Genomic DNA, 57,444 nt, shown 5'->3' with positions numbered 1-57,444 from the left:
TTTATTGGTACAGCACTCCTGATAGTACCTGGATGGCTTATGACATCAAGTCTAAAGAGAAGAGAAACCTTTTGGCGGAGATTGATGACATCAATTTCTATGATGAAATCCATGACAGTCCATCCATGCCCTCAAGTTATGGTAACGGTGGTTGGTTAAAAAATGATGAGGCATTTTTGGTATATGACAAATATGACGTTTGGAGAGTAGATCCTGCTGGGAAGAAAGAGCCAATCAATATTACTAAAGGAGAGGGAAGAAAAAACAAAACCAAGTTCAGAATCCAAACCTTAAGTGAAGATGAGGAAGAATATGGTCTGGATCCAAAAGCGACCTTATTGCTTACCGCTTTCCATGAGTTCAAGAAGAAAGATGGTTTCTATAAAGGGGACATTCAAGGTAAAAACTCCCCTGAAGAATTACTTTTCAGTGACCATAGGTATTATGGGGTGAAAAAAGCCGAGAAAAGTGATGAGTTGATTGTAAGAAGGTCGACTTATCATGAGTATCCTGATATTTATGCTACCAGTCTAGACTTTGCCAGTTTGAGCAAGATTTCTGAAACCAATTCCCTGCAAGAAGATGTGAACTGGGGTTCTGTTGAATTAGTAGATTACCGTGCAAATGACGGCACACCTATGCAAGGTTTGTTATTCAAACCAGAGAATTTTAGAGAAGACGGAAATTACCCAATGATGGTTTATTTCTACGAAAGAAACTCCGATGGGCTGCACAACTATAGAGCTCCGGCTCCGAGTGCATCAACCATCAATATCCCGTTCTTTGTGAGTAACGATTATGTAGTGTTTGTGCCGGATATCAAATATGATCTGGGTCTTCCAGGACCAAGTGCTTATAATAGCATCATGCCTGGTGTACAAAAAGTAGCGGATATGGGCTTTGTAGATAAGGAAAGCATGGCCATTCAGGGACAAAGCTGGGGCGGTTATCAAGTGGCATATTTGATTACACAAACAGATATGTTCAAAGCCGCTGGAGCCGGAGCACCGGTGGTCAATATGACTTCTGCTTACGGTGGTATCCGTTGGGGTACCGGCATGAGCCGAATGTTTCAATATGAGCAGACCCAGTCTAGGATTGGAGGCACGCTTTGGGAAAAGCCATTGTATTACATTGAGAACTCACCATTATTCTATAGTGACCGTGTAAAAACCCCTGTGTTAATCATGCACAATGATGCTGACGGAGCTGTGCCGTGGTATCAGGGCATAGAAATGTTCATGGCGCTTAAAAGACTAAATAGTCCTGCTTGGTTACTTGTTTATAATGATGAGGATCACAATCTGGTGCAGCGTAAGAACAGAAAAGACCTTTCCATTAGGTTGTCCCAGTTCTTTGATCACTATTTAAAGGATGCACCTGAACCTTTATGGATGAAAGAAGGGTTGCCCGCTACCGAAAAGGGTAGGACCCTGAAATACGAACTTGCTGAATAGCATAATAAAAAAACTCCCCAATAAAACATTGGGGAGTTTTTTTATTCCCAGATCCCATGGGGCACAATTTCCAAAACATGTCCGAAAGGGTCTTCAAAATAGAAGCTTTCCAGATCACCTTTCCACTTTTGGAAGTGAGTGATCCAAATGCCTTCCTTTTTGACCTTATTTAATGTCTTCTCATAATCTGTCTGGGAAACCTCAAAAGCCAGGTGCTGCTTTCCTCTGGCAAAATGTGGTGGTAGATTTTTCTCCTCTTTGGTGGCTTCAGGGTTAAAACACAGCAAAACTGAAGTTCCGCAACGGAAAAATATATGCCGTCCATCAACTTTTGAGATCAAGGGCATTCCCAATTTGCCCTGATAAAATTCCTGTGCTTTGTCCAGGTCATCCACATACAGGCAATTTTCCTTTATTTGGGTAAAATTCATGGTTGATCAGTTTGGTCAAATTCAATTTAACCAATTTCAACTACTCTTCCGCAAATTCTAATGCTTTGAATTCAAAATGCTGGGCGATTTTATCCAATGAGATGTTTTTATCTATGGCCAAAATAGAACCGTCAGATTCAAATATTTTTAACCTTAACTTTTCAACATGGTTGCTGGAAAAGCTTCCTAAAACATATGATTTCCCTTCAAAGCTATACTTTCGGTGATATGGAAAGTTATCATCCAAAACCTTGGAATCGGCGCTGATGACAAATTGTTGCTCAGAGGAGGCTGGATGGGCATACTCCTTTTTTAATCCTTTTTTTACCAACTCATATTGGAATCCAGAATTACTTTTAGCAAGATCCGAATAAACAGCAGCACCGGTAGCTAAGCCTCCTGCTCCCTTGCCCTGAAAGTTCTGTAAGCCGACATTTTTAGAGGTTATGCTTATGGCATTATATTCATATTCCACAGGGCTGAGCGAGTGATTGGGTCCAACAACTGTGGGGTAAATGGAGGCGGTGATCTTGCCTTCGATTTTAGAGCATTGAGCAATGAGTTTGATTTTGCCTCCTGAAAGTTTGGCCAGCAGAAAGTCTTCAGCCTTTAAGTGGTCAATACCAATACAAGGGATAGATTTTTCTTCCAAGTGCACCCCAAATGCATGTGCGGAAAGAATGCAAAGTTTACTTGCTACATCACTACCATTTATATCAAAGGTTGGGTCCGCCTCGGCATACCCATTTTCTTGTGCCCCCTTCAATGCCTCTTTAAAACTTTGATTTTCCTGTTGAATTTTGCTCAAGATATAATTGGAAGAACCGTTTAATATTCCTTGAATTACCTCTATCTCATCACCTTGATATTGGGTGCTTATGTTAGAAAGAACGGGTATGCTAGCTGCAACTGCGGCTTCATAAAGGAATTTCCCTCCATGCTTTCTTTCAAGTTTTAAAAGTTCAGGAAGATGTTTGGCCACAAGTTTTTTGTTTGCCGAAATCACTGTTTTCCCTGCTTCCAAAAGCTTTATCGCAATTTCATATGCCACCTCGGTTTCGGAGATCAATTCAATTCCTATTCCCGATTGCTCAAGTATTTTTTCTAAATCATATTGAAAATTGATTCCTTGGGGACGTAATTTCTCCCTGCTTTTCACAGCGATAAATTCAGGCTCAAGGTTTTTACCATCTTTGGTTGCGATTTCATAATATCCTTGGCCCACTACGCCAAAGCCTATCAATCCGATTTTATTTCCCATGGTTTGTATATAGATAAAAAGATTTTAAAATGTATTGAAGCTGTTCATATTCAATCAGAAATGCATCATGACCATACGAAGAGGTGATTTCTGAGTATTTTCCGTCGACGGTTTGCTCTGAGATATATTGGCTTTCTTCCTTTCGGAAAAGCTGATCCGTGTCGATTCCCACTGTGAGAACCTTCGCTTTAATTTGTTGCAAAGCCTTATGTGCGCCACCGCGTCCCCTTCCAATATCATGGCTATCCATGGCTTTTGTCAAAACCCAATAGGAAAGTGCATGGAACCTGTCCGCAAGTTTTTTTCCCTGGTATTGCAGATAGCTGCTCACTTTAAAGTGATCAAGTTTTTCTTCCTCATCATCTTGGGTTTGTTGGAAGGTTTCAGGATGCCTATAGGTCAACATACCGATTGCTCTAGCGGCCCTCAAGCCTGTTTTTCCGGCTTCGGCGATTTCTTCCCCCCAGGTGCAGTCGGACTGGATGGCCATCCTCTGTGCCTCATTGAAACCTCGGATCCAGGGTGTAGATTTGGCATTGGCTGCAATGATGATACTATAGTCCAGCTTTTGGCCTAATAGATAAGACCATTCCAATGCAACTTGTCCTCCTAATGATCCTCCAATTAAGGTGTGTATTTTTTCAAGCCCCAAATGCTGCCTGAGTTTTTCCAGTGCTCCAGCTATATCCCGAGTAGTGAGCTGTGGAAACTGGTAGAAATAGGGTTTACCACTTTCTGGATTGATGCTTAATGGATTTGTAGATCCGTAACAGGAACCGAGCAGATTGGTGCAAATGATTTTGTATTGTTTGGGGTCAAAGAATTTGTCTTCGCCGACTAATCCTGACCACCACTCATGCACGTCCGCATTCCCAGTTAAGGCATGGTTTATCCAGATGACGTTTCCGTCATTGGAATCAGGGTTGCCATATACGGTGTAGGCAATTTGGAATCCGGCAAGGTATTCGCCGGATTCCAGGATATACCTATCGCTATATTCAAAGACCCGTGACTTGTCTTCAATTTCAAGCAAAGGAGAGGTTAGATTCATGTTTTTCGGTAGTTTTTTCTAAAGCGTTCGTAAGGTCGGCTTTGATGTCGTCAATGTGCTCCAGCCCCAATGAAATCCTTAAAAGGGTAGGAGTAACTCCGGCCTTGAGCTGCTCTTCATCACTGAGCTGTTGATGAGTGGTCACGGATGGCTGAATAATTAGGGTTTTGGCGTCACCAACATTTGCCAGATGGGAAATCAGTTCCAGATTATCTATCAAAGCTGTTGCTTCTTCTTTCTCTCCGTGAAGTTCAAAACTTAACACCCCGCCAAACCCATTTTTCAGGTACTTTTTGGCAAGAACATGGTATGGTGAGCTTTCGAGGCCAGGATAATTTACTTTTTTTACTTTAGGGTGGTCGGCAAGCCATTTTGCAAGCACTAGCGCATTGTCAACCGTTCTCTGTACCCTGAGGGATAAGGTTTCTAAACCTTGCAATAAGAGGAAGGAATTAAATGGGCTTTGAGCAGGGCCAAAATCTCTAAGCCCTTCCACTCGCGCCCGGATGGCAAAGGCTATATTAGGAAGCCCTAGCGCATTACCCTCCCCAAAAGCTTCCCAGAAATTAAGTCCATGGTATCCTTCAGACGGTTCAGAAAACTGTGGGAACTTACCGTTACCCCAATTAAAGTTGCCTCCATCAACGATCACACCTCCGATGGAAGTGCCATGCCCTCCAATCCATTTGGTGGCCGAACTGGTGACTACATTGGCACCATGAGCGATGGGTTGAAATAGGTAGCCTCCCGCTCCGAAGGTGTTGTCCACTACAAATGGGATATCGTATTTCCGAGCTAAAGAAGCGATTTCTTCAAAATCTGGAATGTTAAATTCCGGATTACCGATGGTCTCCAGGTAAACGGCCTTGGTGTTTTCATCAATTAGCTTTTCGAAGGCCTCCTTACTATCATTTTCAGCAAATCTGGCATCTATTCCCAGCCTTTTAAATGCAACTTTAAACTGGTTGTAACTTCCGCCATACAAAAAGGGCGTGGTAACAAAATTGTCGCCTGCCTGAAGGATGTTATTGAGGGCAAGAAACTGAGCTGCCTGCCCAGAGGCTGTTGCCACGGCTGCTACGCCCCCTTCCAAAGCGGCAATGCGCTTTTCGAAGACGTCGGTGGTGGGGTTCATGATTCGGGTATAAATATTACCGAATTCTTTCAACCCAAACAGGTTGGCACCATGCTCCGCACTGTCAAAAACATATGAAGTGGTTTGATAAATTGGAACGGCTCTTGAATTAGTGCTAGGATCGGGCTCCTGACCTGCGTGAAGCTGAAGTGTGTCGAAATGATAGTTTTTGGACATGAGGATTTTTGTTTAATATGGATAATAGGATTTTAGTGAGGCTTTGTACAAAAGCCTATGGAGATATGCGTAACCGGGAAGGTTACGAATTAGAAAATACAACAGAAGCAAACTCTCCCATGGCTTGGGGAGTTAAAAGAACTGTAAATTTTGTCGGAAATGAAATTAGTTACGGATATCATCGGTTAAGAATTTATATCTCCCAGTGAGGATATTCTCAATGGGCAGGAATTGGCACCTTGGATTTTCCAGGTTGCCAGAGGATCATAGAGCCTGTCTCTTACCTCTTCTTTATAAATCCCAACACTCAAAAAGTGAAAGGATAAAACAAAGTAAAGCGATCAATGTTGAAAATGCAAAGGTTAAGTTCTTTTTTTGTCAAAAATTCAATAGTAACCATCTTGAAACACTTTATTCCCATACTATTATGTTTGCTCTCCTTTACTTCAAATGCCCAAAAGATCCAAAAACTGAATGCTGAAATTAAATATGGCTTTATTATTCCTCATGCTGAGGATCTGCGGGCAGTATCCAATACCAATCCGATTGGCATCCAATTGACCTATTCCCAAATGCAACTGAGTAAGGAAGCATATGAAATTTGTAATTGTTTTTTTGACTGGGGGGTACAGTTAAATTTCCATGATTTCAATAATCCCGATGTACTAGGTCAGGCTTTTTCGGTTTCAACTTTTATTGAACCGATTTTGGTTAGGTTGAAAAATATCAATATTTCATTGAGAAGCGGAATTGGAACAAGTTATCTTACAAGAGTATATGATGAGGAGGATAATCCTGAAAATCAGTTTTTTAGTTCACCATTGAGTTTTTTGATTTATTTACAGCCACGGCTGAATTTCCAAATCTCAGAAAGCTTGGATGGCAATCTTTCTCTTTTCTATAATCATATCTCCAACGGAGGACAAAGCCAGCCCAATAGAGGAATGAATTACCCTATGCTAGGGGCTGGGGTAACTTACTATTTTGATAGACAGCCTTTTCCGGAACATGCTCCAAAAAAGCTAAAGAGCGGAATGAAATATTATGCGGAGATTTTTTCAACTCAAAGAAAAAGTGAATTCCGGGAGGGGAGAGACTGGGTAGTAGGGGTAGGTGCAGGTGCTTACCATGCCGTCAGTGGAATTAATGCTCTTGGACTGGGCGGAGAGTTTATCAATGACCAATCTCTTAATCAATCAGAAGAGATTGGCAATGGGTTTATAGCGGCTCCTTTTATTTCGCACCATTTCCTATTTGGCCGATTTGAGTTTGCACAAAGATTTGCCTACTATGCTTCCAAACCAGATAATTATACTACTAATAATTTTTATCAAAGATATATTATCCAATATCGGGTTTGGGAAGGTTTACATCTGGGCGCCTCCTTGAAAACTCATGCCCATGTAGCCGAAAATATTGACATGCGTCTTCAGTGGAAGTTTTAGCCCCAGCCAATTTTCACCTTAAAGTAATCCCAGCAGAAGGAGGGTTTTAGAAAGTTTAGGCTGTCGGCAAATTTCCAGGCAATAGGATGGGAACGATTCTCTTTGATTCTATAAATGATGTAATCAAGATATCTGGTATAAGTCAAATAGAATAACCCATATCTCAGACCCGTCCAGATAAAGTTTTCCTTTTGAAATTGGTATAGGGATTTATAATAGGGGTTATAGCCTGACTTGGAAATATTGTGCGTATGGAGACGGTAGCCAGCAGTTACACATTCCAAAAATTTGATTTCCCATTTTTCTATGGCAATTTTGTACCACATGGGCAAGTCGTCTATAAAAGGATACCGCTCATCATACCCATCCAAGGTTTCAATTGCATCTCTACGAATGAGGGTTGCCATTGCTGGAATTGGATTATCCAATAACAGGGATCGTTCATATGGCTTTGGAAGTGCAGATCCAAAGATCGGTCCATCCATTTTTTTTATGTCATAGAAAGCATGAGCTTGGCTATATATTAAGCCAACTGAAGGGTCAATTTCGTTGTTCAACATTTTCCAAATTGCGTCGGGAAAAAGAATATCATCTCCAGGCAAAACTTTTACCCACTCTCCGCTAATAAATTTTAGTGCACGATTAATATTAGGTGCGATACCCCCATTTATATTGCTGGTGACTAATTCAAAGTTGATAAACCGCTTTGCATTATTCAGCATCCAATTTTGGATTAATGCTACGGTGTCATCCTTGGAATTGTCATCGGTGACAATCAATTCAATGTTTTGATATTCCTGATTTTTTACGCTGTTCAGGGTTTCAATTATAAACTTACCTGAATTATACGTCACTACGATTATTGAAACTAATGGCAGACTTTCATTTGGGTAATTATCCAACATGTCTAAAAATGTTATTTTCTTGTAATAGTGTTTCCTTCCAAGCTGTAAGAGCCAAGGAATCATTAATTTCAATATCATCAAAAGTGATCACTTGTCCAGGCTCCACAGAGCGTGTGAAATGGACGTTGCTCATTAACCCTATAGGGACATGGTTGGGTTCTTCAGAAATCTCCATTGCTTCCCCTCTGACTTCCATGCTCCCGATTCCTTTGTTCAGAATCGTTCCTACTTCTATACGTTGCTTAGCTATAGAAGCCGCTGAAACTGAAGGGGATTTTCCATTGTCTATCAAAACCTTGTCCGTATGATAAAACTTAAGGATAGTCTTAGGAATTTCAAAATAGCAAAGATGGGTATGTTTGTAGAGTAGATAATGTGGCCCATTTCCCATTTTATAGGTCTTCAAACCGGCCGCCAAGTCTTCATGATGGGTACCTACTAAAAATACACCTGGAGGTGCTGTTGGAGAAATTATGTAATCACTCAAAACTTTGTTTTGAGCGGATGCAGTTTTTGCCAAATTAAATGCCCCAATCTCCAAGCTGTCTGTTTCTTCTCCGATCAAGCCACGTCTAGCAATAGAAGCTCCAAATGCATTAGCAACCAGGGCCTGCTCAATCTGCAACTTGGTCCCGTCGGTAAAAGAGGTAACTGAATTGAATGTAAAGCCCTGCTTCTTGGCCCAATAGATCATGTCTTCAAAACTTGGATTCTGGTTCAAAAAACCCTTGATGTTTCCATACACAAGTGGAGTAAATCCCATTTGTAGAGCTTCCTCCCTCAAAGCTGCAAGACAGCCTGGCTGGTCGCCTTCTGCTTCCGTAAGTAGTCCCCTGGTAGAAAGCCAGCTACCGGAAAGCACTTGGGTATCTGCATCCATGGTAACCACCTTGACTCCATATTGGAAGGCTAGATCAATAATTGCAGTGGAATAGATTGGGTCCCCAGTGCTGACAACAAGAATGTCGGAATGTTCTAATATCTGCTGAATGGATTGGGTAATATATTTCTGAGGCACCCCTAAATCAGGAACATGTCCCTTCCTTCTTGTAAGGATGTAAGAAATCTCCATGTCCTTTCTTTTGCTGATCAGCTTCGCCAATCCTCTAGCGATGGTGCCGGTACCTACGATCCCTACTTGGATCTTGAAAAGTTCTCTTCGCATTTATAAAAAGTTTAGTGTCGGTGTAAAAGTGAAACTAAAATAGTTGAAGTTTACGTAAAATGCAAAAAATAAGGTGTAAAAATTGTTTTGTTTAGTTCAAAATACTTTTTGTAATTTACCGACTCAAATAGAAAGGTAAAGAAAATGGCCTCAAACTTGTTTGAGGCCATTTATAAATTTAATCTTTCATTGTAATCACAATCACTCCATTTTGGGCATCCTCACCATACAGTTCAGTAGTTGCCTTTGATGGCTTGTGAACCTCAAAGCTTTTTATTTGACCTGGATCAAGGTCCTTTAATTTTTCATGCTCGAAAGCCTTGCCATCTACAAGATAGAGAGGCTGTTCATTTTTTGGAGTGGTCTCCTTGATGCTAATATTGGCTACATCGGATTTTAGGTCTATATAATTTAATTTTCGGATGCCCTTTCTAGCCAACACCTTTTCCAAATCTTTAACATGCCCAATTTTCACCTCATCATTAGCAGAGATGTTTGCGGTTATCTGGATATCTCCACCAAGGTTTCTAAGGTAACTTTCCAAATAGGATTCAAATTGAATTAAGCTGAAGGTTTTGTTATCAAAATTTATCTCGTCCTTGGATTTGATATTGATTCTAATTTCCTTTTTCCTTGGTTGAGTACCGTAACCTGTGACCACTAATTCTGGAGTAGTGTGGCCTGGATTCACTTCAATAAATCTTTCCTCACTGCTGCCGCTTCCATCTATTTTAAACCGAATAGGAAGTCTCATGCGGACATTAACTTCCTCCCCTCTTTGTTTTCCAGGAATCCAATCCTCAGCATTTTTAATCAATCGGATAGCCTCTTCATCGGCACCGCCTCCAATCCCCCTAAGTACATCTGGATTTTCTAGCTTTCCCTCTTTGGTTACTGTGAATACTACATATACAGTACCTTGAATATTGTTTTCCCGTGCTTTTTCTGGGTATTTAATATTTCTGGATAAATATTGTTGCCAAGCTTCCATTCCACCTGCAGGCATGGGTGGATCCTGAACTACATCATAAACCTCATTTTCACCGATTACAGGCCTTACGGTTCTAGGGGTTTCAGTTTTAGCTCGTGAAGGGGTAGGAAAAAAATCATGGCTCTCAGACCTGACACCCTGGCTGGCTAGAAAGTGGCGAATGCTATGGACAGAAGGGACTGGTTTACCATCCTTTTTCGCCGGTTCCCACTTGGGAGCTTCGGGAGAAGTAAGGGTAGCAATTACTTTTTCATCCAACCCACCGCCAAAACTTCTTTTTACAACTGGCTCCTCAATATTGCCTTTTTCATCCACGACAAACTCAATTTCCAACTCTCTTTGGAGGTTTAACATCCTTTCTTTCTCAGGCATACTGATGGCATTTTTAAGAAACTGGTTCCACGCCTCCTTCCCATCCTTAGGCCTAGCCTCTTCGTCAACTTTCTTTTCATACATCTTACCATACAATTTGGTAGTAGGAGATTGTATGCGAAGATTGTCAATCATACCCAGCACTTTTATGTATTCCTGATCATCTTGGATATTAGTAAAGGTGTATTGAAGTTCCCCAATCTGGGCAGTAAGAGTACCGTCCTTTAGCGGACTGATCAGTTCATAATGTTGCGGTTGCTTGATTTTGACTACCTTAATCCCAACCTCAAGGGTGTCTTTGGCATTTACCAGTTTGTTTTCCAGCTCGGAAATACTACTTCGGCTGATACTTTCAGGTAGAAAGGCTGGCTGATAGGTTTTCATGGATACCAATCCGAGCAGCATGACTGTCAGAGGCAAAACCATCACCATTTTATACCAATTGATTTTCGGTGACTTTTTCATCATCAATATTCTTTTAAGGGTTGTAGATCTAATGAAGTAATTGCCGATAGGAAGATCTAGGCCTTTAAAAGCTATTCTAATGATTAATTTTTTGTAGGTTTCCTTGTTCTGGACCTTAGCCAGCACTTTCTCGTCAGCCAAATACTCATGAGTGTCTACGAGCGCAGAGCGCATGAGATGAATGGCGGGGTTGAACCAGAATAGTAAACTTAATACTTGGTAATAAATCACGTCATAGGAGTGTCCTTGACGGATGTGTTCAATTTCGTGGTTGAGAATCTGGGATTTTTCAGATTCTGTAAGTTTTTCTGTATTGTCCCAAAATAGGCGGTTGAAATAGGAGAAAATTGGTGCTAGGCCAAATGTCGGGACTTTTAGATAGTTGTCCTTAATATGGTAGGAGGATTCGTACCAGCCTTTACGGAAAAGAGCCTGAAGTTGATAAAATTGGGCGATAAGCTTGGCCGCCAATAAAAGGGTGATAAAAAGGTAAATCAGAAAAAGGTAGTCTGTGATCTCCCATAAGGCTGGAAGTCTAGAGCTGCTTACTGTGACCTCGGGAAGGCCAAATGAACCGGCAATTTCTTCAGGTGCTTGCTGTGCAGCAAGCACCTGGTAGAAATTGGTGTTTTCCAGAGAAATACTGGGTTTGTTGAAGTCAACCGGGATCTCAATTATAGGAAAAAGCAGGGCTAGGAGGGGGGTAATTAAAATGTAAACCCTAGCCAAGGTAAAGGCTTTTTCATTTTTGATAAAGCACCAGTATATTCCGTAAAAAAAGAACAGACAAAAGGTGCTCTGCCAAATATAATTGATAGCCGCAGCCATGTTATTTGTTAATTACATCTGACTTGACCTCATCCATAAGTTTCTCTAACTCTTTGACGTCTAAATTCTCGTCTTTGGCAAAGAATGAGGTCAGTTTGGTGAATGACCCTCCAAAGTAACCTGTAAGCAGGTTTTTAATAGAGAAGCTTCTGTATGAATCTTTCGAAACTATTGGGTAGTATTCGTGAGATTTACCATAAGCCTTGTGCTTTACAAAGCCTTTTCTCTCCAAAATCCGGATGATTGTGGAAACAGTGTTGTAAGCCGGTTTCGGCTCATTCATTTTTGCGAGGATATCTTTGACAAAACCTTTCTCGATATCCCATAGAATCTGCATAACCTGCTCTTCTGCGCGTGTTAATTCTCTCATGTTCGTATGGTTTTTTTTTGTAACTTAATCAGTTAGTTTTTTTAAAGCAAATTTTTTGGCTAAATCTTTCTATCGGCACTGTAAAAATAGTGAAAATCATTAAGATTAACAAGTTTCTTAGTTTAAAAATTAATTAATTCGTTATTTTAAAGCTAAAAAAGGCCGCTATCTCTAGCGGCCCGTGATTATGTGGTCTTCAACTTGATGATCCTAGTGGCATGCAGTAACTTAACTATCGGGTAAGTAGGATCAAATTCGTACCACTTAACAGCAAAGTTGACTCTTTTTGGCAACTTGTGGTGGTTATTTTGAAACAACTCACCCAACATAAGAAAGTCCAGTAGGAGAGAGTTTTTAGATTTGTCATTGTTGTCAAAGTTGGCGTAGCCATACTTGTGGCCGCTCCAGTTTACAATTGCTCCGTGAACAGGTCCCATCATAAAGTGAATAGGTAGTAAAAGGTACATTGCCCAGTGGGTGCCTGGTAATTCAAACACGCTTATGCTCAATACATATATTAATATGTAGAACACTCCCCAACCTACACGAGCCATCATAGAATCCGCGAAGAGGTCAAATTTATTCCAGTCTGGAACATCTTTTGAGAACCTTTCTTCCGGCTTAAGCCTGAAGGAGAAATATTCGTTGTAAATGTTTTTGGTCTTCCACATCATGGTGAAGAGATTTTCGGTATGATGCGGACTGTGCGGATCCTTAGGGGTGTCGCTGTATGCATGGTGCATTCTGTGCAAAACCGCATAGGCCCTAGGGGAGAGGTAGCTGCTTCCCTGGCATACCCAAGTGAATATATAGAAGAATCTTTCCCAGAATTTTGTCATGACAAACATCTGGTGTGCCGCATAACGGTGTAGAAAGAAACTCTGGCAAAATAGAGAGAAATACCAGTGGAGTAAGAAGAAGACGATTAAGATCACTTATACTGAATTTAAAATTAATAAGAACTGCAAAGATACTTTCAAATTGCCAGAAAGATAAACCGAGGGGGGCTAATTTTTCTCAAACATGACGAGAATCATGTTTTTGGTAACAGAGCTAGACAGTATAAACGATTATTTTGCCGCAAATAATTCCTTTTCTATAAATTTAAATAAAATAACCTACTTTTATGAGCAGATCTAAAGAAGCTATGGGAATATTAGTTCAACTTATTGTGGCTGCATTGGCAGTGGTTATCACGGCTTTTTTGTTGCCAGGTGTAGGGGTTGATGGATACTTGACCGCCATCGTGGTGGCAGCACTATTATCATTACTGAACATTACCATAAAGCCAATATTTATCTTGTTAACCATTCCCATCACTGTAATGACCCTTGGTCTTTTTCTTTTGGTGATCAATGCGCTGATTATCCTAATCGCCGCCGAGATTATTCCAGGATTTGCTGTAGATGGTTTTTGGTGGGCGCTTCTTTTTAGTTTTATATTATCATTAATAAATTCCCTTTTGGGGGTATCTCTTGGAGGGAGATAAATTGTCGATTTTTAAATTGAGGGAATGGATCTGTCCTGATCCCTTATATATAAGGTGTTGGTTTCATTTTCTGTGTGCAGATGCGGCTTCTGGTTGCTTTCCAGTATAGTGACTACGAGTACAAACTTTTCCTCGGGAAGTTTTTCGTCATCAATATAATCCACTTCAAAAATCTCAAAGCTAAGTTCCACGGATGGAAGGAGGTGTTTTTGGTTGGCTTGTTCAATCATAAACATTTCTTCCTCGGCATCAATGCCGATTAGTTGTTTTTTGTCAGAAATGCCAATTACAAGTTTTCCACCCTTAGTATTTGCAAAGGCGGCAATAGTTTTGGCGATTTTAGATTGATTTGAAATGCCCTGCTTGAAATCCAATTGAATACCTTCTTGGGATTTCAATATTTCCCTTATGAAATCGTTATCTTTTTTTATGGAAATCATTTTATTTTTATATAATATGTTGTAATTTAATTAATTGATTGAGAAATGCATGCTATAGCGAACCTGTATCTTTTAAAAGTATCACTTGTATTAATAAATTTGCTCACTTAACCACCAATTCAAATTGAAAACATCTCAAACAATGCTCACCAAACACGAAAACGATGGGTTGAAGCCAGAATCAATTGAAGGCCTCAAGCAGGAGCTGAAGGCTTCCGGAAAATCATTCAAAATCATACCAAGTGAAGATAATTCCGAGGAATATGTTCATTTCCGTTTTTTAGGCCTTTATGAAAATAAAGAAGTAATCTACGATTCCGTGCTTTTCACCCTAAGACTGCACCATGCAAGTGAGGTATACGAACTTGCCGAGCATAAGGCTGCTCAAAAGTTCCCCAATTTTGAGGGGATTCATTATGAAGAAGACGAAAATGGCAATCTTAAGCCTTTATCCAGCCATGAAGAAGAAATTGGGTGGTACATTACCGAAATTATAATGGATATTGAAGACGAAGAGGCCGTAAAAGTATCCGAATTTGTAGACCTAGACACTAATCATGATTATGGTATCGGCCTGGATGGAGCACTGAATGTAGAAGAGATCAACGACGCTGTGATTGCGAAATTTATTAAAGATTTCAACGAGGAAACATTGGTATTAGATGACACATTGTATTCTTTTCAGTCTGCTGAAGAGGAGGATTTTGATGAGGAAGAAAGCTAAAAAGCTAAATCATTCCTTTGCTCACCGTGTCATTTGTTATTAGATGCTTAAAATAGCTTGGTCACCACTTTATTCACATCCCTTGCCCGAGGGGCATAGGTTTCCTATGGAAAAATATAACCTCTTGCCAGAACAACTCCTATATGAAGGGACAATTCGGGAAGAGAATCTATTCACACCTCTAATGCTCGAAGATAAGTGGTTGCTCAATACCCATGAGCCAACCTATGTCGATAGGTTAAAAGGACTTGAATTGTCTAAACCTGAAATCAGGAAAACGGGCTTTCCACTAAGTAAAGAACTGGTCGACCGGGAAATCCATATCATGGATGGCTCGGTCGAAGCCTGTATGTACGCTTTGGAGTTTAGGTGTGCTATGAATATTGCAGGCGGGACCCATCATGCATTTACCGATAAGGGAGAAGGTTTCTGTCTACTTAATGATATTGCTGTTTCGGCCAATTATCTGTTGGATAGAGGCTTTGCTAAACAAGTTTTGGTCATTGATCTGGACGTTCACCAGGGCAATGGCACCGCCCAGATTTTCAATAGTAAACCACAAGTCTTTACCTTCAGCATGCACGGGGCCTCAAATTACCCGTTACAAAAGGAGAACTCAGATTTAGATATTGGATTACCTGATGGAATTGGTGATGATAAATATTTAGAAATCCTGGATAACTACCTATCCCCTTTGATAGATAATGTGCAGCCCGACTTTTTGATTTATCAATGTGGTGTGGATGTTTTAGAAAGTGATAAGTTGGGAAGACTTGGATTATCCCTGGAAGGATGCAAGGCAAGGGACCGATTTGTACTTGAACTTGCAGAAAAAAACCATATTCCTATCATGTGCTGCATGGGAGGTGGGTATTCCGAAAAGTTAAGCCATATATTAGAAGCTCACGCCAATACCTATAGGTTGGCACAGGAAATCTTCTTTTGAGGTTTTCTTCTGTTAATACCTCTGACTTAAAATTATCCCTTGGGAAATAGATACTTAGATAATTCTTAACTTATATTAACAACTTTAATAAAGTTTAAAATTTGGGAAAAGAATAGTTTGTTTATATTTGCCTCTAGTTGAATTAATTAAAGATTAAAGTGAGAAAACTAGGTAAAGTACTGGGAATTTTAGGTGTAACAGCCATGGCGTTCACTGCCTGTGATAATCAGGGCAACACAGCCAACACAAACGCAACAACCTCTGAAGGTAACGATACGGAAGTATCTATCTCAGACCTTAAAGTGGCTTATATCCACACCGACAGCGTAATCAATAATTTTACTTTCTTCAAGGAGAAAAGTGCTGAGATTGCCGATAAGGGTAAGAAGTTTGAAAGTGAGCTTTCAAACCGGGCAAGAGGTTTTGAACAAGAAGTTGCCAATTTCCAGCAAACTGCCAACAACATGACTCCGAACCAATCTAGAGCTAAGCAGGAGGAATTGATGACTAAAGAAAGAAATCTGGTTACTTATCGTGATAATTTGATGCAGGAGTTATCTGCAGATGAAGCGGAATTGTACAATGAAGTTTATGATCAGATCCAAGACTACCTTACCACTTATGCTGAGGAAAACAATCTTGAAATGATCTTGTCTTATACTAGAGGTGGAGGTGTATGGTATGCCAAAAACAGCTTGGACGTAACCAACTCTGTAATTGAAGGCATGAATAGCCATTATACTCAGAAAAAAGATACAACTGAGAAAAAGTAATTAACTCCTTAATGTTAGGAAGGAAAAGCTCGGTTTATGACCGGGCTTTTTTTGTTAGTATTTATTTTGGTAATTTTACTCGATATAAAACCATTTAATCTATGAATGTAACAACGTTTTTAAAGCATAATTTCAGACACTTTAATGCCGCGGCCCTAATCGATGCAGCGGAAGGATACAAAACACACCTAGATCAAAACGGCAAAATGATGGTTACCCTAGCGGGAGCTATGTCTACTGCAGAACTTGGTATTTCGTTGGCCGAAATGATCCGTCAAGATAAAGTTCAGATCATCACTTGCACAGGTGCCAATCTGGAGGAAGATGTATTCAATTTAGTTGCACATGATTATTACGAGCGAATTCCTAATTACAGAGAACTTACCCCAGATCAGGAGCAGGAATTATTGAGTCGCCATATGAATAGGGTGACCGATACTTGTATCCCTGAAATGGAGGCTATGAGAAGGATCGAAAACGTGATTCTTGAGGAATGGGAAAAAGCGGATAATGCTGGAGAAGCCTATTTTCCGCATGAGTTTTTCTATAAAATTTTGCTTTCCGGAAAGCTGGATGAATCCTTTCAAATTGATCCCAAAGACAGCTGGTTACTAGAAGCAGCAAAGAAAAATCTTCCTATCATAGTACCAGGTTGGGAAGATAGCACGTTGGGTAATATGTACGCAGGACATTGTATATCTGGGGACATCAAGAACGTACACACCGTTAAAAGTGGGATTCAGTACATGATGTTCTTAGCAGATTGGTACACTGAAAACGCGACGGAGGATAGCAAAGTTGGATTCTTCCAAATCGGAGGAGGTATTGCTGGAGACTTCCCGATCTGTGTGGTACCAATGTTGCACCAGGATTTGCAACGCGACAATGTGCCTTTGTGGGGTTACTTTTGTCAGATTTCTGATTCGACTACTTCCTATGGTTCCTACTCTGGCGCTGTGCCAAATGAGAAAATCACTTGGGGAAAACTTGGGCTCGACACCCCGAAATATATCATCGAATCAGACGCCACAATTGTTGCTCCATTGGTATTTGCGATCGTACTAGGACAATAAAAACAAAGCATGATTCAAATAAAGAAATCTTTTCAAAAAGCAGGCATTTTATCAATGCTTGCTTTTTCTGCTTTGGGCAGCGCCCAGGCACAGCAGATAAATCTTAACAATGTCAACACGGAGTATGACGAACAACACCCCGTATTGGCCTCCAATGGAGATTTATATTTTTCTGTGGGATTCCATCCAAAAAATAAAGGGGGGGAAAAAGACGCAGGTGATATTTGGATGAGCCGACCTGGGGCATCTGGAGAATATTTCTCGCCTACGCAGGTTCTTGCCCTTTCAACAAAAGGAAATGACGTATTAGTCGGGTTCCCTTCCAACGATGAGGCCTTGGTTTATCATGACGGGAAGGAGAAGCTAAAAGGGATCCATCGATACTATAAAGGCAACGAAGGCTGGCAGTATGGGGAAATGGTTAAAATTTTAGGTTTCCGGACCAATTCTGATCATTTCAGTGCCCGCTTACACGCTAATGGTAAAATTATGGTCATGACCTTAGAGTCTTTTAGCTCCTACGGAAATGAGGATATCTATGTGAGTTTCTTTGAAAACGAAAAATGGAGTACTCCTCAAAACCTAGGTCCTCAAATCAATACCTTCAGGCAGGAAATGACCCCATCTTTATCCGAGGATACCAAAACACTTTATTTCTCTTCTAACGGCCATGGGGGTGAAGGTGGAAGGAATGTCTTCTACTCCACCCGATTGGATGAATCATGGGAAAATTGGACTACCCCGGCCCCCATTGGGGAAATCAACACCTCAGGGGTGGAGCTTGGGTATATATTGGCAAACTCCTCTGATAATCTGGCCATTTACACTTCCACGCAAAACAGTGAAGGTTTTGGTGATTTGATGATTGCTGATGTTATGCAAAAGCAAATGGCTGAAGCTGTTGTTGAAGAAGTTCCTGTAGTAGTTACCAAAGCTCCGGCAGAGGAGGTGCCAACTTCTGTAATTCCAACAAAAGTCCCCTTACCCGAAACACCGAGGAAAGTGGAAAAGGTCGCCGTAGAGGAAGTAAAGGCACGAACGGTCACCAATACCGCTCCACGATCTACAGGACCAAAAACCTTGTCGATAAATGTTTTGGACATTCAGACTTTGAAAGAAGTTGATTACCAAATTAGAGTAGTTAAGGCCGGTGAAGAGATCGTGCTTAGCAAGAAGGAAATTGATGAAATGGAAGGGGAGGAGAAGCTGACCATTTTTGCCAAAGGGTATTTTCCGCAAACATACACCAAAGAGAATCTGATCGAACTCAGAGATCCTGTATTATTGACCCCGGCAGCCAAAGGTAATAGCATTGTGCTGGAAAACATCCTCTTCAAGCGCGGAACAGCTGATTTGACGGACGTGAGTTCGTTGGAGAATGTAAGGAAGTTAGCTTCCTTTATGAAGGAAAATCCTGAGCTTAAAGTACGCATCGAAGGCCATACCGATAACCTCGGCGATCCTCAACTCAACAAGGAGCTTTCCATGAGCCGTGCAAGCATGATTCGAAATTTATTGATAGATGCGGGAGTAAAATTTGAGCGCATCCGAGTATCTGGCTGGGGTGGTACCAAGCCTATCTCCGAAAACCAAACGGAAGAAGGTCGGAACAAAAATAGAAGGGTTGAAATGGTCATATTGGACTGAATTTGTCTATATAAAAAAAACCGCAGAGGCGCTGAGAGTACAGAGATTAATAATTTTTCTCCGAACTCTGCGCCTCTGCGGTTTTCTATTTCAGCGATGTATTTTTTCCTTCATACTTCGTATTTCTAACTTCGTACTTAGTAACCAATTGCCGTATCCATCCCCCTCGGATCAGCCCCGCCTTCAAGTTTACGGTCTTCTCTCACCAAGATAGCGTCGACTCTGCCAATAGGCCCTCTTTCCTCGAATTTATGGCCTTTGGCCTCCATCTTAGCCTTGAGTTCCTCATCCAGTTTTCCTCTTTCAAAATAAATATGATCAGGCTGCCATTGGCTGTGGAATCTTCGGGCACTGACTGCTTGCTGCATGCCCATGTCAAACTCGGTTACGTTTACAATGGTCTGGAATACAGAGGTAGGAATGGTAGAGCCTCCCGGTGTGCCTACTACCATAAACAATTCGTTATTTTTCTCCATGATCACCGGCGTCATGGAGCTCAGCATCCTTTTGCCTGGTTCGATCTTGTTGGCTTCACCCCCAAGCACTCCAAACATATTGGGAAAACCTGGTTTGATGGAGAAATCATCCATCTCATTGTTTAAGAGAAATCCTGCCCCATCCACGACTACATAAGACCCCATGGAGCCATTGATAGTAGTAGTGGCCGATACTGCATTACCATTCTTATCAACAATGGAAAAATGGGTGGTTTCCTCGGATTCCTGAAGGATTTCTCCTTCTAGGATCTCACTAGATGGAGTGGCTAATTCCGGATCGTAGTTTTGGAAACGTTGGGCCAAATACTCTTCGGATACTAAGGTTTTGACTGGTACCGGATAATAATCCGCATCGGCCATATAAGCAGCTCTGTCAGCATAAGTTCTCCTTTCAAGCTCGGTCTTCAAATGGAAGTATTCCGCAAAGTTATCTGGATTGGGATTCACCTCAAACTTTTCCAACAAGCCCAACATCTGCAGAATTATTATTCCTCCACTGCTAGGTGGTCCCATAGTGATGAGTTTGTAGTCTTTGAAGTTGCCAATCAATGGGTCTCTCCATACACTTTCATATTGGTCCAAGTCTTCTTGAGTAAATACTCCCCCACCTCTCTCCATTTCTTCTAATATTGCATTTGCCACCGGACCCTTGTAAAACCCCTCCCGACCATTATCTCGGATGTAAGTCAACGTCTGGGCCAACTGGGCCTGAACTAAGGTGTCTCCTTCTTGCCATTCTCTTCCAGTGAACTGTAGCGGATCTACTGTTGAAAACTCCTTGAATGTTGGAGAAGCCCTTATAAATTTCTTGGCTTCCCTTTCGGTCAAAACAAACCCTTTTGCCAAATCTATAGAAGGCTGCACCAGGTCTGCCCAAGGGAGGGAACCATGTTTTTCGTATGCCTTGACCATTCCGTCCACAGAGCCAGGAATGCCAGAGGCTAAATGCCCTCTTTGACTTTTTTTAGCTTGGGCCTCACCGTCTTCATCCAAAAACATATCCCTGGAAGATTTAATTGGTGATTTTTCTCTGAAATCCAGTGTTTCATAATTCCTTTCCGAATCCCTGATCACAAAGAATCCCCCGCCGCCAATATTGCCAGCCTCGGGAAAAACTACAGCTAACGCAAACTGAACGGCAATAGCGGCATCTACTGCATTTCCGCCGTTTTTAAGAATCTCAACGCCAACCTCCGAAGCCAAAGGGTGTGCTGATACTACCATAGCGCTGTCTGCCAGCACCCCAACTTCTGCAGATCCCTCTATCCCACGTTCACCAGGCTTGGTGCCAGGTTGATTGCAGGAGAAAAGAATTAATAGAAGGGCCGCCATTGCTGGCAGCCCTTTAATGTTTAAGTTTTTAATCATTTCAATAAATTGTCATTAAAGAGTTTCAAGATTCTCTTGTATTCATCTGTCCAGCTGCTTGGTTCCACAAAACCGTGGTCTTCCACAGGGTATACAGCCATTTCCCAATTGTCTTTCTCCAGCTCAATTAATCGTTGAGCCAATCTTACTACGTCTTGAAAATGAACGTTGACATCCACAATACCGTGTGCGATAAGCAAGTGTCCTTGTAAGCCTTCGGCAAAATAAATGGGTGAAGATCTTCTATAGGCAATAGGGTCATTAATTGGCTCATTCAGAATGTTGGAAGTATAGCCATGGTTATAGTGCGCCCAATCGGTGACAGATCTCAACGCCGCCCCAGCATGGAAATACTCAGGCTCATTGAACAAGGCCATCAAGGTAATGAAACCGCCATAGCTGCCACCATAAATGCCCATTCTTTCTGGGTCTACACCATGCTGATCTGCTAAAAACTTGGCCCCATCTACATGATCAGAAAGGTCTTTTCCTCCCATATGTCGATATATGCTCGTTCTCCAATCTCTGCCATACCCAGCACTACCACGGTAATCAATATCCAAAACGGTATAACCCAAATCCGTCAGCAGATTATGAAACATGTACTCTCTGAAGTAATTGGACCACCATTTATGCACGTTTTGTAGGTAACCTGCACCGTGCACAAAGATCACCCCCGCACCGTTGCTTTTATCTACTTCGGGCTTGTAAAGCCTTGCCCATACCATCTCTCCATCTTCAGCTTGGAATTGAACCAATTCAGGTTCTCTCCATTCATACGATTTGAACTCCTCCGATTGACCTTCGGTCACTTGTTGCGCTTCTTCCTCACCTAAAGGCTGAAGATATAATTCCCATGGCTTGTTGCTGTAAGAGTGCAAAATGGCCATGTGCTTTTCATCTGGAGAAAGGGAAACATCATTGTTGCCTTCCATATGAGTGAGTTTTTCCATTTCTCCTCCCATTACCGGCATCTTATAAAAATGTCTTTCTCCGGGATGTACTTCAGAAGTGGTCAGGTACCAATGTTTTTGGTCATTGGAAAGCTTAGGGTTAAACACCTCGTATTCACCTTGGGTCAGGGCTTTTTTCTGTCCCGTATTAATGTCTAATAGGTATAAGTGTGAATACCCTGATGCTTCAGATTGAAAGTAAACATGCTGATTGTCGGGTAACCATCCGAAGGTCCCTCCACCAAAAGCATACCCTATTCCAGGTCCTGCAATCCAAGCCTCATCCCGCTGCCGGTCCAATGTGCTGATCTTGCTCTCCTGTAGGTCTAGTTTGGCTATCCACCTGTCTTTATTGTCCTGGGACCTGATGCTCAATACCGCATGCTCGCTGTCCTCTGAAAAGTGAACCTTGGCAGGTATTACTTCCCGGTCCTTCTTTTCCCATTCCTTATCCGGATAGTCTGATGTATAATCAGGGAGATCTTGAATGCCTTCAAGAGTACTCATATCAGTTATGATTACAGTATCACGCTCAAGATCATATACGGCCAACTGCATCTTTGAGGCATCTTGGCCTACTTTTGGTCTTGCTGGCAAGTTTACAGTGTAGCCAGTCGCATCGGCATAATCGGGTACATCTGTTCCCTCTGGGCTGATTCGCTCCACCAAGGTGAAGGTCACATATTTTAAATCTGGGGATAAGGAAAGACTACTAACCCCTTTGTTATCGGCATAAAAAGTAAACTTCTCTTTATCGGTAGTTTGCTTTTTGTATTCATCAGATTTTTCTTTCTTTTCCTCACGCTCTTTGATCACCTGTAATAGTTCCAGGTTGTCTTCTTTCAGCCACTTGTCTTTCTCCGACTTATCCCCGTTTTTCTCTTTTGGCCTGGAGCCGGAATTGATGTTGGTGATTTTTTTTAATTTACCGCTGGATGCTTCTACGGTATAGAGGTTTTGTCCTGATTCAAAAGCAATATGCTCCCCAACAAACATCGGGTTGCTGATACGATTACCAAGGTCGACTAAGGTTTGGCTTTCATTTTTGGCTATATCATGGAGCATAAGTGATCCGTCCTTTACATATAGCTTTTTACTCCTGTCCCTATTAAAAACTCCTCCATTAGGGTGAAGGGATTTTTTTTCACTCAGACTTACCTTTTCGATTTGGGTGGGGGTGGAGACCTGAATTTTATAAAGGGAGTCTGCTGGATCACCCTCTTTGTTGTATTCGAAATAGACGGTTTCACCTTGTTGGTCCCACTGCACTTTGGAGGGGAAGGTGCCCATCCATTTGGGGTCCTGCATGATTTTAGGAACCGATAGGTCACTGGTTTGGGCCGAGGCATACTGCATACTTAGGGCAGCAAACAGGCCCAAAAAGAATTGTTTTCTCATGGGTTTCGATTTTTTGGGCAAAATAATAGTCCAATTTGTAGTAAAATTGGACTATTTGCAATAATTCTTTTGTGAGTGGTATGTGGTTGTGGTGGTTAGTCAAATTCCTCATTGAGGAAAAAGTGTAACTCATCATCTACTGTTTGAAGGGTGTTTGTAAGCTGCTCTCGGTGCTGGGGATAGATTTTTTCGGGGTCGGATTCTATTTCTTCCAGCATTTTTCTTACCTGGAGGGCACCAATATAACTCATGGTGGATTTGCCTTTGTGGCATCTTACCTTGATTGTAGACCAATCTTTTTCGTCATAAAGCTTAGGCAGCTCCATCAGATCTTTGAGGTTGGTGCTCAAAATGACTTCAACCATCTGCTGAGCCATTTCATCGTCCTCGCCGAAATAGTGAAAAATTGTGCCCTTATGAATAATTGTATACATATAATCCGTCACGATGTTTCCGAAAAAGTTGTTAAATTAAAAAATGCATTATAAAGATAATAAAATGTATTTTAAAATTTGTTAAACTTCTTGGATATTTTTTAATAATTATTTAAACTTTCCTTAATTGCTGGATGGCACTTCCATGCGGCAACTTTTCAAGCCACCTGCATTTTTGGAACCAAATACAAGGAACTAAGTAGCAAGTATTTCAGCATCAATCGCTATTTTTTTCCTTTTAGTCACTCGTACTTCGTACTTAACCTCACTTCATCATTCTTTTTTGCCTTTGTACCTCGTACTTTGTGTTTTGTACTTTTTCTCTCCTTCTTTTTAATTAAATTTGAACCTCCAATAGCCTTTGTCCATTATATGAAGGAAGTTTAAATGAACAAGAACAAAAAACTATTCATCATCATCGGAGTCATTTTCCTCATTATCATGCTTCTTATCGGGATTGACATCTCTACTAGGACGACTTTTCCCGGATCGAAGGGGAATCTGAAAGAACGAATGGCACCAAGTGATACTCTCGAAACCCATGGGGAAAAACAAAATCGACATCAGTAAAATCGACCTTGACGAACTCAAGGAGAAGACCACCGATAAACCGGGTACACTAGACCATGCCCATCATACTGGCAGCGCTGTGATCAAGCCCGAAGATAAAGGCAAGATCACCGGACGAGCTCTTTCTGCTATGGAAACCCAGACGGATATGCAAATGGCCCAGATCTATCAACAGATGCAACTTCTGGCTGACCAGGCCAAAGCCTTGCAGGCCCGAAAGGAGATTTCGCATAGAATATATCAAGCTTCCATGTCTTTCGAACCTTTAATTAACCATCATTATTTTTTATACGAAAAACAAAATGATGGTGATTTTCTGAGTTTGGTTGCTCCCGAGGAATGGGGCAGAAAAAATAATGCCACATTTCTGGCTGAAGTAAAACTACTCGCAGACCATACCTGGCAAATCATCAGGAAAGGTCCCAAATCCTAAGTATAGTGCACAATATCAAAATCAACTATCTCATTCAGACCCTTCAGGATCAGGATGTGGAGGTCTATCCTCAATTCGATTTTCACGTTTCTCCTTCCATTTTGGACGAAAAGGGTAAAACTTTACTCAAAGAAATTTATTCGGAACTTGGGGGCAACAATGGACTCATCATTTTGCCAAGAATAAGAGCGGATTTTAAGATAGGTAATACATTATTTTTTTACGACAATGAAAACCACTTCAATCGCTACAGGCTGAAGACCCTCAAAACGGAGCTTTATGAGCTTTTTGCCTTTAATTGGAAAGATTCTTATCTACGGCTTTGCAGAACTTACGAGAAGGACTGCCTGCAATCTGGTATGCAGGATAGAATATGGAATGGCCCTCCCGTGGCCAAGACGCACTTTGGAAAAGCCGAGCTCCCCGGTGAACTGACGGGTAACGGTTCTTGCGGCTGGAAACTTAACGCTTACAATGATGCACAGATTGACCTTTTCAGCAGACTTTATGGATATAGATTAGTGCGAATTGCCAAATATGAAAACATAATGCTTGGGGGTGGACTCAAGGCTGTTGACCAGTTAATTCACTCACCTGACCCACAAGTCAAAACGGGGTTGTGCAAATGGATTCAAAGAAAAGCTGAGCTTTAGAATAACCCGTTGATCTCCCTGTCGATTTTTCCGACAATACTGGAGAAATCTTCAGGGTGGGCCACAAAATCTAAATGGTTGACATCAACTACGAGCAAGTTGCCTTTGTCATAGTTTCCTATCCACGCTTCGTAATGAGAGTTCAGGTTTTTCAAATAGTCAATCCTGATTGCGTTTTCATAATCTCTTCCTCTTTTTTCAATCTGACCAACCAGTTTAGGAATATCTGCTTTTAGATAAATCAATAGGTCAGGTGCCTTCACGTAATCGATCATGCTATGAAAAAGGTTGAGATAATTGTGGTAATCCCGCTCAGATATCAGCTTAGATTTGTACAAGTTAGCCGCAAAAATATAGGCATCCTCATAGATAGTCCTATCTTGAATGATCGAAATATTGCTTTCCCTGATTTTCTGGATTTGCTTAAAGCGGCTGTTTAAAAAATACACTTGAAGATGGAAAGACCACCGTTGCATGTCTTCATAAAAATCAGCCAAATAGGGATTGTTTTCTACCGCCTCAAACTCGGCCTTCCAACCATAATGTTTGGACAATTTTTCTGTGAGAGTAGTTTTTCCACTACCAATGTTTCCGGATACGGCGATATGCATGGGATGTCTTTTCAAGTAGTATAAGGGTTTGCAAAAATATAAAAAAATAACAGCCAAATGGGCAAAAAAGAGCCCGAACCAGAACGGAACGGGCTATCTTTTTGAAGATAAGTTAGTTACTTTTTAAACCTCTCTGACACTACAAGATCCTTACTTCCCTTCGTGTATTTATAAAAGCCTTCACCAGATTTGGCACCCATGTAGCCAGCCTCCACCATATTGATCAACAATGGGCAAGGGGCATATTTTGGATTTCCAAAACCATCGTGCAACACTCTCAATATAGAAAGACATACATCCAGACCGATGAAGTCAGCCAGCTGCAAAGGACCCATAGGGTGGGCCATTCCTAGTTTCATTACGGTGTCAATTTCTTCGATGCCAGCCACACCTTCGTACAGCGTGTAGATAGCTTCATTGATCATAGGCATGAGGATCCTGTTTGCTACAAAGCCAGGGTAATCGTTTACTTCAACCGGAGACTTGCTTAGGTTACGGGAAAGCTCCATGATACGATCTGTGATTTCATCTGAAGTGGCATAACCTCTGATTACTTCAACCAACTTCATCACCGGCACGGGGTTCATGAAGTGCATACCAATCACTTTGTCCGGTCTGCTGGTCACCGCTCCGATTTTGGTGATCGAGATTGAAGAAGTGTTCGTAGCCAAAATGGTTTTTTCTGGACAGATGGAATCCAATTCCCTAAAAATGTCCAGCTTTATTCTCACATTTTCAGTTGCAGCTTCCACTACCAAGTCGGCATCTGCCACTCCATCGTTGAGATTGGTGAAAGTCTTGATGTTGGCCAAAGCCTGGCTTTTCTCATCCTCTGAGATAAGTTCTTTGCTTACTTGACGGTCAAGGTTTTTGCTGATAGTACCGATGGCACGCTCCAGTGCGTCCTGACTTAGGTCTATCAGGGACACCTGATAACCTTTTTGGGCAAAAACGTGGGCGATACCATTGCCCATGGTGCCTGATCCGATCACAGAAATATGCTTCATAAAATTTGATATTTGAGTTTATGGTTAAAAAAGACCCAATCGGGCCGATTTGTTTTGACTTTTTGCAAGGCCTAAAATACAGGGATATTTGGCGTTTTCCAATTTGATAACAATATTTCAAAATATTGTTTGGTTATTCACTAGCACTTGTCAAACGAAAAAAATCGGATTATTCCATTCCTTTGGGATTAATGCGTAATTTTGTGGATTCAAAAACCCCATTACCAATTATGAAAGAACTTGGACAGATCAGCAGCTTATTGATTAACCGTTTTACGCCCAATGGAGCTTATTTGGCTTTGAGAGATGGAGGGGAAGTTTTGCTTCCAAAATCCTATCTGAAGGGCGAAGAAAAGGAAGGGGAGGAATTAGAGGTGTTTGTCTATACCGACAGTGAAGATCGTCCAGTAGCCGTAACCAATAGGCCAGTAGCAATTGTGGACGAGTTTGCTGTTATGGAAGCCAAGGAGATCACCAAATTTGGTGCTTTCATGGATTGGGGCTTGCAGAAAGATCTTTTTGTTCCCAAATCAGAGATGGGCAAAGATATGGAAGAGGGTGGAAAATACCTCGTCATGGTTTGTGTGGATCATCGAACCAACAGACTTATAGGAGTCTCCAAATATGAAGACTTTATATTATCTGATACTCAAGGATATGAAGCAGGCCAACAAGTAGAGGGGTTGGTATTTGAAGAAACGGAACTTGGATACAAAGTGCTAATTGAATCCAAATTTGAAGGCCTTCTTTATAAAAATGAAATCTTCCGCGATCTTTCCATTGGTGACAGAATCAGTCCTTTTGTAAAAAAGGTGCGCGAGGATGGTAAGATTGACCTTATGCTGGAAGCTCCCACCAGAGAAAAATATGAAAAAGGGGCCGAAAAAATTCTCGAGATTCTAAAAGTCCGCAAATCTTTGCCCCTTCATGATAAGTCATCCCCCGAAGAGATTCAAAAAACATTGGGAATGAGTAAAAAGCATTTTAAACAATCCATAGGTCAGCTTTACAAAGATAAAAAAATCACTATTGAGCCAGACGGCATCCACCTTTCTTAATTAAGTTTGAGGATATCGTTGGGTTTTAGGCAAAGCACGGCCTTTTCTCGCTTTATGGCAATAGGTGCCTTAATCAGATGAGGGTATCTCACCAATATCTGCAACCAGCTCTCATCGTCCCAAGTCTTGCCTGCTATATGGGTTTGATAATCAGGATGAGCACGGTTAAGTAAGTCTTTGGCCCTTAAATCTAGTTTGTCAAGAATGGTGCGCCAGCCAGTCGTAGTGATTTTTTCCTTCTCAATATTTATTTCGTTGACATATCGGGATACGGAGCGCGCATAAGCCCTGGCTTTCTTGTCGATGGAATGCTCAGGGGTGTAATAGAAGAAGAGTTCGTTAGGATGCATTTTCATAATGTATGGCTTTAAGTGTCATTGAAAATAAGATAAAGTTGCTTCAAATCCAAATAAAAGAGGGTTTATTATTTATTGTTTAAAATTAAAGATTAATAAATATTTAGGTTTTGATTGAAGGTTTTGAAAATGCCAGTAAAAGCGAATATTCTGCCAATAAGAAATTGAAGGATCGCTTGCGCAAGATTAAATCCAAGGAACTGGATCAGATGTTCCATAGAGAGCACGAAAATTCCTTTCGGGAAATAGACTGCTTGGAATGTGCTAATTGCTGCAAAACCACTAGCCCTATTTTTATCTCCACTGATATCGAAAGAATCAGCAAAACACTGAAAATGAAAACAGGGGAGTTTATCGATACCTACCTCAGGCTTGACGAAGAAGGAGATTATGTGCTTCAGAAAAGTCCCTGTTCCTTTCTTTTGGACGACAACACCTGCCTGATCTATGAAGACCGGCCCAAAGCATGCAGGGAGTACCCCCATACCAATAGGAAAAATATTTCAGGCATCCTTGGACTCACCTTGCGCAACACCTTGGTATGTCCTGCAGTTTTACGTATTTTTCAAGTCTTTTCAAGGGATTTTAGGAAGTAAATCATTCTCTTTACTAACTTAGGGCGTTAAACCTATTAAAATCAGATATGAATCATCAAGAAGAGCATTTTTTGGGGGTAGATGTTGGCGGCACCCATTTGAAGATTGGGTTGGTAAGCCGGCAAGGCAAAATTGTCTCCTTTTTCAAAGAGGATACCAGACCTTATAGAGAGCACCCCGATGGGTTCAACCTATGTTTTCTAAAAGTAATCGGCAAATACTTGGAAATGTATCCAGAAGTCAGAAATGTCGGAATTGGCCTGCCCGGCCTAGTAAACAAAGAAAGGACAACCACCTTAGAGATACCTGCCATCCCAGCACTCAATGGTTTTGATCTCAGAGGATCTCTTCAAAAACTTTATAAAGACATTAATTTTTACCTGGAAAATGACGCTGCAGCGGCTGCTTTTGGGGAACTCAAATTCGGAAAATCCCAAACCTCCCCTAATTTTCTTTTTATCACAATGGGCACCGGCATAGGTAGCGCCTTGATCTTAAATGGAGAAATTTTCAAAGGCGCACGTGGCAATGCTATGGAAATGGGTCACATGCTTTCCCGAGGGAACGAGGGCTTGGAAAAATTGATAGGCCGAAATGGAATTCTGCGTATCATGGAGCGTATGATCGAAGCGTATCCAGAGAAAGCTGCAGGGCTCCTGGATAAGGAATTGGGTACTCACTTATTAGTAGATACCGCCAAGGAAGGAAACCCTGTTTCCCTTATGGTATTTGAGGAAGTAGGACGCATCTTGGGAGAGGCGATTGTTTCCACCGTAAGAATCCTTGATGTAAATGAGATTTATTTTGGTGGAGGCATCTCCGCTGGATTGGAGTTTATGATGCCTTCTTTGGAAAAAACGGTTAGGCAGTACTTGACCAAATATTACCTTTCAGACTTAAAGATGGAAAAGGCAACATTGGAAAACAACGCAGGCACTCTCGGTGCGGCTGCGCTGTGCTTTATGGATTAAGCGTGGTGACTGTCACTTCACTGACCTTATTTATGGCATTCATCCGGAAAAGAACCTTCAGTGGTTCTTTTCCTGTTTCCGCCCCTTCACAATTGGATGAAGGCTCAAGAAAATAGAAAAAGAAGCTTTGGCTTTTGTCCACCAGTTCCACGCGATCAGGCCTTCCAAACGTCTTAATGAGCTCTTGATTGTTTTTGCCCAAAAAAGAATTCTTGATACTTTTTATTTCATCCACATAAGCTAATCTTAATCCTAAACACCCGTTTCGATCCTTTTTCCACTCCTCTGTGTCAATGGATCCCGTTTCTAATGGGCTGGAACAAGAGACAATAGCTAACAATAACAATAGGGAAAGAAAGATTTGGGAGATTTTGGTCATAATGATTTGGATTTCTGGCCACAAAAGTAAGCAAAAATATATTTAATAGGGTATTATACTTTGGATCAGGGAATTAATTTGGGCAGATACACCTTATAGGCAAGGTGATCCCAATCCAAGACCGTTTCTATTCCCATAAAAATTCTATATTAGCGGCTTAATTATACTCAGATTATGTACAGAAGATTTGCCAAAGCCTTTCATTTCCTTTCCATTCTGCTCTTTATCATCCTTTTCATGTATATCTACGCGGCACTCCCAGAAAATGTCGCCTATCAGGTCGACGCTTCAGGTATGCCACTCAAGTCTATTGCAAGGGATACATTCTTTTATTTTGGGATAGCAGCCTTTATTATCCTCAACCTCATAATTGTTTTTGCAGGGAAAATGGTAGAAAAACAAGCCACTCCTAATCTTCGGAAACTATTTCCCACAGGTGATCCCTTCAGTGACAAAATGCTGGGTTGGATCTACTCATTTGCCGGAGTTCTCAATGTTTCCTTAGTGATCATAGCCTTTTTCGTCCACCGTATCAACAACCAATATGAGATACAAACGGAAGAGTTCAATCCATTCTTTTACATGATTCCTGTGTTCATGGTAGTTTGGATTATCCTGCTTTTTGTTATTTTAGGCAAAAAGTTGAACCAAGTAAGGTCCTGATTAAATTAACATTCATCTGAATCAAGCATATTTATGGCGTCAAACGTTCAATATACAGAAGACAGCATCAAATCCCTGGATTGGAGGGAGCACATCCGCCTCAGACCCGGTATGTATATCGGTAAGCTCGGAGACGGTAGCGCCCAGGATGACGGGATTTACGTTTTGGTAAAGGAAATCCTCGACAACAGTATCGATGAACACATGATGGGCCACGGCCGCACCATCGATATTAAGATCAGTGAACATAAAGTGGAAGTTAGGGATTACGGGCGTGGTATTCCTTTAGGAAAAGTCATCGACTGCGTATCCAAAATAAACACAGGTGGTAAATACGATTCAGGAGCCTTCCAGAAATCGGTAGGTCTAAACGGTGTCGGTACCAAGGCTGTCAACGCCCTATCGGAATATTTTCGGGTGCAATCTTATCGTGATGGTGAAACAAAAGTAGCCGAATTTGAAAAAGGGATACTTAAGGATGATAAGGCAGTGGTGAAAAGCTCCGACAGAAATGGAACCAAAATCACTTTTTCCCCAGATAGTACGGTTTTCAAAAACTATCATTTTATCCCGGAATACCTTGAAAACCAAATTTGGAACTACGCTTTTCTAAATGCAGGTCTTACCATTAACTACAACGGTAAGAAGTTCTATTCTGAAAAAGGCCTTCATGATCTTTTGGATAGAAAAGTCGACGAGGAAAGCCGCAGATATCCGATCATCCATCTTAAAGCAACCGATATTGAGATGGCCATGACACATAGCAACCAATATGGGGAGGAATACTATTCCTTTGTCAATGGTCAATTTACAACTCAAGGAGGTACGCACTTGACAGCTTTTAGAGAGGCTATTGTTAAGGCCGTCCGAGAGTTTTACAAAAAAGATTATGATGCCTCTGATATCAGGCAAAGTATTGTGGCATCCATTGCGGTGAGGGTTCAGGAGCCAGTCTTCGAATCCCAAACCAAGACCAAGCTAGGTTCTCAAAGCATTGGGCCTGATGGACCTACTTTGAGGACATTTGTCAATGACTTCATCAAAACGGAGCTCGATAATTACCTGCACAAAAATCCCGATGCGGCCAATGCCTTGTTGAAAAGGATACTGCAGTCTGAGCGCGAGCGTAAGGAGATCTCTGGCATTAAGAAACTTGCCAACGAAAGAGCAAAGAAAGCCAATCTGCATAACAAAAAACTTAGAGATTGTCGCGTGCATTATGATGATCCTAAGGCAAGTGATGAGAAGAAGAATGAAACCATGCTTTTCCTCACCGAGGGTGATTCTGCATCAGGTTCCATCACCAAATCGCGGAACGTGCAGACACAAGCGGTTTTTTCTCTCAGAGGTAAGCCATTGAACTGTTTTGGAATGACCAAAAAAGTGGTGTACGAGAATGAAGAATTCAACCTTCTGCAGCACGCACTTAATATTGAGGACGGCATAGAAAACCTTCGCTATAGAAAGATCGTGATCGCCACCGATGCCGATGTGGATGGCATGCACATCAGACTTTTGATCATGACATACTTCCTCCAGTTTTTCCCTGACTTAGTGAAAAATGGTCACCTTTACATTTTGGAAACCCCTCTTTTTAGGGTGAGAAATAAGAAAGAAACCATCTATTGCTATTCAGACGAAGAAAGGCAAAGGGCGATTATGAAATTGGGAAACAAGCCTGAAATCACCCGTTTTAAGGGATTGGGTGAGATTTCTCCGAATGAGTTTGGAGCTTTTATAGGTGAGGATATCCGTCTTGAGCCAATCATTTTAGGCAAGGACACGAAGATAGCCGACCTTTTGACTTTCTATATGGGCAAAAACACCCCAAACCGCCAAAATTTCATCATAGACAACCTGAAAATTGAAAAGGATATCGTCAAAGAGGAGGAAGAAGCCAGAAGGAAAGCCAAAGAAGAGCAGGCAGTAGCATAGCTTTTCATTTTTCACAACATTGAGTATCGCGAAATATTTGTTTTAAATGAGTGATTTAGAAAATAACGGACCTTTGGACAACGACGAGGAATTGCATGAGTCGATTCCCGTGACAGGCATGTACAAGGACTGGTTCCTTGATTATGCATCCTATGTGATCTTGGAAAGGGCAGTGCCGGCTATAGAAGACGGCTTGAAGCCTGTACAGCGTAGGATCATGCATGCCATGAAGGAAATGGATGATGGCCGTTTCAACAAGGTGGCCAATATCATCGGACAGACCATGCAGTATCACCCCCACGGAGATGCTTCGATCAGTGATGCCATAGTTAACCTTGGACAAAAGGATCTTTTGATAGAAACCCAAGGAAATTGGGGCGACATCCGAACTGGTGATGGGGCGGCTGCAGCTAGGTATATCGAGGCTAGACTTTCTAAGTTTGCCTTGGATGTGGTATTTAACCCTCAGACTACCGAATGGCAACTTTCCTATGATGGGAGAAAGAAGGAACCAGTGGCTTTACCGGTCAAGTTTCCTCTGCTTTTGGCCCAAGGTGTGGAGGGTATCGCTGTAGGTCTTTCAACTAAAATTCTCCCGCACAATTTCATCGAACTTATTGAAGGGTCGATCGAAGTTTTAAAAGGAGGCCGACCAACCCTTCTACCTGATTTCCCTACAGGGGGATTGGGTGATTTTTCGGAATACAATGAAGGTATCAGAGGCGGTAAAATAAAGGTTCGTGCAAGGATTGAGGAAGAGGATAATAAAACCCTTTTAATCAAAGAAATACCGTACGGCACTACAACTAATTCTTTGATCGAATCCATTATCAAAGCAAACGATAAAGGCAAGATCAAAATCAAGAAAGTGACTGACAATACGGCTGCGGACGTGGAAATCCAAATACAGTTGGCTCCTGGCCAGTCTCCGGATATGACCATTGATGCATTGTATGCCTTCACTGACTGTGAGGTTTCCATTTCTCCAAATGCCTGTGTGATCATTGAGGACAAACCTGTTTTTCTCACCGTAAACGATATTCTCTCCTACAACACCAAGCAGACAAAGGACCTCCTAAAAAGGGAACTTGAGATCCGCAAGGCTGAATTGATGGAGAAATTGCTGTTTTCCTCTTTGGAGAAAATCTTCATCGAAAACAGAATTTACCGTGATATTGAGGAATGTGAGACATGGGACGCGGTGATCGAAACCATCGATAGGGGACTAGATCCTTTCAAGCCGGAGTTCTATAGAGAAATCACGACCGAAGATATTGTCAAGCTAACGGAGATCAAGATCAAGAGGATTTCCAAGTTTGATGCCTTCAAGGCTGACGAATTGATGCGCAAATTGGAAGAGGAGTTGAAAGAGGTGGAATACAACCTCAACCACCTCACCCAATATGCAATCAAATACTACAAAGATCTACTTTCAAAATACGGCAAGGGAAGGCAAAGAAAGACTGAAATCCGGGCTTTCGAAAACATCCAAGCCACCGTGGTAGCGGCAAACAATGCCAAACTTTATGTCAATAGAGCTGATGGTTTTATCGGCTATGGTTTGAAGAAGGATGAATTTGTGTGCGACTGCTCTGATTTGGACGATATCATAGTTTTCAAACGTGACGGTACGGCCCAGGTGACCAGAATCCAAGACAAGGTCTTCGTAGGAAAGGACATTATCCATGTAAGCGTGTTCCGTAAAGGGGACGAGCGCATGGTTTACAATCTGATCTACCTTGACGGGGGCTCCGGAAGAGCCATGGTCAAGAGATTTCAGGTGCTCAGTGTGACCCGAGACCGAGAGTATGTGCTTACCAAGGGTACTAAAGGCTCCAAGGTCATGTATTTTACGGCCAACCCTAATGGAGAGGCTGAGATCGTGACAGTATACCTTACCCAAGGCAGCAAGGCCCGTGTGAAGGTGTTTGACTTTGACTTCTCAACCATTGAAATCAAAGGTAGGGGAGCCGGAGGAAACATTCTGACTAGGTACCCCGTGCGAAAAATCCAACTTAAGATGGAGGGTGTTTCTACATTGGGAGGACTGGATATTTATTACGATGAACATATTGGAAGATTAAATACCGACGGCAGAGGCCGCTTGGTGGACAATTTCCTTGGAGATGATAAGATACTTGCTGTCTATAGAAATGGGGAGTATGAACTGACTTCATTTGAGGTTACCAATAGATACGAACCGAAAGAGCTGTTGCTATTGGAAAAGTTTGATTCCAAAAAGGTCATTTCCGCCATCTACTTTGACGGTACCTCCAAGACCCATTTCGTGAAGCGCTTCATGGTGGAGACCTCTACGATCAACAAAAAGTTTAACTTCATAACCGATCATCGCAATAGCAGATTAGAGGTGGTCAGCACCGAGGAGCAGCCTCAAGTGAAGGTCAAGTTGCAAAAAGGAAAGGAAACCGAGGAAGTAATCTACGATGTGGACATGCTGATAGACGTAAAAGGCTGGAAAGCCATCGGAAACAAGCTGACTTCTCATACGGTGAAAGACCTATCACTTTTGGCCCCTGTGAAGCCCAAAAAAGAAGAAAACCCCCAGGAACTTAAGGTCGGAGACAGCATTGACCTGAGCGTGGATGAAGAGGATGACGACGAGGATCAATTGGACCTTTTTTAGGTTTAATGGTTGAAGAGATTAAGAGATTAAGTTTTAAAAAAGCCGTGTGAAGATGTTTACACGGCTTTTTTCTATTCAAGGACTGGGCTCCCTGGTTGTTCCAAGGCAACCACTACATTCAACTTTAATCCATTAACCCAGGCCGCAGGCCGATTAAACCTTTAAACAATTTTACATTTAACCATAACTTGGTCATATTTGTAAGATAATAGCGCACCTGTTTGTAAAGGTGCCATGTTTTACACTGTATATTTCAAAAATGTCTGAACAACAAATCAACATTACCCTGCCCGACGGCTCTGTCAGGCAGTATGAAAAAGGAATCACCGGCCACCAAGTCGCCCTTAGTATCAGCGAAGGTTTGGCCCGAAACGTTCTTGCCGCCAAAGTAAACGGTGAGGTATGGGACGCTACCCGTCCGATCATCCAAAATGCCGAGGTACAACTTTTGACATGGAATGACAGGGAGGGAAAAGGTACCTTCTGGCACAGTTCCGCCCACCTATTGGCTGAAGCTCTGGAAGCCCTTTACCCAGGCGTGAAGTTTGGGATCGGCCCAAACATTGAAACAGGCTTTTACTATGATGTTGATTTTGGTGACAGGACCTTCGACGGAGCCGAGCTGGAAAAGATCGAGAAGAAAATGATCGAGCTTGCAAAGCAGAAGAATGATTATTCCCGCAAAGAAATCAGCAAATCAGAAGCGGTAGCCTATTACGAACAAAAAGGCGACGAATATAAACTGGATCTCCTCGAAGGACTTGAGGATGGTACCATCACATTCTACGAGCAGGGTAACTTTACCGACCTCTGCCGTGGACCTCATATCCCAAACACGGGTTTCATCAAGGCCGTCAAACTGCTCAATGTAGCCGGCGCTTACTGGAGAGGGGATGAGAAGAATAAAATGCTTACCCGTATCTACGGAGTGACTTTTCCAAAGGCAAAGGAACTGCAGGAATATCTTGTATTGCTGGAAGAAGCCAAAAAGCGTGACCACCGTAAACTAGGCCGTGAGTTGGAGCTGTTTACCTTCTCCGAAAAAGTGGGTCAAGGCCTTCCGTTATGGTTGCCAAAAGGGACATTGCTGCGGGAGCGTTTGGTTAATTTCATGAAGAAAGCTCAGGATAAGTCTGGCTACCAGCAGGTAGTGACCCCACATATCGGCCATAAGGCACTTTACGAGACCTCTGGGCATTATGCTAAATATGGAAAGGATTCCTTCCAACCCATTGCCACACCGCATGAGGGAGAGGAGTTCTTGCTCAAGCCGATGAACTGTCCTCACCACTGTGAGATTTATAAACACAAACCTAGGTCTTATAAGGATCTTCCGATACGCTATGCAGAGTTTGGGACGGTTTACAGATACGAGCAGAGTGGGGAGCTCCATGGCCTGACAAGGGTACGTGGCTTTACCCAGGATGACGCGCATATTTTCTGCCGTCCCGATCAGGTTAAAGAGGAGTTTATCAAGGTTATTGATTTGGTGTTGTATGTTTTCAAAGCCTTAGGTTTTGAAAGTTACACCGCTCAGATATCCCTTAGAGATCCGGAGGACAAAGAAAAATACATAGGAGAAGACGCCTTATGGGACAAGGCAGAATCCGATATTATTCAGGCAGCTAAAGAAAAAGGTTTAGACACTGTGACCGAGCTTGGTGAAGCCGCATTTTATGGACCCAAACTTGATTTCATGGTCAAGGATGCCTTGGGCAGAAGCTGGCAGCTGGGAACTATACAGGTTGATTATAACTTACCAAATAGGTTTGAGCTCGAATATGTGGGCTCTGACAACCAGCGTCACAGACCGGTAATGATCCATAGAGCACCATTTGGTTCCTTGGAGCGTTTTGTTGCCGTGCTTATCGAGCACTGTGCGGGTAACTTTCCACTTTGGCTTTCCCCTGAACAGATCAACATTCTTCCGATTTCGGAAAAATTTGCCGACTATGCCGAGCAGATCAAGCAGCAGCTAGAGGATGCCGATATCAGCGGCAACTTGGATAACAGGGACGAAAAGATCGGTCGAAAGATCCGTGATTCCGAGATGAAGAAAGTGCCTTTCATGATTATTGTAGGCGAAAAAGAGCAGGCAGAAGGCAAACTTTCTGTGCGTAAGCATGGAGAGGGAGACTTGGGAAGCTTCACCGTGGAGGAATTCGTGGCCTATTTCAAGAACATTATCGCAGAGAGCTTGAATTGAGCAGGATGACAGATGACAGATGTCGGATGTCGGATGAAAGGGAAAGCACGTGTATTCCACTACATCGGGCATCGGGCATCCGACATCCCACATCTTTAAATAAATTAAGGAATTAATTCTTTGATTTTTATAAAATAAAAATTATTGCGATATTTGCAGTCAAATTCATTAAACAACCATAACTATTTTGAGAGGAAGAAAACCGTTTAAACCGAGACAAGAAGAACCATATAAGGTAAATTCCAAGATCAGGGCCCGTGAGGTCAGGGTAGTGGGGGATTTTGTAGAAGGCGGCAATGCCGTGATGGCTACAGACGCAGCTGTGAAGCTGGCCCAGGAAAATGACCTTGATCTTGTTGAGATTTCTCCCAGCGCCAGCCCGCCAGTATGTAAGGTGATTGACTATGCAAAGTTTAAGTACGAGCAGAAGAAAAAGCAAAAGGAGATAAAAGCCAACGCAGCCAAGACTGTAGTCAAAGAGATCAGGTTTGGTCCCAACACGGACGACCACGATTTTGACTTTAAGCTTAAGCACGCGATTAACTTCCTAAAAGAAGGCGCCAAGGTGAAGGCCTATGTGCACTTTGTAGGTAGAACGATTGTGTTTAAGGAAAGAGGCGAGATGCTTTTATTGAAATTTGCACAGGCACTGGAAGAATACGGTCAGGTGGAGCAGCTTCCAAAGATGGAAGGTAAGCGTATGAACATCTTCGTTTCTCCCAAAGCAGGTAACAAGAAATAATTTCAACTAAATAAATACAGCAAAAATGCCTAAAGTAAAAACCAAATCAAGTGCAAAGAAGCGGTTCAAATTGTCAGGAACCGGCAAAATCAGAAGAAAGCATGCTTACAAAAGCCACATTCTGACTAAGAAGACGACCAAGCAGAAGAGAAATCTTACCAAAATGGGTAACGTCCACGAGTCAGACGAAGGAAGAGTAAAAGACATGTTGAGAATCTGATCAGATTCTTAATTCTGACAACAAATTAAATTAAGGTTATTATTCACCAGATGCTTGGTTTAAAGACCTGAGGGGTTAAATCCGAATGGCACCAAGAGTCAAAAATTAAAAATTATGCCTAGATCAGTCAACGCGGTAGCGTCAAGAGCAAGAAGAAAAAAAGTATTAAAAGCTACCAGAGGTTACTTCGGAAGAGGGAGCAACGTTTGGACCGTAGCCAAAAACAAATACGAAAAAGGTTTACAGTACGCTTACAGAGACAGAAAAGCAAAGAAGAGAGAATTCAGAGCTCTATGGATCCAGCGTATCAATGCAGGTGCTAGAGAGCACGGCATATCGTATTCCCAATTGATGGGCATGTTGAAGAAAGCAGAAATCGATCTTAACAGAAAAGTTCTTGCTGACCTTGCCATGAACCACCCAGAGGCATTCAAAGCTGTAGTTGAAAAAGTTAAATAAGCGAGCACTAAGCTTATTTTCCATACGAAAACCGTCTTGCATTAGCAGGGCGGTTTTTTTGGTACTAAGTATTTTTAGGTCAGTGCTGGTTCTTGGCCGTTTTGATGGTTTGCTGTTATTTAGCGCTCTCATTCTCGGGGCCTTCTGCTACGCTGGGCTCAGCAGATCGGTTATTAATTCCCCCTTTGAAGGGGGTAGGGGGATGTAACCAGTGAGGGTCAAGCTGTCCTCCCCCAAGCCGGGCAGGAGTGGCGGTTGACCTATTTCCCCTCGTCCCTCGTCCTTCCTACGACTTGTCATCTGTTCTTTTGATCAGTCCCAGGCCTGAGCTGAAGAAAATAAGCCCTAGAACGAAAAAGACCAGGGTGGTTTTCCAGTCACCCTGTTGCTCATCCAAAAACAATATAGCTCCATATATAAGCCCGGCAATGCCTAAAAGTGTCAACAAGGGTCCAAAAATCCTTTTCTGGTTCATTTGAATATAGTGTCAGTTGAATAAACCTTACAAAGGTCAAAAATAATGCCTTATCGAGGTTTAGATGTTTATTTCCCGATTGCTGCTACGCGGATCTGGAGGGCTGGCAGGCCGCTAAGCTCCTAACTTTCCGCTTACTTTCTCTCTCAGTTTGTTGATCTCGAGCAGCTTTTAGAAGAATCAACAACGCACTACTTCGTGCCGACCAGATTCAACAGGTCAATGGCAAGGAGAAATTGCATTACCTGGTGCCCATCGTCGCTGATGCTGAAGCAGGTTTTGGCGGAAATCTGAATACCTTTGAACTGATGAAAATGATGATAGAAGCAGGGGCTGCAGGGGTTCACTTTGAAGAAGCAAAAAAGTGCGGCCACCTAGGTGGAAAGGTTTTGGTCCCCACCAAAGAGGCCATCAACAAACTGGTGTCTGCTCGCCTGGCTACCGATGTGTGCGGGGTGTCCACACCTTGGTCATTGCCAGAACAGATGCCGATGCGGCCAACCTGATCACTTCGGATATAGATGAAAGGGATCACAGGTTCATCACTGGGCAGAAAACAGGTGAAGGATTTTATTATGTGAAAAATGGGCTGGAACAGGGAATCGACAGGGGGTTGAGCTACGCGCCTATGCGGACCTACTATGGATGGAAACCTCCAATCCTGACCTTGGTCAAGCCAGGGAATTTGCCCAGGCCATCCATGAAAAGTATCCCGGCAAAATGCTGGCCTACAATTGCTCCCCATCTTTCAACTGGGCCTCCCGCCTGAGCAGAGAAGAGATGCTGACCTTCAGGGAAAAGCTTGCCGAGATGGGCTATAAATTTCAATTCATCACTTTGGCAGGATTCCACGCTTTAAATACCAGCATATTTGAGCTGTCAAGGGCTTATAAAGACCGGGGAATGGCCGGCTATTCTGAGCTTCAAGAAAAGGAGTTTGCCTTACAGGCCGACGGATTCAAAGCCGTCAAGCACCAGGCATTCGTAGGTACGGGCTATTTCGACGCGGTCCAAGAGGTAGTCTGCGGAGGCCAGTCCTCCACCGTCGCCCTGAAAGGAAGCACCGAGGAAGAGCAATTCCATTGAATAAAAGTAGTTTATAGGTTTAACATTCCGGAGGGCATAATTAATTATTTACCCTGCGGAAATAAGACGACCCCCTCATCCCTAATTCCTCATTTTCAATTTCTTTGTGCCCTTTTTTTCCATCGTGCTCTTGGTGACCCCATTTTACTTTGTGCGACTTCTTCTTTTAACTTATTCGACTTAGTGACCATTTTCTTTTCGGCCAAACCTTTTCCCTAAAACTCACAATACATCTCCTCCTGCCCAATCGGCGCTCCCTCAGGGATATCCAGAGCCTTCACCGGATCCAATTCCTCTGGCTGGGTAAGAAAGTGGTGGATCTTGCTCGCCAAATAATTATCATGAGCAGTCAACGCATAAGACTTTCCGCTTGACTTTCTTTTAGAAATCTGCCTAGACTTATAATCACCCTGATACAAATCCTCCAACTTTTTCCGGGTGATAGCCCGCACAGTAGGGGAGGCCTCCGCATTTTTGGCCAGGGAGATCAGCTGCTCAACAAAAGTCCTCGAATTGACCATGTTGATCTCCTCCTGCCAATCGGATAGACCGGTCACGAAAAACTGCTCGGTAAACTTATCAACCACCTCCTCAAAAGAAGGAAGCGTTTTGTCCTTCAGTTGTTGTTGGTGAAGCCTGTTAGCACGGGCAGGGTGAAAGACAAGACCAAGAGTCATTTTCGATACATTCTCTGCCGGGGCGATAGGGTCAAAATTCAGGGCATTTCTAGACGAAAAGGTCTCCTTGCTTCTGCCATAACCCATAGGTCTAGGCGGTATCAATTCCACAACCGACTCCGGCAAAACCAAATGCTCCGGTGAAAGTGTCGTCATAATAGCCTGTAAAGCCTCGCGTTGGAGCTCTCCATCCACATGTTTTTGTGAAGACTGGTTGTCCCCTTTGACCTGGTAGCTATAATCCACCCCTCCAAGCAGTTTGGAAGTGGCTTCCACCTGGTAGCGGTGCATCAGGTACAAAGGCACCAAAACCTCCTCCAAGGTCGCCACAGGACGGCCATCTTGCAGGGCATTCATGCCGAATTCCTTCAGTTTTCTTTCTCGTATAGCCAAAAGTCTTTCTAGTTCCGTCGCTGCGTTACCTTCATTGTCCCACAGGTGGGCTCTCGGATGGCTACCTCCTGGGTGTCTGGCGTCCACGTCAGAGATAAATTCCAATCCCTCTTCCACCGCGTCAGAAAGTATTTGATTCAAAGCTTTTTCCTCATCTTCATCTTCAGCAAACTGTGCATAACCATAAGTAATGGCCACTTTGTCCCAATTGCCAATAGCTTGGTCATAGGCATTGCCTAGATCGATATTGCCATCTTCATCCATCTGGATTTGAGGGTAGGGGTAGTCCATGACCGAACTCATATTTGGGGAAGCTGCATAATTGTGAGAAAGCCCCAGGGTATGTCCTATTTCATGGGCAGAAAGCTGTCGCAACCTGTCTAGGGACATTTTTATCATGGCGCTGTCATATTCAGCACCTTCACCAAAAGGCTGCACTAACCCCTGAGCGATCAGGTAATCCTGTCGCACACGCAAACTACCCAAAGTTACGTGCCCTTTAAGGATTTCACCTGTCCTCGGGTCCCGAACAGACGCACCGTAGGACCAGCCCCGCGTGGAGCGGTGAACCCACTGTATCATGTTGTATCGCACATCCATCGGGTCGGCATCCTCTGGGAGGAGTTCCACCCGAAATGCATCTTTGAACCCAGCCGCTTCAAATGCATCCTTCCACCAGTCTCCCCCTTCAATCAAAGCGCTTCTCACCGGTTCTGGTGTGCCTCTGTCCAAATAGTAAATGATAGGTTCTACCGGTTCGGAAACTTCCTGCTCAGGATTTTTCTTCTCTAGGCGGTGTCTGGCTATAAAACGCTTTTCTATAGGTTCATGGATTGGTGTGGCAAAATCCATGTAACTGATGCTGAAGTAACCTGCTCTCGGATCAAATTTCCTTGGTTTATAACCATTATCCGGCAGTTCAATGAAAGAATGTCTTTGTCTCACAGTAACCGCTTCAGGAGAAGGAGTCACTGAACGAATATGCCTACCCTTTGGCGTACCTGTAACTGTTATAAAGGTTTCCACTTCCGTGTTTTTCGGAAAGTTTTTGGTATTGGCAAAGTTTAGGGCACTCCTTGAAGCCTCAAGTTTATAGGTGCCTTGGTTTTGGTTGCCAAGTTTTTCGGCAATCTGATGGGCATCCTGCAGGAAAAAAGAAGTGGCATCCACGGTGTATTTCCCGTCAGAATTTTCTTTGATTTCAAATCCCCAGAGCACCGATTCCGCAAAGGCATCCTCTACAGATTTTCTTTCATCCACATTGTCACTTTCCGCGCGGAAGTTAAGATTCTTGTGAACCAGCATAATCTTGTTACCAGCCTTTCGAAACTCCACCACTCGTGTGTTCCCCAACTGCCCCCTGTCCATGCCCAGGTCGTTGGATCCGATCCCGGCAGGGAGGGAGTTAACGTATAGGAATTCTTTATTCAAGTCCGAGATTACCAAGTGGATCTTCCCCTTGTCCTCATCAGTTTGGAGTGGGATTAACCCTGAAAGGTCCTTTTGGGATAAAGAAAGATGGTTAATGGCAAAAATGGCCAAGCTTAAAAGTATCAGTTTTTTCATGTAAGAGATTTTTTAACTCCCAAAAGTTAACAATTCCTCAAATAAATTTCCTGCCGGTTATGGAAAAGTGCGGAATCGACGTTGTTCCAAGGCTGTGCCTTGGAACCCTAAAAATTGAGGCTTTGCCTCTACAAGTTTAAGCCAAGTCCCTGATTCAAGAAAAAAGTAAAAAGCCACCAAGTCGCACAAACCCCCAATTAAATCGTCTCTCTTAAGCCTTTAATCTTTTAAACCTTTAAACTAAATTCACCCTTTGTGCCCTTCGTGACCCTATATTTACTTGGTGCGACTTCCTTTGAACTTCCTCGACTTTGTGCCCTTTTTCCTTTACATCCCTCATTTTCACTCCCCATGCCATTTAGCCATATGATCAGCATGGGTTTGCAAGTATGCACCATCCTTATAGTATTTATCATAAAAGTCGGTATCCAAATGATGCGCCTGTACAAAACAAGGCATCATCACAGTGCTTCGGATTCCAGGAAATTTTCCATACTTATCATAAATGTACTGGGCAATCTCAGTCATACAATCAATAAATTCTTCACTATAGGACTCCACAGACTTTTTAATGTCCATACTTTCGCGCCAAGGTCCTTGAGCTTTGGATGTATAGGTCCCCTTCGAACCAAACTTCTTTTCCGTAAATGAAACCACCGCCGCATGCATATCCTTGTAAAATGGTGGGCAATGAGCCTCGTAGACACCTTCCAATCCCAAGGGGTTGGGGGTGACCCAATTGTCATTTTCAGTAAACCTGAACCCCAATCCTTCAGTGCCTTTACTAGCATGGGCTCCCATTACGCTCATATCATCTATTCCGGCAAAAAAGAGCCCTCCAAGACCCATAGCCTGCAGCATAAGTACCATGTTATGGCCTTTGCAAGCTAAAGCCATACTAACACCTTCAGATACGATAGTCTGTAATTCGGATAGGGGAAACTTTTTTTCTACATCCAACAGCCCCGAATTTATAAAAGACTGTAGGTTGCCGGCAGGCTTGCCAGTCTCATGATCTACCACCATGACCCCATGTCGGATCATTAAAGCCAAGATGCCAAGGCACTCTTCAGCAGCGTCGGCCACCGGCATAAATATCGTCGATCCAGGCTTATTGGCCCACCACAGGTTTGGGGGAAGGATATGGGGAGGGGAGGAGGGTAAGTCCAGCCGACCTTCTTTTATACGGATAGTATTTTCACGACACACAGAAATAATACGGTCCAGGTCATTTTCCTCACCTTTCAACTCCTGCATGGCCTGAGGTTCTACATCTCTTGTTCTGGTGCAATAACAGCCTTTATCATCAGTATAAAACATCGCCGGAATGCCCAACCCAGCTGCGGTAGGCCCTGTTCGCCCGGTTAACCTTAGGCAAAACTCTGCATGGGAATCAGGTGTTTGGGGACCATACGGAATCCCGAAATGCCAGCCGGAAACTCCCGTTCCTGCAGCTAATAGCAGCATTTGTTCGGTTTCTGATAGGGGGATTGGCTCTTTATCAGAGCGGTAAGCCATTGGGCCTGATGGGATTTCCATGCCCAACCCAAACCTGCGGGCCCGTCTGCCAAAAAGGGCGTTCATAAATGGATGTTGCAATAAATCGGAGTAGGCTTTGGAAGAGGACATGGCTGAGGTCGTTTTGGTGAAAGAGCTGTTGCTCTGAAAACCCAAATGGTCGTCAGGAATGTAATCCATTAGGAACTGCCCACCTATAAAGGGAACGGCAGTGGATATCTTCAAAAACTGCCTTCTTTTAATTCTGTAACACTTCTTTTCATTTTCCCTATCCATAGCAAGCAGCTTTTGATAGACCCAAAATCTAGAAACAAGTCATTTCCCTACTCCCATAAACCATTTGTTTTGGTATTGCTAATTTACTCAATTTTAATGGGTTAACATTGGTTTTGACAAAGTTTTGGGCGGTTATACCAAGTCTCCGACTTGTGCATCCATGATATTGAATCTCTAACTCAAGAAGAAATAAATGGATCATCCACCACATCGGACAGGCGAAGTCGCAATTCCAAAATTAAACCTTTAATCCTTTTATCCTTTAAACTAAATTCCCCCTTTGTGACTCTAATTTTTACTTGGTGCTACTTTTTTTTTAACTTCCTCGACTTCGTGACCCTTTTCATTTCCTCCCCGCTTTACGCGTCCGTTTTTCCATCACTTGAATCCTTACCCTAAACTGAGCCTGCAATTCCTCAATAAATAACATCGGGTTTTCATATGTAACCAGCACCTGATATAAATAACTTTCTTTTAACCCTGCCAACTGTTCCTCCAAGGACCATTTTCTTTTGATGAGATATTCCCTATCCTGAATCGGCATTTTGGATTTAATCTCGGCTTCCAAAACTGGCTGACCATTTAAGATGGCCTGATAGAAGTCCACCAATTCATCTAAGTCACCGTTTTGGTATATTCGGTTCAATTCCTTAGTGATGGCAGTGGCCCGCGCAATGGCCTGATCTTCCCCGGTATGGCTTATTTTGTCCGGGTGGAATTGCACCATGGCCTCCTTGTAGATCTTTCTGAGTTGAGGGTTTACTTCTCGTTTGATATCAGTAGGAGTGGAGTCCGCAATGGTCAATCCTGTTGGTTCCTGATAGTTTTTACCTCTTTTCTTTTGCTCAAGGCGTTTTGCTTTTTTCTGCCTTTTTAAGTCCTTATAAATCTCCTTCAGCTCATTGATCCTCGTAATTTCAGGGTCAAGACGTATGTGGATCAACCTGGTAAACTCTTGAACATCCTTTTGAATTCTGTTCAATTCAACTTCTATAGCTGTGATTTCATCCTGTAAAAGGCTGTGGTCATCAGGTAGGGGGAAATGCTGTCGCTCGGGAGGCTTGACCATGGATTTATTGGTTTCAGAGGTGCACTATTTTTGCAAGGCTCGAAATTACCATATTTTGACCACAGGCTTCAATGGCCAACTGATTAATTACTCCCAAGAAGGGATTTATTCGTAACTTGCGGGCCAAATCAGTCCTCCTACTGGTCAACCAAATTTCTAACTCAAACTTACACCCTAATTTTCATGATTACAGCGATTCTTAGTTTCTTGGTGATGCTGAACCCTTTTGCCCTTTTCTTATACTTAAAACCGGTGATGAGTGATCTTTCTGATCGAGATTTCCGGACAGTTTTTTGGAAAGCTACCCTGATTTCTTTCATAATCTTTCTGGTGTTTTTGGTGTTTGGGGATGTGGTTTTTCAGAAGGTCTTCCGTATTAACTTTGAATCCTTCAGGATTTTTGGTGGAGTGGTGCTTTTTTCCTTTGCCTATATGTTTATCGTTCAAGGCAAAAAGGCCTTTATCCAGATTAAGGGAGACCTGCATGATTTAGCCTCAGAGATAGCACTGCCATTTATGGTGGGTGCCGGCACCATTTCCCTTACCGTTTTACTTTCCGTGGATGAGGAATTATGGATGGGAGCCATCATTTTATTCATTGCCGTTTTGGTAAACTTCCTCATGGTAATGGGTTTAAAGCAAATCCGGAATAAGATCCCTTCCAAAAGATTTCAAAAGGCTTTTGACAAAAACATGGAGCTTCTACTAAGAGTCAACGGGTTTTTCCTTGGCGCTATCGGAATTGACATGATCATTACCGGGATAAGTAATCTGATAAGGAACTGGGGATAAATTTTGATGCCTTAATAACTTTTTTTGGGACTAAATCCGGTGATGCCAAGTCTCCGACTTGCGCGTCACTGAGTTTTGGAGTCTCTGACTTGATTAGCTAAGTTTGAAAAAAGCGCCCATACTGATGGTACTAATTGATACCATTTGGCCCCATCTCGTGCATATTTTTCCGAGAAAAGGTTTATTAGACCCATTTTAGACACTCTAAATTATGGGGTTTTTGCCACTTATCTTTCCAGTTTGTCGATATCTAACTCAACTAGAGTGTTTTATGGGTTAATGGCAGAGGGTTTGTTTAATTTACTTATCATGGGTAAGAAGGTTAAATTCTTCTTACACTTCGTACAACGAGTATATTTCTAACCAAAAAGCATTTGATCATGGCAGAAATTAGAGTTGAGAAAAAAAGTCCCATGTGGCCCTGGATATTAATCGCACTTTTGGTCCTGGGAGTAATCATTTATTTCCTGTTTTTTCATGATGCCAACGGGGCAAGGGAAGATCCGGGGGATGCACCTGTGGTAACCGAAATGACAGGTGGCGACAATGACCGCAGAGATGGAGAAGCAATCGAAAATCAGACAGTAGTCTCCTATGTCAGCTATGTAAGGGAGCGGGATGCTCAGATGGGTTTGGACCACGAATTTACCAATGAGGCATTTAAGAGACTGGTAGATGCTACGGAAGCTATGGCCGATGAGGTGGATCACGACATCGATAGAGATTTGGATATGGCCCGGGAGCATGCTCAGCATATCACGGAGGACCCATTTGAAACTACCCATGCCAATCGTATCAGGATGGCTGCCGATAAATTAGCCGATGCCCTGCAAAACCTACAACAGGCGGAGTTTCCTAATCTATCCAACCAGGCCCAATCTGTAAAACAGGCCGCCAGTGAGATAGATCCTGCGGAATTAACCCTGGATCAGCGAGATGCGGTGAAGTCTTATTTTGATGAAGCAGCAGATCTTCTTGAACAAATGAACAATTAATAGCTAGACTTTGGAAATTATGGCAGACGACAAAAAGAATTTATTTTATTTGGATGATTTATCAGATTATAAAGTAGCCTCAGATTACAGCGATGTAAGAGGTTGGGAGGTTATTGATCCACAAAAGCGAACCATCGGCAAGGTGGAGGGGCTCTTGGTAAATAAAGAAGCAGAAAAGGTCGTGTACCTGGATGTGGAAGTGGATCAAGCCCTCATAGATGAAGGCTTTAAAGGCGATGAGATTTCCAACCAAGAAGGTGCTCATGGCTTTATCAACAAAGACGGGGAGAGGCATCTGATTATCCCCATTGGTATTGTAGCAATTGATGAAGATAACAAGAAGGTGCTTTCCCATGAAGTGGGGTATGATACCTTCGTGAAAACCAAGCGCTATACCAAAGGGAAAAATATAGATCGCCAATATGAAGTGCAGGTATACGAAACCTACTTGCCGGCAGAGACATCCGAAGGTTCATCAACGGAAAGTAAGGATACTGAAAATTTCTATAAACGAAAAGGTTTTCAAAATCGACCAAAGTAAAACCTACTTATCTAATCCAAAGCCTCCAGATGGGGGCTTTTCTTTTAAATGCCAATTTTGCCAAGTTTCTCACCTTTTCATTCCTTACGTCTCCAATTCTACCATCTATTTTCTTCCTCAATTTAAAAATGTAACTTTATTCATGGGGAGCCAATCGGTTAGCTGCCAATAATTTGAGGACATAATCACCTTTGATATGAAAACCGTATCTATTCTACTTTTACATCACGTAAACTTGGGCAGTATGGAAAATGCCCGTAACGGTTTGATGGAAGCCAATACTTATCTCAGCATGAATGGTCAGCCGGACGGTTTTAAGATCCAGCTTGTGGGGATAGAACCTGAAATTGAACTTCAAAAGGGACTTTATCGCATCAAAGCCGACAGGACTATTGATCAAGTCAAAAAAACAGACCTAATTATTATTCCCCCCGTTCAAGATGACATCCCGGAATCATTATCGGCAAACAAGGAATTTTTTCCCTGGATCAGGCAGAGATTTGATGAGGGGGCCGAAGTTATGTCTCTGTGCTTAGGCGCCTTTATCCTTGGCGGTACCGGTCTGCTTAATGGAAGGAAATGTGTGACCCATTGGAAAGCAGCGGCACAGTTTCAAAAACTTTTTCCACAGGTTAAACTCATGCCGGACAAACTTTTGACTGATGACAATGGAATCTATACAGGGGGAGGAGCTTTCTCCTCTGCCAACCTAATATTATATGCCATCGAAAAATTTATTAATAGGGAAGCGGCAATTTACTGCTCAAAAATCTTTCAAATAGATATGGGTAGGACTTCCCAATCAGAGTTCATTATTTTTTCGGGGCAAAAAGACCACCATGACGAATCCATTATAAGCATTCAAACTTATGTGGAGAGCAACTTTCGTGATAAAATAAATATAGAGAATCTCAGCACGAAATTCAACATCGGAAGAAGGACGATGGAGCGAAGGTTTAAACAAGCCACCGGCAATACTATGATAGAGTACCTACAACGTACCAGGGTAGAGCAAGCTAAAAGGGAACTTGAAAAATCCCGCAAGACAATTAATGAAGTCATGTATGATGTGGGCTATTCTGATGCGAAAACCTTCCGGGATGTGTTTCGGAAATATGCTGGGCTTTCCCCCATTGATTACCGCAACAAATATGGACTTATGGAGCAAAGTTATATTGGCAAGGATGATTCCCAATTGGCCATCCTTAATTCTTAATTTGAACAAAAAAGCATAGGTTCAAATTGTCGGAATTGGCCTCAATTATGTCGTTTTACCGTACCAACTTTTTATCTACAATAAAGTAAATTTGTATTGATCGCTTTTCAACAAGATGCAATACTATGAATCCTGAGGTTCAAATTTTTAATAATGCCCTTGAAGAGGAAGACAAAGCCATTGCAGATACGCTTGCAGTGGAAATTGATAAAGCGATTCCTCAGGCAGAAAATAAGATTTGGCATGCCCACCCGGTGTGGTTTCTAAACGGGAACCCAGTGGTAGGGTACTCCAAACTTAAAGGATGTATTAGATTGCTTTTTTGGAGCGGACAGTCCTTTGATGAGCCGTCACTCCAAAAGGAAGGTAAATTTAAGGCAGCTGAAAAACGCTATGTTTCTCACCAAGATATTCAGGTTGAAGAGCTACGCAGGTGGTTGGAAAAAGCACCTAACATCCAATGGGATTATAAGAATTTAATCAAGAGAAAAGGCAAACTTGAAAGATTGGTTTGAAGACCTCAGACCGCAATTCTAATTTATAGAAACAACCTTTTTAAAACACTTAACCATGGAAAAACTAGCATTGATAAGCATATCGGTAGAGGTAAACGCTCCCTTGAGCCAGGTTTGGAGATCTTGGACCTCCCCACAGCATATTGTCAACTGGAATTATGCCTCCGATACTTGGCATTGCCCTAATGCGGTACTGGATCTAACACCCGGAGGGAAGTTTAATTACCGTATGGCCGCCAAGGATGAAAGTGATGGCTTTGATTTCAAGGGGACATTCGATGAGGTTATAGAAAACGAACGAATTGCGTTCACCTTGGATGATGGCAGAAAAGTTATTGTTAGCTTCCAACAAAAAGATGATTATGTCTTGGTTCAGGAGGACTTTGAGGCTGAGCAAACCCACTCTCTTGAACTCCAAAAAAACGGTTGGCAAGCTATTTTGGAAAATTTCAAATCATACACGGAACAACTAAGTAAAATGGTACGGATGGAATTTGAAATGGACATCAATGCCCCCGTCGAAAGGGTATATGATACGATGCTTTCCCCCGACACGTATCGAGAATGGACCACTGCCTTTTTTCCCGGATCCTTTTACAGAGGAAAGTGGGAAGAAGGAGAAAAGATTTATTTCATCGGACCAAGTCAAGATGGATGTGAAAGCGGAATGGTAGCGAGGGTAGAAAAAGCAGTCCCTAATAAAATAGCAAGCGTAAAACATATGGGCTTATTGGATAAAGGCAAGGAAATCACCGACGGACCCGAGGTCATGGGCTGGAAGGGAGCCTTGGAGGAGTATAGGTTTGAGGAAATAGCGGGTGGAACAAAGTTGCAAGTTTCAGCCGATACCAATTTGGAACACCGGGAATATTTTGCTGAAACCTGGCCTAAAGCTTTGGAGCTTTTAAAATCAATTTGTGAAACCAATAAATAAAAGATCATGGCAGCAGTAAGCACATACCTGAATTTTGCACGGGAGACCGAACAGGCTTTTAATTTTTACAGGGATGTTTTCGGAACTGATTTTATTGAGGGCATCTACCGGTTTGGCTACATGCCACCCTCAGAAGATGCACCACCTTTGGCTGAGGAGGACAAAAACCTGATCATGAACATCACGCTGCCCATAGTGGGCGGGCACCTACTGATGGGTACTGACGCTCCAGAGTCCATGGGTTTTAAGGTCAATAGTGGCAACAATGTACATATCAGCCTTCATGTCGACAGCAAGGAAGAGGCCCAGAAGTATTTCAATGCCCTGTCAGCCGGAGGGGAGATCTCCATGGAACTCCAGGACATGTTCTGGGGCGAGCACTACGGCAGCTGCACCGACAAATTCGGCATCCAATGGATGTTTCACAGTCCAATTGAGAGTAAATAGCTGGTTTAATCATTTGTCTTCCACTTACGCATCAGGTTATGCCAAGTCTCCGACTTGCGCATCCCTGAGTATCGAGTCTCCGACTCGAGGAAGTGAAATTTTATCACCATCTTGGCTTTTCAAGGTCACAAAATAGCTAGGAGCGAAGCTCCCATATCGTTCCCTCTGCGTCCTCAATACCTAATATAGTCCTGAACCTAAATAAATGCCTCAAGAATTTCCTTTCTTCCCTTTGCGTTTCTTCTTTTTTCTTTGCGGTGATCCTTTTTTCTCTGACTCCCCCTTCAAACCTTCACTCTCTTCCAACTTCCTTTCGAAAACAACCACAAAGTAAACAACCCTACCGAAGTTTCAGAGTAAAAGATAGCCCAAAACACGCCCACATGGCCCCAGTCCAGCCAGATGGCCAACCCATAAGCTAGAGGTATCTGGATCAGCCAGAAAAACACAAAGTTGATCTTGGTAGGTGTCACGGTATCTCCCGCGCCATTGAAAGCCTGTGCCGAAACCATCCACCAACCGTAAACAAAGAATGAATAAGAAAGTATTCGAAGCCAAGAGGACCCCACCTGTATGACCTTTGTCTCCGAAGTGAATAGGCCCATCAAAGAATTGGCATAAATGAAATATATGACGGAGACGCACAGTAGGAATATCATGTTGTAGGTACCTGTTTTCCATACCGCCGACTCAGCTCTAGCCGGCTGACCAGCACCTAAATTCTGCCCCACCAAAGTGGCAGCGGCATTTGAAAGCCCCCAAGCAGGCATCATCGTAAACAATAAAATCCTTACTGCAATAGTGGCCCCAGCTACAGATTCACTTCCAAAATCGGCCAGAATCCGCATGATGAAAATCCAAGAACTCATGGAAATCACCATCTGCCCAATTCCCCCAAGTGAAGTCCTCACAATGTTAAGCATCATTTTCCCATGCCAGTAAATATGTCTTCTCAGGACTTTGATGTGTTTTCCACCCTTAAACAATAACCAGAACTGAACCAGTACTCCAACTCCCCGTCCAATAGTGGTGGCTATAGCAGCTCCTTCAATTCCTAATGCAGGCACAGATCCCCATCCGAAAATCAGCAGGGGATCCAGGAGGATATTGATGCCGTTGGCTATCCATAAGATCCGCATAGCTATAGCCGCATCACCAGCACCACGGTAAATGGAATTGATTACGAAAAGCAACATGATTACAGCGTTGCCACCAAGCATCCATTGAGTATACCGGTAGCCATGGTCTGCAGCCCAAGCATCAGCACCCATCAAGATGAGCATTTCTTTGGAATAAAAAATCCCCAAAAGGGCAAAAGGAACGGAAACAAGAATGGCAAGTATGATTGCTTGCACGGCCGACACGGAAGCCTCGTCCTTTTCTTTCTCTCCAGTCCTCCTGGCGATGATAGCGGTCACTGCCATAGCAAGGCCCATGCCTATTGAATATAAGAGGAAAAGATAGGTTTCTGTAAGTCCGACAGTGGCCACCGCAGATGAACCTAGCTTGCCTACAAAATAGATGTCTACCACCGCAAAAGTAGATTCCATTACCAGTTCGAGAATCATGGGGACCGCCAAAAGGAAAATAGCCTTCTTCAGGCCTATACGGGTATAATCCTCATCAGTACCTTTTATAGCGTGCTTGAGCTGAACCCAGATGCTCGGTTGATCAGGAGGTTCCTCCGATGGAATCACATGCTTTTCCATATGGCTTGTTTTTAAAAAAGCAGTGTTAAGTTACATCTTTTTCTCCTTAAACCTTTAACCCACCACAGGTAAGTGTTTTCTAAATAAAAATAATAACAGGCCAATTTCATCCAACATCGAACCCCATTCCCCTGATCAGACACGGGAACCCGTTATACTAAGTCTCTGACTTGCGGATCCTAATTCCTAATTTTTAATTCTATCCCTTGGTGCGACTTCTTTTGGCCTTCGTGCTACTTAGTAACCCATTTTGTTCACTTTGCGGTTGACCTTTTCTAAGTTTTAAGGTTGATTTTTTTCAATTATCAAAGTAATCACTGTACCTCAAAGTAGTATCATTAGCAGATTTTCTAAGCCTTTTGATGTCAAATGGATAACCATAGTTGCTCGATTTATCCATTGGGATGGCTCCGCTTCTTTTGAGTGACCTTATAAAACCGATAATACCCATAGATGGGTTGGTAGAAAAAATAGTAGCTTCCCCATTGCCCCCGCGAAGATTTCGAATGGCATTATCAATACTATTCTGGGTGTGGTGATTCCCAAGCTGGTAGATGTTTTTCACGAATCCCAGGTTATTCGTTAGGTTGCTTTCCAATTGTGTAGGGATATATGGCGTGTTCAAAATTTGTTGCTTCAACTGTTCTTCTGATGGCATGGAATGTAGTATAAATTCCTCAAGTTCTGACTCCGCTAAATTCAATTCCACTTTAGCTGCCATAACTTCTTCCACTACCATTATATGGGTATCATAAGATACATGGGTGAAAGTGATTTTATCGCCAACCTTTACTTCGATTTCAAAGCGACCATCTTTATCTGAAATACCCTGTCTATTGTGGGTAAGAACGTGAACGCCTGCTATAGGCTTACCTGTAGCACCATCCACCACTGTTCCTTTCCAAATAAAACTTTCCTGAGGTAAAAAACTTCCAAGTAGCAAAAAAGCCAAACATACCTGATACATAATGAAAGAGTTACGTGAAATCTATTTGATATATAGTGAAGATCGCCAGAAACTATAAAAGATGCTAAGCCCATTAAGTATCCTTAACCTGCCTTAACATTTATTACATTCACTATGCACCATCCCTCTTCCCTCACCCAACATCCGTCATCCGACACCGGTCATCCGCCATCCCATATCGGTCATCCGTCATCCGTCATCCGACATCCGTCATCAGTCACCAAAACATGATAAGCATTCTTCAGTTTTTTAAAAGTGGCTGGTATAAAAGACAGCATTCTGACAAAATGAATGGAGCTACTAAACTAATCTTGATAAAAAGCCTACATACCCTTATTTGGGTGTTTTACAATGTGGTAATATTTTACTTGTTGTACGCAGTAGTAGTGGATAGTATCGACAAGTGGGTTTGGATATGTATTGGACTCATCGTCTTTGAAGGGGTGGTTTTGGCATTATTTAAGTTAAGATGTCCCTTAACTATAGTAGCAGAGAAATACTCCGATTCTCAAAAAGCAAATTTTGACATTTATCTCCCCAACTGGTTAGCCAAATACAACAAGGAGATATATACCACAATTTTTTTAATTGCAGTATTGATTTTAGTCTATAGAATGTTTGACTAAAGTACCTTTACAATCCAAAACCTATTCCCAAACCCACGGAAATATAGTTGAGATTGGCTTCGAAAGTAGTGGGGCCTGCTGGGAAATCTCGGGAAAGAGATCTGTACCTGACATTGGGCCGTATGAACCATCGCTCAGATATGGGTAGAGAAAGGCCGGCTTCTACTTGCCACCCAAACCCGTGTCCAGTATCTCTGGCAATATCTCCACTACTGGTTTCCATTTCAATATGGTTCCAAAGGCCACCAGCTCGGAAATATAATGCAGACTCCGTGGCTCCAAAGGGAATAAAGTATTGAATACCGTAAGTGTACCCAGTTTCTTCAAAATCTATGTTTGGACCTACAAAAGATTCATCAGAAGGAAACCTGTTCCAACTCCAACCCGCATAGATTCCAAACTGCGACACGAAATTATAAGAAATTACACCTTCAATACCAAATCCTGTATTGAGGGTGGTAACACTATTTAGATCTGTGGTAGGAAAATTAACCCCTGGTCGAATCTCCAAACCCAAATTCCTTTGGCTCCAACCCTCGTGGGAATAGCCCATCACCACAACCAAAAGCACCCCGAACATCCATGCTCGGTTTGCTGAGAATTTTTTTGAAAAGGATTTCATGACACTTAGATTTTTTAATACTTGAATTGATCACTTTCTTTTATTCCAAAAATTCAATTACATCCGCCTGAATGGTCAACATGGGTTGGGTATACACCAGCAAGTTAAGCGATTCAACATCATACCGAAGGTTTACCAAGGCAAGGTTTCTGCCTTCCACATTTCCATGTGCTGCCTCAAAATTGCTCCAAAGGTTATCCATGGCGGTTTTATAGAGCGCTTTGTCTCCACTGACACGGGCCACTCCAAAGACCTGTGCATACATGCCTACACCAAAGGAGGCTCCCAAAATATATCCTGCTCTTGCCTCACCAGCAACTGACCTGGCCACAATTCGATAATTGGCTTCGGATAGCTCCACATTGGTCAGAGAGGAGGACATATGCATGCCTGATGAGGCACAACCTGACAGTAAAATGACTAAGGCAGCCATTGCTAATAATTTCTCAACCGGCTTTTTCATAGCAAAAATAGGGTATGGTTTAACTAAAACATACCTAAAGTTAAATGATTGATTAATAGTAACATAGTGTTTAAAAAATTATTTTTTATTAATTAAATTCTTTTGATTTTTGAAATTTTGAGCCGAACTTTAAGTAACTAATAGGCATTTTTAAATTCCAAGAGAATGGAAATTTTTGGCTGGATATTGCTGCTGATTTTTGGGCTGATTGTAGGGTTGTTGATCTGGATTATTTTTGTGCCAGTGTACCTTAAAATAGACACCCGAAACAACCTTTATTTAATTTCCCAGTCTGGGACTTTCCTCTTCTCTTTTTCTCCTGTGCAAAAGCCTCATTTTAGAGTGGAGGTTTTTGGATTCATGATGCCGGATTCCAAAAAGCCAAAAAAAAAGCCTAGCAGGAAACCAAAAAGAAAACCTTACTTTAAAAAGTCAATCCAGACCTGGATATTTCTCATTAAGGGGATATTGAAAAGTTTTAAAATACAAAAACTTGTTGGTACCGCAGATTTAGACGATGTGGTGCTTCATTCTCAGCTTTTTGCCATTTATCCATTGATCAACCAGGGACCGGTTCAGCTGACCTCTAACCTGAACAACACTTATTATCTAAACCTGCTCATTGAAGGCAGGTTGGATAAAATGCTTTATACTTTTATAATTTTCTTAATCAAAAAATAAAATTATGGAAACGAATTTTAATGTTGTCATTGAAAGGCTTACCGAATTCCTCCATCGTGAAGCCAAAACAGAAACAGTAGTAGGCCAACAATTCATTTTGGGTGAATTCACCTGTGTTCCGGTGGTGAGGGTAGGTATGGGGCTTGGTAGCGGTGGGGGCGAAGGCGACTCCTCCAAAAACGGAAAAGGACAAGGTTTGGGTGCAGGCGTTGGCATGGGCATAGAGCCGATAGGGTTTTTAGTGACCAAAGGATCAGAGATTTCATTTATCTCCACCCATCAGGAAAAAGGTATCTCAAAAATGTTCGATAAAGTCCCAGACCTGATCAAGGCTCTAATGCAAAAAAAAGGTAAGGAATCAGATGAGCCGGATCGTTGATAGCCCTCCCGTCATTGTTAAGGAGGAACATTTCCGTCATAGCGAAGGAGGAACGACCATTCCGTCATTGCGAAGGAGGAACGATTCCCGTCATACTAAGTTAGAGGTCAGAAAAGTGTTGGTAAATTATCAGAATATTATTTGGTTTGCCTAGTAAGCAGGGCGCTGCTACCAGGTAAAAGCAGAAGGATTAAGAACC

The 57,444-nt window shown here is 42.4% G+C and carries 56 protein-coding genes, 1 pseudogene and 1 riboswitch (1 of these 58 running past the window's edge); of the genes and pseudogenes, 32 read left to right on the top strand and 25 right to left on the bottom strand.

What is annotated here, in order from left to right; translation table 11 throughout:
- Positions 1-1,457, top strand: partial view of a S9 family peptidase gene (locus FPL27_RS12565; RefSeq protein ID WP_143961420.1) — the 3' portion only. The gene continues 1,360 nt to the left of window position 1, outside the view; the window shows 1,457 of its 2,817 coding nt (coding positions 1,361-2,817); its start codon lies beyond the left edge, outside the window; it ends in the stop codon at positions 1,455-1,457.
- Between the two features lie 41 nt (positions 1,458-1,498).
- On the opposite strand, the gene FPL27_RS12560 is transcribed toward FPL27_RS12565, so the two are convergent.
- From FPL27_RS12560 to FPL27_RS12545, 4 genes are read right to left on the bottom strand one after another with little or no spacing between them, the layout of a single operon-like run.
- Complete coding sequence (locus tag FPL27_RS12560; protein WP_143961419.1) at positions 1,499-1,888, bottom strand: VOC family protein; 390 nt, start codon at positions 1,886-1,888, stop codon at positions 1,499-1,501.
- Between the two features lie 40 nt (positions 1,889-1,928).
- Entirely contained in the window at positions 1,929-3,149 is a 1,221-nt protein-coding gene (locus FPL27_RS12555; RefSeq protein ID WP_143961418.1) for a homoserine dehydrogenase, read from the bottom strand.
- Positions 3,139-4,200 (bottom strand): homoserine O-acetyltransferase family protein, encoded by a 1,062-nt coding sequence (locus FPL27_RS12550; protein ID WP_143961417.1) that lies wholly within the window; start codon positions 4,198-4,200, stop codon positions 3,139-3,141. Before FPL27_RS12550 ends, FPL27_RS12555 begins: the two co-directional genes overlap by 11 nt.
- The gene (locus tag FPL27_RS12545) at positions 4,175-5,512 is read right to left on the bottom strand and encodes an O-acetylhomoserine aminocarboxypropyltransferase/cysteine synthase family protein (protein ID WP_143961416.1); all 1,338 of its coding nucleotides are present in this window, start codon (positions 5,510-5,512) and stop codon (positions 4,175-4,177) included. The genes FPL27_RS12550 and FPL27_RS12545 overlap by 26 nt, the downstream gene beginning before the upstream one ends.
- Positions 5,513-5,702: 190 nt before the next feature.
- A riboswitch (SAM riboswitch) is annotated at positions 5,703-5,812 on the bottom strand.
- A 101-nt stretch (positions 5,813-5,913) separates the two neighbouring features.
- Here FPL27_RS12545 and FPL27_RS12540 point away from each other — a divergent pair.
- Positions 5,914-6,957 carry an acyloxyacyl hydrolase gene (locus FPL27_RS12540; protein ID WP_185974370.1) on the top strand — a complete coding sequence of 348 codons (1,044 nt, stop codon included), beginning with the start codon at positions 5,914-5,916 and terminating at the stop codon, positions 6,955-6,957.
- On the opposite strand, the gene FPL27_RS12535 is transcribed toward FPL27_RS12540, so the two are convergent.
- The 5 genes from FPL27_RS12535 to FPL27_RS12515 all read right to left on the bottom strand — a co-directional run bounded on the left by FPL27_RS12535 (position 6,954) and on the right by FPL27_RS12515 (position 12,988).
- Entirely contained in the window at positions 6,954-7,862 is a 909-nt protein-coding gene (locus FPL27_RS12535; protein WP_185974369.1) for a glycosyltransferase, read from the bottom strand. The genes FPL27_RS12540 and FPL27_RS12535 overlap by 4 nt on opposite strands.
- A complete protein-coding gene (locus FPL27_RS12530; RefSeq protein WP_143961413.1) occupies positions 7,852-9,027 on the bottom strand; it encodes an NAD(P)-dependent oxidoreductase in 1,176 nt (391 codons plus the stop codon). Before FPL27_RS12530 ends, FPL27_RS12535 begins: the two co-directional genes overlap by 11 nt.
- Before the next feature lie 178 nt (positions 9,028-9,205).
- A complete protein-coding gene (locus FPL27_RS12525) occupies positions 9,206-11,683 on the bottom strand; it encodes a M56 family metallopeptidase (protein WP_143961412.1) in 2,478 nt (825 codons plus the stop codon).
- Position 11,684: 1 nt separating this feature from the next.
- Positions 11,685-12,053, bottom strand: coding sequence for a BlaI/MecI/CopY family transcriptional regulator (locus FPL27_RS12520; protein ID WP_143961411.1), 369 nt, complete (start codon positions 12,051-12,053; stop codon positions 11,685-11,687).
- A gap of 185 nt (positions 12,054-12,238) precedes the next feature.
- Entirely contained in the window at positions 12,239-12,988 is a 750-nt protein-coding gene (locus FPL27_RS12515; protein WP_143961410.1) for an acyl-CoA desaturase, read from the bottom strand.
- A gap of 191 nt (positions 12,989-13,179) precedes the next feature.
- On the opposite strand from FPL27_RS12515, the gene FPL27_RS12510 reads away from it, so the two are divergent.
- Positions 13,180-13,542 (top strand): phage holin family protein, encoded by a 363-nt coding sequence (locus tag FPL27_RS12510; RefSeq protein ID WP_143961409.1) that lies wholly within the window; start codon positions 13,180-13,182, stop codon positions 13,540-13,542.
- An 11-nt stretch (positions 13,543-13,553) separates the two neighbouring features.
- On the opposite strand, the gene FPL27_RS12505 is transcribed toward FPL27_RS12510, so the two are convergent.
- Entirely contained in the window at positions 13,554-13,982 is a 429-nt protein-coding gene (locus tag FPL27_RS12505) for an AlbA family DNA-binding domain-containing protein (protein ID WP_221936602.1), read from the bottom strand.
- A gap of 142 nt (positions 13,983-14,124) precedes the next feature.
- Between FPL27_RS12505 and FPL27_RS12500 the strand changes: the two genes are divergently transcribed.
- The 5 genes from FPL27_RS12500 to FPL27_RS12480 all read left to right on the top strand — a co-directional run bounded on the left by FPL27_RS12500 (position 14,125) and on the right by FPL27_RS12480 (position 19,145).
- Positions 14,125-14,706, top strand: coding sequence for a hypothetical protein (locus tag FPL27_RS12500; protein ID WP_143961408.1), 582 nt, complete (start codon positions 14,125-14,127; stop codon positions 14,704-14,706).
- Between the two features lie 43 nt (positions 14,707-14,749).
- On the top strand, positions 14,750-15,652 hold the full coding sequence (locus FPL27_RS12495; protein ID WP_143961407.1) for a histone deacetylase family protein: 903 nt from the start codon (positions 14,750-14,752) through the stop codon (positions 15,650-15,652).
- Positions 15,653-15,810: 158 nt separating this feature from the next.
- Positions 15,811-16,425: an OmpH family outer membrane protein gene (locus FPL27_RS12490; RefSeq protein ID WP_143961406.1), complete on the top strand. Its 615-nt coding sequence runs from the start codon at positions 15,811-15,813 to the stop codon at positions 16,423-16,425.
- Positions 16,426-16,526: 101 nt separating this feature from the next.
- A complete protein-coding gene (locus tag FPL27_RS12485; protein ID WP_143961405.1) occupies positions 16,527-17,498 on the top strand; it encodes a deoxyhypusine synthase family protein in 972 nt (323 codons plus the stop codon).
- A 9-nt stretch (positions 17,499-17,507) separates the two neighbouring features.
- A complete protein-coding gene (locus FPL27_RS12480; protein ID WP_143961404.1) occupies positions 17,508-19,145 on the top strand; it encodes an OmpA family protein in 1,638 nt (545 codons plus the stop codon).
- Between the two features lie 137 nt (positions 19,146-19,282).
- Here the strand turns inward: FPL27_RS12480 and ggt are convergent, their stop codons facing one another.
- The 3 genes from ggt to FPL27_RS12465 all read right to left on the bottom strand — a co-directional run bounded on the left by ggt (position 19,283) and on the right by FPL27_RS12465 (position 23,795).
- A complete protein-coding gene (ggt, locus tag FPL27_RS12475) occupies positions 19,283-21,010 on the bottom strand; it encodes a gamma-glutamyltransferase (protein ID WP_235893431.1) in 1,728 nt (575 codons plus the stop codon).
- Positions 21,007-23,361: a S9 family peptidase gene (locus tag FPL27_RS12470; RefSeq protein ID WP_143961403.1), complete on the bottom strand. Its 2,355-nt coding sequence runs from the start codon at positions 23,359-23,361 to the stop codon at positions 21,007-21,009. The genes ggt and FPL27_RS12470 overlap by 4 nt, the downstream gene beginning before the upstream one ends.
- A gap of 95 nt (positions 23,362-23,456) precedes the next feature.
- Positions 23,457-23,795 carry an Hpt domain-containing protein gene (locus FPL27_RS12465; protein ID WP_143961402.1) on the bottom strand — a complete coding sequence of 113 codons (339 nt, stop codon included), beginning with the start codon at positions 23,793-23,795 and terminating at the stop codon, positions 23,457-23,459.
- Positions 23,796-24,182: 387 nt separating this feature from the next.
- On the opposite strand from FPL27_RS12465, the gene FPL27_RS12460 reads away from it, so the two are divergent.
- From FPL27_RS12460 to FPL27_RS12450, 3 genes are read left to right on the top strand one after another with little or no spacing between them, the layout of a single operon-like run.
- On the top strand, positions 24,183-24,365 hold the full coding sequence (locus FPL27_RS12460) for a hypothetical protein (RefSeq protein WP_143961401.1): 183 nt from the start codon (positions 24,183-24,185) through the stop codon (positions 24,363-24,365).
- Positions 24,337-24,798, top strand: a complete 462-nt coding sequence (locus FPL27_RS12455; RefSeq protein ID WP_143961400.1) for a DUF2452 domain-containing protein — start codon at positions 24,337-24,339, stop codon at positions 24,796-24,798. Before FPL27_RS12460 ends, FPL27_RS12455 begins: the two co-directional genes overlap by 29 nt.
- A 5-nt stretch (positions 24,799-24,803) precedes the next feature.
- Positions 24,804-25,451, top strand: coding sequence for a DUF7255 family protein (locus FPL27_RS12450; RefSeq protein ID WP_143961399.1), 648 nt, complete (start codon positions 24,804-24,806; stop codon positions 25,449-25,451).
- On the opposite strand, the gene FPL27_RS12445 is transcribed toward FPL27_RS12450, so the two are convergent.
- Both FPL27_RS12445 and FPL27_RS12440 read right to left on the bottom strand, forming a co-directional pair.
- Positions 25,448-26,062, bottom strand: a complete 615-nt coding sequence (locus tag FPL27_RS12445; RefSeq protein ID WP_143962156.1) for a deoxynucleoside kinase — start codon at positions 26,060-26,062, stop codon at positions 25,448-25,450. The genes FPL27_RS12450 and FPL27_RS12445 overlap by 4 nt on opposite strands.
- Positions 26,063-26,178: 116 nt before the next feature.
- On the bottom strand, positions 26,179-27,069 hold the full coding sequence (locus FPL27_RS12440) for a 3-hydroxybutyryl-CoA dehydrogenase (RefSeq protein WP_143961398.1): 891 nt from the start codon (positions 27,067-27,069) through the stop codon (positions 26,179-26,181).
- Between the two features lie 230 nt (positions 27,070-27,299).
- Between FPL27_RS12440 and FPL27_RS12435 the strand changes: the two genes are divergently transcribed.
- Positions 27,300-28,127, top strand: a complete 828-nt coding sequence (locus tag FPL27_RS12435; RefSeq protein WP_143961397.1) for a CvfB family protein — start codon at positions 27,300-27,302, stop codon at positions 28,125-28,127.
- On the opposite strand, the gene FPL27_RS12430 is transcribed toward FPL27_RS12435, so the two are convergent.
- On the bottom strand, positions 28,124-28,483 hold the full coding sequence (locus tag FPL27_RS12430) for an arsenate reductase family protein (protein ID WP_143961396.1): 360 nt from the start codon (positions 28,481-28,483) through the stop codon (positions 28,124-28,126). The genes FPL27_RS12435 and FPL27_RS12430 overlap by 4 nt on opposite strands.
- A gap of 110 nt (positions 28,484-28,593) precedes the next feature.
- Here FPL27_RS12430 and FPL27_RS12425 point away from each other — a divergent pair, with 110 nt between their 5' ends.
- Both FPL27_RS12425 and FPL27_RS12420 read left to right on the top strand, forming a co-directional pair.
- The gene (locus FPL27_RS12425) at positions 28,594-29,079 is read left to right on the top strand and encodes a YkgJ family cysteine cluster protein (RefSeq protein ID WP_235893430.1); all 486 of its coding nucleotides are present in this window, start codon (positions 28,594-28,596) and stop codon (positions 29,077-29,079) included.
- Between the two features lie 47 nt (positions 29,080-29,126).
- Positions 29,127-30,050: an ROK family protein gene (locus tag FPL27_RS12420; RefSeq protein ID WP_143961395.1), complete on the top strand. Its 924-nt coding sequence runs from the start codon at positions 29,127-29,129 to the stop codon at positions 30,048-30,050.
- Here FPL27_RS12420 and FPL27_RS12415 read toward each other — a convergent pair.
- Positions 30,040-30,429, bottom strand: a complete 390-nt coding sequence (locus FPL27_RS12415; RefSeq protein WP_143961394.1) for a hypothetical protein — start codon at positions 30,427-30,429, stop codon at positions 30,040-30,042. The genes FPL27_RS12420 and FPL27_RS12415 overlap by 11 nt on opposite strands.
- 174 nt (positions 30,430-30,603) lie before the next feature.
- Between FPL27_RS12415 and FPL27_RS12410 the strand changes: the two genes are divergently transcribed.
- The 7 genes from FPL27_RS12410 (at position 30,604) to rplT (ending at position 39,298) form a co-directional block, all read left to right on the top strand.
- A complete protein-coding gene (locus tag FPL27_RS12410) occupies positions 30,604-31,092 on the top strand; it encodes a DNA topoisomerase IV (protein WP_143961393.1) in 489 nt (162 codons plus the stop codon).
- A 33-nt stretch (positions 31,093-31,125) separates the two neighbouring features.
- On the top strand, positions 31,126-33,027 hold the full coding sequence (locus tag FPL27_RS12405) for a DNA topoisomerase IV subunit B (protein ID WP_143961392.1): 1,902 nt from the start codon (positions 31,126-31,128) through the stop codon (positions 33,025-33,027).
- 46 nt (positions 33,028-33,073) lie between these two features.
- The gene (locus FPL27_RS12400) at positions 33,074-35,671 is read left to right on the top strand and encodes a DNA gyrase/topoisomerase IV subunit A (RefSeq protein WP_143961391.1); all 2,598 of its coding nucleotides are present in this window, start codon (positions 33,074-33,076) and stop codon (positions 35,669-35,671) included.
- A gap of 259 nt (positions 35,672-35,930) precedes the next feature.
- On the top strand, positions 35,931-37,877 hold the full coding sequence (gene thrS / locus FPL27_RS12395; RefSeq protein ID WP_143961390.1) for a threonine--tRNA ligase: 1,947 nt from the start codon (positions 35,931-35,933) through the stop codon (positions 37,875-37,877).
- A gap of 187 nt (positions 37,878-38,064) precedes the next feature.
- Positions 38,065-38,619 (top strand): translation initiation factor IF-3, encoded by a 555-nt coding sequence (gene infC / locus FPL27_RS12390; protein ID WP_143961389.1) that lies wholly within the window; start codon positions 38,065-38,067, stop codon positions 38,617-38,619.
- A 25-nt stretch (positions 38,620-38,644) separates the two neighbouring features.
- Positions 38,645-38,839: a 50S ribosomal protein L35 gene (gene rpmI, locus FPL27_RS12385; protein WP_143961388.1), complete on the top strand. Its 195-nt coding sequence runs from the start codon at positions 38,645-38,647 to the stop codon at positions 38,837-38,839.
- A gap of 114 nt (positions 38,840-38,953) precedes the next feature.
- On the top strand, positions 38,954-39,298 hold the full coding sequence (rplT, locus tag FPL27_RS12380; protein WP_143961387.1) for a 50S ribosomal protein L20: 345 nt from the start codon (positions 38,954-38,956) through the stop codon (positions 39,296-39,298).
- Between the two features lie 286 nt (positions 39,299-39,584).
- On the opposite strand, the gene FPL27_RS12375 is transcribed toward rplT, so the two are convergent.
- A complete protein-coding gene (locus FPL27_RS12375; protein ID WP_143961386.1) occupies positions 39,585-39,773 on the bottom strand; it encodes a hypothetical protein in 189 nt (62 codons plus the stop codon).
- Between the two features lie 173 nt (positions 39,774-39,946).
- Between FPL27_RS12375 and FPL27_RS12370 the strand changes: the two are divergent.
- A pseudogene (locus FPL27_RS12370) lies at positions 39,947-40,859 on the top strand (isocitrate lyase/phosphoenolpyruvate mutase family protein); the annotation flags it as partial.
- Positions 40,860-41,074: 215 nt separating this feature from the next.
- On the opposite strand, the gene FPL27_RS12365 reads toward FPL27_RS12370, so the two are convergent.
- From FPL27_RS12365 to FPL27_RS12355, 3 genes are all read right to left on the bottom strand, one after another.
- Entirely contained in the window at positions 41,075-43,495 is a 2,421-nt protein-coding gene (locus tag FPL27_RS12365) for a zinc-dependent metalloprotease (protein WP_143961385.1), read from the bottom strand.
- A gap of 342 nt (positions 43,496-43,837) precedes the next feature.
- Positions 43,838-45,289: a hypothetical protein gene (locus FPL27_RS12360; RefSeq protein WP_143961384.1), complete on the bottom strand. Its 1,452-nt coding sequence runs from the start codon at positions 45,287-45,289 to the stop codon at positions 43,838-43,840.
- Between the two features lie 343 nt (positions 45,290-45,632).
- Entirely contained in the window at positions 45,633-46,358 is a 726-nt protein-coding gene (locus tag FPL27_RS12355) for a hypothetical protein (RefSeq protein WP_143961383.1), read from the bottom strand.
- Positions 46,359-46,541: 183 nt separating this feature from the next.
- On the opposite strand from FPL27_RS12355, the gene FPL27_RS12350 reads away from it, so the two are divergent.
- The 7 genes from FPL27_RS12350 to FPL27_RS12320 all read left to right on the top strand — a co-directional run bounded on the left by FPL27_RS12350 (position 46,542) and on the right by FPL27_RS12320 (position 51,798).
- On the top strand, positions 46,542-47,150 hold the full coding sequence (locus tag FPL27_RS12350) for a MarC family protein (protein WP_143961382.1): 609 nt from the start codon (positions 46,542-46,544) through the stop codon (positions 47,148-47,150).
- Positions 47,151-47,530: 380 nt separating this feature from the next.
- Complete coding sequence (locus tag FPL27_RS12345) at positions 47,531-48,145, top strand: hypothetical protein (RefSeq protein WP_143961381.1); 615 nt, start codon at positions 47,531-47,533, stop codon at positions 48,143-48,145.
- A 19-nt stretch (positions 48,146-48,164) separates the two neighbouring features.
- On the top strand, positions 48,165-48,686 hold the full coding sequence (locus FPL27_RS12340; RefSeq protein WP_143961380.1) for a PRC-barrel domain-containing protein: 522 nt from the start codon (positions 48,165-48,167) through the stop codon (positions 48,684-48,686).
- 196 nt (positions 48,687-48,882) lie between these two features.
- On the top strand, positions 48,883-49,902 hold the full coding sequence (locus FPL27_RS12335) for a GlxA family transcriptional regulator (protein ID WP_143961379.1): 1,020 nt from the start codon (positions 48,883-48,885) through the stop codon (positions 49,900-49,902).
- Positions 49,903-50,027: 125 nt separating this feature from the next.
- Positions 50,028-50,417 (top strand): DUF1801 domain-containing protein, encoded by a 390-nt coding sequence (locus FPL27_RS12330; RefSeq protein ID WP_143961378.1) that lies wholly within the window; start codon positions 50,028-50,030, stop codon positions 50,415-50,417.
- Positions 50,418-50,472: 55 nt separating this feature from the next.
- The gene (locus tag FPL27_RS12325) at positions 50,473-51,351 is read left to right on the top strand and encodes an SRPBCC family protein (protein WP_143961377.1); all 879 of its coding nucleotides are present in this window, start codon (positions 50,473-50,475) and stop codon (positions 51,349-51,351) included.
- A gap of 6 nt (positions 51,352-51,357) precedes the next feature.
- On the top strand, positions 51,358-51,798 hold the full coding sequence (locus FPL27_RS12320) for a VOC family protein (RefSeq protein WP_143961376.1): 441 nt from the start codon (positions 51,358-51,360) through the stop codon (positions 51,796-51,798).
- 284 nt (positions 51,799-52,082) lie between these two features.
- Here the strand turns inward: FPL27_RS12320 and FPL27_RS12315 are convergent, their stop codons facing one another.
- Entirely contained in the window at positions 52,083-53,507 is a 1,425-nt protein-coding gene (locus FPL27_RS12315) for an MATE family efflux transporter (RefSeq protein ID WP_143961375.1), read from the bottom strand.
- A gap of 298 nt (positions 53,508-53,805) precedes the next feature.
- Positions 53,806-54,474, bottom strand: coding sequence for a carboxypeptidase-like regulatory domain-containing protein (locus tag FPL27_RS12310; protein WP_143961374.1), 669 nt, complete (start codon positions 54,472-54,474; stop codon positions 53,806-53,808).
- Between the two features lie 227 nt (positions 54,475-54,701).
- Between FPL27_RS12310 and FPL27_RS12305 the strand changes: the two genes are divergently transcribed.
- On the top strand, positions 54,702-55,100 hold the full coding sequence (locus tag FPL27_RS12305; protein ID WP_235893429.1) for a hypothetical protein: 399 nt from the start codon (positions 54,702-54,704) through the stop codon (positions 55,098-55,100).
- A 7-nt stretch (positions 55,101-55,107) separates the two neighbouring features.
- Here FPL27_RS12305 and FPL27_RS12300 read toward each other — a convergent pair whose 3' ends face one another.
- On the bottom strand, positions 55,108-55,722 hold the full coding sequence (locus FPL27_RS12300; RefSeq protein ID WP_143961373.1) for an outer membrane beta-barrel protein: 615 nt from the start codon (positions 55,720-55,722) through the stop codon (positions 55,108-55,110).
- A 40-nt stretch (positions 55,723-55,762) separates the two neighbouring features.
- A complete protein-coding gene (locus FPL27_RS12295) occupies positions 55,763-56,185 on the bottom strand; it encodes a DUF6567 family protein (protein WP_143961372.1) in 423 nt (140 codons plus the stop codon).
- 165 nt (positions 56,186-56,350) lie between these two features.
- Here FPL27_RS12295 and FPL27_RS12290 point away from each other — a divergent pair, with 165 nt between their 5' ends.
- Together FPL27_RS12290 and FPL27_RS12285 are read left to right on the top strand one after the other, a co-directional pair.
- The gene (locus FPL27_RS12290; protein ID WP_143961371.1) at positions 56,351-56,866 is read left to right on the top strand and encodes a hypothetical protein; all 516 of its coding nucleotides are present in this window, start codon (positions 56,351-56,353) and stop codon (positions 56,864-56,866) included.
- A 4-nt stretch (positions 56,867-56,870) separates the two neighbouring features.
- Positions 56,871-57,245, top strand: a complete 375-nt coding sequence (locus FPL27_RS12285) for a GerW family sporulation protein (RefSeq protein ID WP_143961370.1) — start codon at positions 56,871-56,873, stop codon at positions 57,243-57,245.
- Positions 57,246-57,444: the final 199 nt, after the last annotated feature.

The organism is Litoribacter populi, from assembly GCF_007483685.1.
Lineage (GTDB): Bacteria > Bacteroidota > Bacteroidia > Cytophagales > Cyclobacteriaceae > Litoribacter > Litoribacter populi.
This window is presented reverse-complemented; position numbering and strand designations above follow the sequence as displayed.

Excerpts from the sequence above, each read along its gene's own strand:
- FPL27_RS12560 (WP_143961419.1), bottom strand. The coding sequence starts at position 1,888 with ATGAATTTTACCCAAATAAAGGAAAATTGCCTGTATGTGGATGACCTG.
- FPL27_RS12555 (WP_143961418.1), bottom strand. The coding sequence starts at position 3,149 with ATGGGAAATAAAATCGGATTGATAGGCTTTGGCGTAGTGGGCCAAGGA.
- FPL27_RS12550 (WP_143961417.1), bottom strand. The coding sequence starts at position 4,200 with ATGAATCTAACCTCTCCTTTGCTTGAAATTGAAGACAAGTCACGGGTC.
- FPL27_RS12545 (WP_143961416.1), bottom strand. The coding sequence starts at position 5,512 with ATGTCCAAAAACTATCATTTCGACACACTTCAGCTTCACGCAGGTCAG.
- FPL27_RS12535 (WP_185974369.1), bottom strand. The coding sequence starts at position 7,862 with ATGTTGGATAATTACCCAAATGAAAGTCTGCCATTAGTTTCAATAATC.
- FPL27_RS12530 (WP_143961413.1), bottom strand. The coding sequence starts at position 9,027 with ATGCGAAGAGAACTTTTCAAGATCCAAGTAGGGATCGTAGGTACCGGC.
- FPL27_RS12525 (WP_143961412.1), bottom strand. The coding sequence starts at position 11,683 with ATGGCTGCGGCTATCAATTATATTTGGCAGAGCACCTTTTGTCTGTTC.
- FPL27_RS12520 (WP_143961411.1), bottom strand. The coding sequence starts at position 12,053 with ATGAGAGAATTAACACGCGCAGAAGAGCAGGTTATGCAGATTCTATGG.
- FPL27_RS12510 (WP_143961409.1), top strand. The coding sequence starts at position 13,180 with ATGAGCAGATCTAAAGAAGCTATGGGAATATTAGTTCAACTTATTGTG.
- FPL27_RS12505 (WP_221936602.1), bottom strand. The coding sequence starts at position 13,982 with ATGATTTCCATAAAAAAAGATAACGATTTCATAAGGGAAATATTGAAA.
- FPL27_RS12500 (WP_143961408.1), top strand. The coding sequence starts at position 14,125 with ATGCTCACCAAACACGAAAACGATGGGTTGAAGCCAGAATCAATTGAA.
- FPL27_RS12495 (WP_143961407.1), top strand. The coding sequence starts at position 14,750 with ATGCTTAAAATAGCTTGGTCACCACTTTATTCACATCCCTTGCCCGAG.
- FPL27_RS12485 (WP_143961405.1), top strand. The coding sequence starts at position 16,527 with ATGAATGTAACAACGTTTTTAAAGCATAATTTCAGACACTTTAATGCC.
- FPL27_RS12480 (WP_143961404.1), top strand. The coding sequence starts at position 17,508 with ATGATTCAAATAAAGAAATCTTTTCAAAAAGCAGGCATTTTATCAATG.
- ggt (WP_235893431.1), bottom strand. The coding sequence starts at position 21,010 with ATGATTAAAAACTTAAACATTAAAGGGCTGCCAGCAATGGCGGCCCTT.
- FPL27_RS12470 (WP_143961403.1), bottom strand. The coding sequence starts at position 23,361 with ATGAGAAAACAATTCTTTTTGGGCCTGTTTGCTGCCCTAAGTATGCAG.
- FPL27_RS12465 (WP_143961402.1), bottom strand. The coding sequence starts at position 23,795 with ATGTATACAATTATTCATAAGGGCACAATTTTTCACTATTTCGGCGAG.
- FPL27_RS12460 (WP_143961401.1), top strand. The coding sequence starts at position 24,183 with ATGAACAAGAACAAAAAACTATTCATCATCATCGGAGTCATTTTCCTC.
- FPL27_RS12455 (WP_143961400.1), top strand. The coding sequence starts at position 24,337 with ATGGGGAAAAACAAAATCGACATCAGTAAAATCGACCTTGACGAACTC.
- FPL27_RS12445 (WP_143962156.1), bottom strand. The coding sequence starts at position 26,062 with ATGCATATCGCCGTATCCGGAAACATTGGTAGTGGAAAAACTACTCTC.
- FPL27_RS12440 (WP_143961398.1), bottom strand. The coding sequence starts at position 27,069 with ATGAAGCATATTTCTGTGATCGGATCAGGCACCATGGGCAATGGTATC.
- FPL27_RS12435 (WP_143961397.1), top strand. The coding sequence starts at position 27,300 with ATGAAAGAACTTGGACAGATCAGCAGCTTATTGATTAACCGTTTTACG.
- FPL27_RS12430 (WP_143961396.1), bottom strand. The coding sequence starts at position 28,483 with ATGAAAATGCATCCTAACGAACTCTTCTTCTATTACACCCCTGAGCAT.
- FPL27_RS12420 (WP_143961395.1), top strand. The coding sequence starts at position 29,127 with ATGAATCATCAAGAAGAGCATTTTTTGGGGGTAGATGTTGGCGGCACC.
- FPL27_RS12415 (WP_143961394.1), bottom strand. The coding sequence starts at position 30,429 with ATGACCAAAATCTCCCAAATCTTTCTTTCCCTATTGTTATTGTTAGCT.
- FPL27_RS12410 (WP_143961393.1), top strand. The coding sequence starts at position 30,604 with ATGTACAGAAGATTTGCCAAAGCCTTTCATTTCCTTTCCATTCTGCTC.
- FPL27_RS12405 (WP_143961392.1), top strand. The coding sequence starts at position 31,126 with ATGGCGTCAAACGTTCAATATACAGAAGACAGCATCAAATCCCTGGAT.
- FPL27_RS12400 (WP_143961391.1), top strand. The coding sequence starts at position 33,074 with ATGAGTGATTTAGAAAATAACGGACCTTTGGACAACGACGAGGAATTG.
- thrS (WP_143961390.1), top strand. The coding sequence starts at position 35,931 with ATGTCTGAACAACAAATCAACATTACCCTGCCCGACGGCTCTGTCAGG.
- rpmI (WP_143961388.1), top strand. The coding sequence starts at position 38,645 with ATGCCTAAAGTAAAAACCAAATCAAGTGCAAAGAAGCGGTTCAAATTG.
- rplT (WP_143961387.1), top strand. The coding sequence starts at position 38,954 with ATGCCTAGATCAGTCAACGCGGTAGCGTCAAGAGCAAGAAGAAAAAAA.
- FPL27_RS12375 (WP_143961386.1), bottom strand. The coding sequence starts at position 39,773 with ATGAACCAGAAAAGGATTTTTGGACCCTTGTTGACACTTTTAGGCATT.
- FPL27_RS12365 (WP_143961385.1), bottom strand. The coding sequence starts at position 43,495 with ATGAAAAAACTGATACTTTTAAGCTTGGCCATTTTTGCCATTAACCAT.
- FPL27_RS12360 (WP_143961384.1), bottom strand. The coding sequence starts at position 45,289 with ATGGATAGGGAAAATGAAAAGAAGTGTTACAGAATTAAAAGAAGGCAG.
- FPL27_RS12355 (WP_143961383.1), bottom strand. The coding sequence starts at position 46,358 with ATGGTCAAGCCTCCCGAGCGACAGCATTTCCCCCTACCTGATGACCAC.
- FPL27_RS12350 (WP_143961382.1), top strand. The coding sequence starts at position 46,542 with ATGATTACAGCGATTCTTAGTTTCTTGGTGATGCTGAACCCTTTTGCC.
- FPL27_RS12345 (WP_143961381.1), top strand. The coding sequence starts at position 47,531 with ATGGCAGAAATTAGAGTTGAGAAAAAAAGTCCCATGTGGCCCTGGATA.
- FPL27_RS12340 (WP_143961380.1), top strand. The coding sequence starts at position 48,165 with ATGGCAGACGACAAAAAGAATTTATTTTATTTGGATGATTTATCAGAT.
- FPL27_RS12335 (WP_143961379.1), top strand. The coding sequence starts at position 48,883 with ATGAAAACCGTATCTATTCTACTTTTACATCACGTAAACTTGGGCAGT.
- FPL27_RS12330 (WP_143961378.1), top strand. The coding sequence starts at position 50,028 with ATGAATCCTGAGGTTCAAATTTTTAATAATGCCCTTGAAGAGGAAGAC.
- FPL27_RS12325 (WP_143961377.1), top strand. The coding sequence starts at position 50,473 with ATGGAAAAACTAGCATTGATAAGCATATCGGTAGAGGTAAACGCTCCC.
- FPL27_RS12320 (WP_143961376.1), top strand. The coding sequence starts at position 51,358 with ATGGCAGCAGTAAGCACATACCTGAATTTTGCACGGGAGACCGAACAG.
- FPL27_RS12315 (WP_143961375.1), bottom strand. The coding sequence starts at position 53,507 with ATGGAAAAGCATGTGATTCCATCGGAGGAACCTCCTGATCAACCGAGC.
- FPL27_RS12310 (WP_143961374.1), bottom strand. The coding sequence starts at position 54,474 with ATGTATCAGGTATGTTTGGCTTTTTTGCTACTTGGAAGTTTTTTACCT.
- FPL27_RS12305 (WP_235893429.1), top strand. The coding sequence starts at position 54,702 with ATGATAAGCATTCTTCAGTTTTTTAAAAGTGGCTGGTATAAAAGACAG.
- FPL27_RS12300 (WP_143961373.1), bottom strand. The coding sequence starts at position 55,722 with ATGAAATCCTTTTCAAAAAAATTCTCAGCAAACCGAGCATGGATGTTC.
- FPL27_RS12295 (WP_143961372.1), bottom strand. The coding sequence starts at position 56,185 with ATGAAAAAGCCGGTTGAGAAATTATTAGCAATGGCTGCCTTAGTCATT.
- FPL27_RS12290 (WP_143961371.1), top strand. The coding sequence starts at position 56,351 with ATGGAAATTTTTGGCTGGATATTGCTGCTGATTTTTGGGCTGATTGTA.
- FPL27_RS12285 (WP_143961370.1), top strand. The coding sequence starts at position 56,871 with ATGGAAACGAATTTTAATGTTGTCATTGAAAGGCTTACCGAATTCCTC.